60 protein-coding genes and 1 riboswitch (2 of these 61 only partly in view) are annotated in these 56,171 nt (G+C 72.2%); of the genes, 39 read left to right on the forward strand and 21 right to left on the reverse strand.

From position 1 onward, the window contains the following. Together BN6_RS06950 and BN6_RS06955 are read left to right on the forward strand one after the other, a co-directional pair. A protein-coding gene (locus tag BN6_RS06950) for a DoxX family protein (RefSeq protein WP_015098854.1) crosses the window boundary here: on the forward strand, positions 1–25 show its end. Its footprint begins 386 nt before the window's first position; only the last 25 of its 411 coding nucleotides appear in the window; its start codon lies off the left edge, out of view; it ends in the stop codon at positions 23–25. 32 nt (positions 26–57) lie between these two features. Next, the gene (locus tag BN6_RS06955; protein WP_015098855.1) at positions 58–2,022 is read left to right on the forward strand and encodes a TIGR03960 family B12-binding radical SAM protein; all 1,965 of its coding nucleotides are present in this window, start codon (positions 58–60) and stop codon (positions 2,020–2,022) included. 117 nt (positions 2,023–2,139) lie between these two features. Here BN6_RS06955 and BN6_RS06960 read toward each other — a convergent pair whose 3' ends face one another. Further along, positions 2,140–3,654, reverse strand: coding sequence for a S8 family peptidase (locus BN6_RS06960; RefSeq protein WP_408005331.1), 1,515 nt, complete (start codon positions 3,652–3,654; stop codon positions 2,140–2,142). A 228-nt stretch (positions 3,655–3,882) separates the two neighbouring features. On the opposite strand from BN6_RS06960, the gene BN6_RS06965 reads away from it, so the two are divergent. The 6 genes from BN6_RS06965 to proB all read left to right on the forward strand — a co-directional run bounded on the left by BN6_RS06965 (position 3,883) and on the right by proB (position 11,308). After that, positions 3,883–4,668 (forward strand): TIGR03936 family radical SAM-associated protein, encoded by a 786-nt coding sequence (locus BN6_RS06965; protein WP_015098857.1) that lies wholly within the window; start codon positions 3,883–3,885, stop codon positions 4,666–4,668. A 186-nt stretch (positions 4,669–4,854) separates the two neighbouring features. Next, positions 4,855–7,698 (forward strand): translation initiation factor IF-2 N-terminal domain-containing protein, encoded by a 2,844-nt coding sequence (locus tag BN6_RS06970; RefSeq protein ID WP_015098858.1) that lies wholly within the window; start codon positions 4,855–4,857, stop codon positions 7,696–7,698. A gap of 236 nt (positions 7,699–7,934) precedes the next feature. Then, positions 7,935–8,249: a 50S ribosomal protein L21 gene (rplU, locus tag BN6_RS06975; protein ID WP_015098859.1), complete on the forward strand. Its 315-nt coding sequence runs from the start codon at positions 7,935–7,937 to the stop codon at positions 8,247–8,249. 14 nt (positions 8,250–8,263) lie between these two features. Then, a complete protein-coding gene (gene rpmA / locus BN6_RS06980; RefSeq protein ID WP_015098860.1) occupies positions 8,264–8,527 on the forward strand; it encodes a 50S ribosomal protein L27 in 264 nt (87 codons plus the stop codon). Positions 8,528–8,630: 103 nt separating this feature from the next. Further along, positions 8,631–10,085: a GTPase ObgE gene (gene obgE, locus BN6_RS06985; protein WP_015098861.1), complete on the forward strand. Its 1,455-nt coding sequence runs from the start codon at positions 8,631–8,633 to the stop codon at positions 10,083–10,085. Positions 10,086–10,192: 107 nt separating this feature from the next. Continuing rightward, the gene (gene proB / locus BN6_RS06990) at positions 10,193–11,308 is read left to right on the forward strand and encodes a glutamate 5-kinase (protein ID WP_041316232.1); all 1,116 of its coding nucleotides are present in this window, start codon (positions 10,193–10,195) and stop codon (positions 11,306–11,308) included. A gap of 142 nt (positions 11,309–11,450) precedes the next feature. Here the strand turns inward: proB and BN6_RS06995 are convergent, their stop codons facing one another. The 4 genes from BN6_RS06995 to BN6_RS07010 form a co-directional block, all read right to left on the reverse strand. Beyond that, the gene (locus BN6_RS06995) at positions 11,451–11,867 is read right to left on the reverse strand and encodes a pyridoxamine 5'-phosphate oxidase family protein (protein ID WP_015098863.1); all 417 of its coding nucleotides are present in this window, start codon (positions 11,865–11,867) and stop codon (positions 11,451–11,453) included. Between the two features lie 141 nt (positions 11,868–12,008). Next, a complete protein-coding gene (locus BN6_RS07000; RefSeq protein ID WP_015098864.1) occupies positions 12,009–13,280 on the reverse strand; it encodes an MFS transporter in 1,272 nt (423 codons plus the stop codon). A 261-nt stretch (positions 13,281–13,541) separates the two neighbouring features. Next, a complete protein-coding gene (locus BN6_RS07005; protein WP_015098865.1) occupies positions 13,542–14,099 on the reverse strand; it encodes a GNAT family N-acetyltransferase in 558 nt (185 codons plus the stop codon). Further along, positions 14,096–16,177, reverse strand: coding sequence for a RecQ family ATP-dependent DNA helicase (locus BN6_RS07010; RefSeq protein WP_085983486.1), 2,082 nt, complete (start codon positions 16,175–16,177; stop codon positions 14,096–14,098). The genes BN6_RS07005 and BN6_RS07010 overlap by 4 nt, the downstream gene beginning before the upstream one ends. A 105-nt stretch (positions 16,178–16,282) precedes the next feature. On the opposite strand from BN6_RS07010, the gene BN6_RS44800 reads away from it, so the two are divergent. The 10 genes from BN6_RS44800 to BN6_RS07060 all read left to right on the forward strand — a co-directional run bounded on the left by BN6_RS44800 (position 16,283) and on the right by BN6_RS07060 (position 25,350). Further along, entirely contained in the window at positions 16,283–17,548 is a 1,266-nt protein-coding gene (locus BN6_RS44800) for a glutamate-5-semialdehyde dehydrogenase (protein ID WP_015098867.1), read from the forward strand. Between the two features lie 197 nt (positions 17,549–17,745). After that, complete coding sequence (locus tag BN6_RS07020; protein ID WP_015098868.1) at positions 17,746–17,967, forward strand: ferredoxin; 222 nt, start codon at positions 17,746–17,748, stop codon at positions 17,965–17,967. Between the two features lie 228 nt (positions 17,968–18,195). Continuing rightward, on the forward strand, positions 18,196–18,789 hold the full coding sequence (gene nadD, locus BN6_RS07025; protein WP_015098869.1) for a nicotinate-nucleotide adenylyltransferase: 594 nt from the start codon (positions 18,196–18,198) through the stop codon (positions 18,787–18,789). 69 nt (positions 18,790–18,858) lie between these two features. Continuing rightward, positions 18,859–19,245 carry a ribosome silencing factor gene (gene rsfS / locus BN6_RS07030; protein WP_015098870.1) on the forward strand — a complete coding sequence of 129 codons (387 nt, stop codon included), beginning with the start codon at positions 18,859–18,861 and terminating at the stop codon, positions 19,243–19,245. Then, the gene (locus tag BN6_RS07035) at positions 19,242–19,856 is read left to right on the forward strand and encodes a histidine phosphatase family protein (protein ID WP_015098871.1); all 615 of its coding nucleotides are present in this window, start codon (positions 19,242–19,244) and stop codon (positions 19,854–19,856) included. The genes rsfS and BN6_RS07035 overlap by 4 nt, the downstream gene beginning before the upstream one ends. After that, the gene (gene octT, locus BN6_RS07040) at positions 19,817–20,584 is read left to right on the forward strand and encodes a diglucosylglycerate octanoyltransferase (protein WP_015098872.1); all 768 of its coding nucleotides are present in this window, start codon (positions 19,817–19,819) and stop codon (positions 20,582–20,584) included. The genes BN6_RS07035 and octT overlap by 40 nt, the downstream gene beginning before the upstream one ends. Positions 20,585–20,595: 11 nt before the next feature. Then, positions 20,596–21,435, forward strand: coding sequence for a DegV family protein (locus BN6_RS07045; RefSeq protein ID WP_015098873.1), 840 nt, complete (start codon positions 20,596–20,598; stop codon positions 21,433–21,435). Positions 21,436–21,520: 85 nt separating this feature from the next. Beyond that, positions 21,521–22,234: a ComEA family DNA-binding protein gene (locus BN6_RS07050; protein WP_015098874.1), complete on the forward strand. Its 714-nt coding sequence runs from the start codon at positions 21,521–21,523 to the stop codon at positions 22,232–22,234. A 296-nt stretch (positions 22,235–22,530) separates the two neighbouring features. Continuing rightward, positions 22,531–24,828, forward strand: a complete 2,298-nt coding sequence (locus tag BN6_RS07055) for a DNA internalization-related competence protein ComEC/Rec2 (RefSeq protein WP_015098875.1) — start codon at positions 22,531–22,533, stop codon at positions 24,826–24,828. Positions 24,829–24,897: 69 nt separating this feature from the next. Further along, the gene (locus BN6_RS07060; protein ID WP_015098876.1) at positions 24,898–25,350 is read left to right on the forward strand and encodes a hypothetical protein; all 453 of its coding nucleotides are present in this window, start codon (positions 24,898–24,900) and stop codon (positions 25,348–25,350) included. A 78-nt stretch (positions 25,351–25,428) separates the two neighbouring features. On the opposite strand, the gene thrC is transcribed toward BN6_RS07060, so the two are convergent. After that, positions 25,429–26,691: a threonine synthase gene (thrC, locus tag BN6_RS07065; protein WP_015098877.1), complete on the reverse strand. Its 1,263-nt coding sequence runs from the start codon at positions 26,689–26,691 to the stop codon at positions 25,429–25,431. An 11-nt stretch (positions 26,692–26,702) separates the two neighbouring features. After that, positions 26,703–26,818, reverse strand: a riboswitch (SAM riboswitch). Positions 26,819–26,915: 97 nt separating this feature from the next. On the opposite strand from thrC, the gene holA reads away from it, so the two are divergent. Continuing rightward, complete coding sequence (holA, locus tag BN6_RS07070; protein ID WP_015098878.1) at positions 26,916–27,896, forward strand: DNA polymerase III subunit delta; 981 nt, start codon at positions 26,916–26,918, stop codon at positions 27,894–27,896. Between the two features lie 164 nt (positions 27,897–28,060). On the opposite strand, the gene rpsT is transcribed toward holA, so the two are convergent. Continuing rightward, positions 28,061–28,321 (reverse strand): 30S ribosomal protein S20, encoded by a 261-nt coding sequence (rpsT, locus tag BN6_RS07075; RefSeq protein ID WP_041312187.1) that lies wholly within the window; start codon positions 28,319–28,321, stop codon positions 28,061–28,063. 202 nt (positions 28,322–28,523) lie between these two features. Between rpsT and BN6_RS07080 the strand changes: the two genes are divergently transcribed. Further along, complete coding sequence (locus BN6_RS07080; RefSeq protein ID WP_015098880.1) at positions 28,524–29,324, forward strand: sulfite exporter TauE/SafE family protein; 801 nt, start codon at positions 28,524–28,526, stop codon at positions 29,322–29,324. On the opposite strand, the gene BN6_RS07085 is transcribed toward BN6_RS07080, so the two are convergent. The 3 genes from BN6_RS07085 to BN6_RS07095 all read right to left on the reverse strand — a co-directional run bounded on the left by BN6_RS07085 (position 29,293) and on the right by BN6_RS07095 (position 31,406). Further along, positions 29,293–30,072, reverse strand: coding sequence for a VOC family protein (locus tag BN6_RS07085; RefSeq protein ID WP_015098881.1), 780 nt, complete (start codon positions 30,070–30,072; stop codon positions 29,293–29,295). The genes BN6_RS07080 and BN6_RS07085 overlap by 32 nt on opposite strands. Positions 30,073–30,250: 178 nt before the next feature. Then, positions 30,251–30,481, reverse strand: coding sequence for a hypothetical protein (locus BN6_RS07090; protein ID WP_015098882.1), 231 nt, complete (start codon positions 30,479–30,481; stop codon positions 30,251–30,253). A 1-nt stretch (position 30,482) separates the two neighbouring features. Next, positions 30,483–31,406 (reverse strand): SPFH domain-containing protein, encoded by a 924-nt coding sequence (locus tag BN6_RS07095; RefSeq protein ID WP_015098883.1) that lies wholly within the window; start codon positions 31,404–31,406, stop codon positions 30,483–30,485. Positions 31,407–31,530: 124 nt separating this feature from the next. On the opposite strand from BN6_RS07095, the gene BN6_RS07100 reads away from it, so the two are divergent. The 6 genes from BN6_RS07100 (at position 31,531) to BN6_RS07125 (ending at position 35,513) form a co-directional block, all read left to right on the forward strand. Further along, positions 31,531–32,622, forward strand: coding sequence for a winged helix DNA-binding domain-containing protein (locus BN6_RS07100; protein ID WP_148302762.1), 1,092 nt, complete (start codon positions 31,531–31,533; stop codon positions 32,620–32,622). Between the two features lie 33 nt (positions 32,623–32,655). After that, positions 32,656–33,147 (forward strand): GNAT family N-acetyltransferase, encoded by a 492-nt coding sequence (locus tag BN6_RS07105; protein WP_015098885.1) that lies wholly within the window; start codon positions 32,656–32,658, stop codon positions 33,145–33,147. A gap of 155 nt (positions 33,148–33,302) precedes the next feature. Further along, positions 33,303–34,145: an EamA family transporter gene (locus tag BN6_RS07110; RefSeq protein ID WP_015098886.1), complete on the forward strand. Its 843-nt coding sequence runs from the start codon at positions 33,303–33,305 to the stop codon at positions 34,143–34,145. Positions 34,146–34,157: 12 nt separating this feature from the next. Beyond that, entirely contained in the window at positions 34,158–34,526 is a 369-nt protein-coding gene (locus tag BN6_RS07115) for a VOC family protein (RefSeq protein WP_015098887.1), read from the forward strand. Positions 34,527–34,934: 408 nt separating this feature from the next. Then, positions 34,935–35,177 (forward strand): hypothetical protein, encoded by a 243-nt coding sequence (locus tag BN6_RS47640; protein WP_041312190.1) that lies wholly within the window; start codon positions 34,935–34,937, stop codon positions 35,175–35,177. Between the two features lie 93 nt (positions 35,178–35,270). Further along, positions 35,271–35,513, forward strand: a complete 243-nt coding sequence (locus BN6_RS07125) for a hypothetical protein (protein WP_015098889.1) — start codon at positions 35,271–35,273, stop codon at positions 35,511–35,513. Here the strand turns inward: BN6_RS07125 and BN6_RS07130 are convergent. After that, complete coding sequence (locus BN6_RS07130; RefSeq protein ID WP_015098890.1) at positions 35,510–35,944, reverse strand: type II toxin-antitoxin system PemK/MazF family toxin; 435 nt, start codon at positions 35,942–35,944, stop codon at positions 35,510–35,512. The genes BN6_RS07125 and BN6_RS07130 overlap by 4 nt on opposite strands. A 106-nt stretch (positions 35,945–36,050) precedes the next feature. Between BN6_RS07130 and lepA the strand changes: the two genes are divergently transcribed. From lepA to BN6_RS07150, 4 genes are all read left to right on the forward strand, one after another. Further along, positions 36,051–37,892, forward strand: a complete 1,842-nt coding sequence (gene lepA, locus BN6_RS07135) for a translation elongation factor 4 (protein WP_015098891.1) — start codon at positions 36,051–36,053, stop codon at positions 37,890–37,892. 88 nt (positions 37,893–37,980) lie between these two features. Further along, complete coding sequence (locus tag BN6_RS46510; RefSeq protein ID WP_041312193.1) at positions 37,981–38,409, forward strand: hypothetical protein; 429 nt, start codon at positions 37,981–37,983, stop codon at positions 38,407–38,409. A 145-nt stretch (positions 38,410–38,554) separates the two neighbouring features. After that, complete coding sequence (locus tag BN6_RS07145) at positions 38,555–39,106, forward strand: Uma2 family endonuclease (protein ID WP_331712632.1); 552 nt, start codon at positions 38,555–38,557, stop codon at positions 39,104–39,106. Positions 39,107–39,113: 7 nt separating this feature from the next. After that, positions 39,114–39,560, forward strand: coding sequence for a Uma2 family endonuclease (locus BN6_RS07150; protein WP_015098894.1), 447 nt, complete (start codon positions 39,114–39,116; stop codon positions 39,558–39,560). Positions 39,561–39,606: 46 nt separating this feature from the next. Here BN6_RS07150 and BN6_RS07155 read toward each other — a convergent pair whose 3' ends face one another. Then, a complete protein-coding gene (locus BN6_RS07155; protein ID WP_015098895.1) occupies positions 39,607–39,819 on the reverse strand; it encodes a hypothetical protein in 213 nt (70 codons plus the stop codon). Between the two features lie 85 nt (positions 39,820–39,904). Then, positions 39,905–40,336: an HD domain-containing protein gene (locus BN6_RS07160; protein ID WP_041316241.1), complete on the reverse strand. Its 432-nt coding sequence runs from the start codon at positions 40,334–40,336 to the stop codon at positions 39,905–39,907. 86 nt (positions 40,337–40,422) lie between these two features. Here BN6_RS07160 and BN6_RS07165 point away from each other — a divergent pair, with 86 nt between their 5' ends. Then, positions 40,423–41,946, forward strand: a complete 1,524-nt coding sequence (locus tag BN6_RS07165) for a chitinase (protein ID WP_015098897.1) — start codon at positions 40,423–40,425, stop codon at positions 41,944–41,946. 58 nt (positions 41,947–42,004) lie between these two features. Here the strand turns inward: BN6_RS07165 and BN6_RS07170 are convergent, their stop codons facing one another. Continuing rightward, positions 42,005–43,435: an alkaline phosphatase D family protein gene (locus BN6_RS07170; RefSeq protein WP_231905109.1), complete on the reverse strand. Its 1,431-nt coding sequence runs from the start codon at positions 43,433–43,435 to the stop codon at positions 42,005–42,007. Positions 43,436–43,506: 71 nt separating this feature from the next. Here BN6_RS07170 and BN6_RS07175 point away from each other — a divergent pair, with 71 nt between their 5' ends. Both BN6_RS07175 and BN6_RS07180 read left to right on the forward strand, forming a co-directional pair. Next, positions 43,507–44,544 carry an NAD(P)H-dependent flavin oxidoreductase gene (locus BN6_RS07175; RefSeq protein ID WP_015098899.1) on the forward strand — a complete coding sequence of 346 codons (1,038 nt, stop codon included), beginning with the start codon at positions 43,507–43,509 and terminating at the stop codon, positions 44,542–44,544. Positions 44,545–44,572: 28 nt separating this feature from the next. Then, positions 44,573–46,198 (forward strand): DUF885 domain-containing protein, encoded by a 1,626-nt coding sequence (locus tag BN6_RS07180; protein WP_015098900.1) that lies wholly within the window; start codon positions 44,573–44,575, stop codon positions 46,196–46,198. A 36-nt stretch (positions 46,199–46,234) separates the two neighbouring features. Here the strand turns inward: BN6_RS07180 and BN6_RS07185 are convergent, their stop codons facing one another. Beyond that, positions 46,235–47,683 (reverse strand): amino acid permease, encoded by a 1,449-nt coding sequence (locus tag BN6_RS07185; protein ID WP_015098901.1) that lies wholly within the window; start codon positions 47,681–47,683, stop codon positions 46,235–46,237. 41 nt (positions 47,684–47,724) lie between these two features. Next, positions 47,725–48,660 (reverse strand): DMT family transporter, encoded by a 936-nt coding sequence (locus BN6_RS07190; RefSeq protein ID WP_231905111.1) that lies wholly within the window; start codon positions 48,658–48,660, stop codon positions 47,725–47,727. Between the two features lie 70 nt (positions 48,661–48,730). On the opposite strand from BN6_RS07190, the gene BN6_RS07195 reads away from it, so the two are divergent. After that, positions 48,731–49,585: a LysR family transcriptional regulator gene (locus tag BN6_RS07195; RefSeq protein ID WP_015098903.1), complete on the forward strand. Its 855-nt coding sequence runs from the start codon at positions 48,731–48,733 to the stop codon at positions 49,583–49,585. Here the strand turns inward: BN6_RS07195 and BN6_RS07200 are convergent. Next, positions 49,582–50,547, reverse strand: coding sequence for a zinc-binding dehydrogenase (locus BN6_RS07200; RefSeq protein WP_015098904.1), 966 nt, complete (start codon positions 50,545–50,547; stop codon positions 49,582–49,584). The two genes, BN6_RS07195 and BN6_RS07200, sit on opposite strands and share 4 nt — an antisense overlap. A 69-nt stretch (positions 50,548–50,616) precedes the next feature. On the opposite strand from BN6_RS07200, the gene BN6_RS07205 reads away from it, so the two are divergent. The 3 genes from BN6_RS07205 to BN6_RS07215 are packed head-to-tail and all read left to right on the forward strand — an operon-like array spanning position 50,617 to position 51,612. Beyond that, the gene (locus BN6_RS07205) at positions 50,617–50,844 is read left to right on the forward strand and encodes a hypothetical protein (protein WP_041312196.1); all 228 of its coding nucleotides are present in this window, start codon (positions 50,617–50,619) and stop codon (positions 50,842–50,844) included. A 10-nt stretch (positions 50,845–50,854) separates the two neighbouring features. Further along, positions 50,855–51,346, forward strand: coding sequence for a ribonuclease domain-containing protein (locus BN6_RS07210; RefSeq protein ID WP_015098906.1), 492 nt, complete (start codon positions 50,855–50,857; stop codon positions 51,344–51,346). Further along, positions 51,343–51,612: a barstar family protein gene (locus BN6_RS07215; RefSeq protein WP_015098907.1), complete on the forward strand. Its 270-nt coding sequence runs from the start codon at positions 51,343–51,345 to the stop codon at positions 51,610–51,612. The genes BN6_RS07210 and BN6_RS07215 overlap by 4 nt, the downstream gene beginning before the upstream one ends. 118 nt (positions 51,613–51,730) lie before the next feature. On the opposite strand, the gene BN6_RS07220 is transcribed toward BN6_RS07215, so the two are convergent. Next, positions 51,731–52,507: an enoyl-CoA hydratase-related protein gene (locus tag BN6_RS07220; RefSeq protein WP_015098908.1), complete on the reverse strand. Its 777-nt coding sequence runs from the start codon at positions 52,505–52,507 to the stop codon at positions 51,731–51,733. A gap of 61 nt (positions 52,508–52,568) precedes the next feature. On the opposite strand from BN6_RS07220, the gene BN6_RS07225 reads away from it, so the two are divergent. Next, positions 52,569–53,192 (forward strand): DJ-1/PfpI family protein, encoded by a 624-nt coding sequence (locus BN6_RS07225; RefSeq protein WP_015098909.1) that lies wholly within the window; start codon positions 52,569–52,571, stop codon positions 53,190–53,192. Next, positions 53,189–53,692, forward strand: a complete 504-nt coding sequence (locus tag BN6_RS07230) for a MarR family winged helix-turn-helix transcriptional regulator (protein WP_231905112.1) — start codon at positions 53,189–53,191, stop codon at positions 53,690–53,692. Before BN6_RS07225 ends, BN6_RS07230 begins: the two co-directional genes overlap by 4 nt. Before the next feature lie 54 nt (positions 53,693–53,746). Here BN6_RS07230 and BN6_RS07235 read toward each other — a convergent pair whose 3' ends face one another. The 3 genes from BN6_RS07235 to BN6_RS07245 form a co-directional block, all read right to left on the reverse strand. Further along, entirely contained in the window at positions 53,747–54,862 is a 1,116-nt protein-coding gene (locus tag BN6_RS07235; RefSeq protein ID WP_015098911.1) for a hypothetical protein, read from the reverse strand. Between the two features lie 123 nt (positions 54,863–54,985). Beyond that, the gene (locus BN6_RS07240) at positions 54,986–55,714 is read right to left on the reverse strand and encodes a sirohydrochlorin chelatase (RefSeq protein WP_015098912.1); all 729 of its coding nucleotides are present in this window, start codon (positions 55,712–55,714) and stop codon (positions 54,986–54,988) included. Next, positions 55,711–56,171, reverse strand: partial view of an ABC transporter permease gene (locus BN6_RS07245; protein WP_015098913.1) — the 3' portion only. 418 nt of this gene lie beyond the right edge of the window; 461 of the gene's 879 nt are visible here — the last part of the coding sequence; the start codon falls outside the window, past its right edge; it ends in the stop codon at positions 55,711–55,713. Before BN6_RS07245 ends, BN6_RS07240 begins: the two co-directional genes overlap by 4 nt.

Here is a 56,171-nt window from a genome sequence, read left to right on the forward strand (position 1 = left end):
CACCATCACCGGACCGCTGTTCTGACCGGTCCCGGCGATGCCGTTACCCTGGGCCGCGTGAGTGTCGAGTCGGTCTTCCCCGCGTTGGAACCGCTGCTGCCGCAGGTCTCGAAGCCGGTCCAGTACGTCGGCGGGGAGCTCAACGCGACGGTCAAGGACTGGGACGCCGCGACCGTGCGGTGGTCCTTGATGTACCCGGACGCCTACGAGGTCGGGCTGCCCAACCAGGGCGTCATGATCCTGTACGAGGTCCTCAACGAGCAGCCCGACGTGCTCGCCGAGCGGACCTACGCGGTCTGGCCCGACCTCGAACGGCTGATGCGCGAGCACGGCGTGCCCCAGTTCACCGTGGACGCCCACCGGCCGGTCAGGGCGTTCGACCTGCTCGGCGTCAGCTTCGCCACCGAACTCGGCTACACCAACCTGCTCACCGCGCTGGACCTGGCCGGCATCCCGCTGCACGCCGCCGACCGCACCGACGACGACCCGATCGTGGTCGCGGGCGGGCACGCGGCGTTCAACCCCGAGCCGATCTCCCGGTTCGTGGACGCGGCCGTGCTCGGCGACGGCGAGGAAGCCGTCCTGGAGATCACCGACCTGGTGCGGACCTGGAAGGCCGAGGGCCGACCGGGCGGGCGCGACGAGATCCTGACCCGCCTGGCCGAGACCGGCGGCATCTACGTGCCCCGGTTCTACGACGTCGAGTACCTGCCCGACGGCCGCATCCAGCGCGTGGTGCCCAACCGCGAGCGGGTGCCGTACCGGGTGTTCAAGCGGACCACGATGGACCTCGACGCGTGGCCGTACCCGAAGCAGCCGCTGGTCCCGCTGGCCGAGTCGGTGCACGAGCGGATGAGCGTCGAGATCTTCCGGGGCTGCACCCGCGGCTGCCGCTTCTGCCAGGCCGGGATGATCACCCGGCCGGTGCGCGAGCGGTCCATCGAGGGCATCGGGGCGATGGTCCAGCGCGGCCTGGCGGCAACCGGGTTCGAAGAGGTCGGCCTGCTCTCGCTGTCCAGCGCCGACCACTCGGAGATCGCCGAGGTCACCAAGGGCCTGGCCGACCGCTACGAGGGCACCAACACCAGCCTCTCGCTGCCCAGCACCCGGGTCGACGCGTTCAACATCGACCTGGCCAACGAGCTGTCCCGCAACGGCCGCCGCTCGGGCCTGACGTTCGCGCCCGAGGGCGGCAGCGAGCGGATCCGCCGCGTGATCAACAAGATGGTGTCCGAAGAGGACCTGATCCGCACGGTCAGCGCGGCCTTCGGCGCCGGGTGGCGGCAGGTGAAGCTGTACTTCATGTGCGGCCTGCCCACCGAGACCGACGACGACGTCCTCCAGATCGCCGAGATGGCCAAGAACGTCATCCGCGCGGGCCGGGAGGTCAGCGGCCGCAAGGACATCCGCTGCACCATCTCCATCGGCGGCTTCGTGCCCAAGCCGCACACCCCGTTCCAGTGGGCGGCGCAGTGCGACCCGGCCACCGTGGACGCGCGCCTGCGCAAGCTCCGCGAGGCCGTCAACTCCGACCGCAACCTCGGGCGCAACATCGGCATGCGCTACCACGACGGCCAGCCGTCGCTGATCGAAGGGCTGCTCTCCCGGGGCGACCGCCGGATCGGGCACGTCATCGAACGCGTGTGGCGCGAGGGCGGCCGGTTCGACGGCTGGTCCGAGCACTTCTCCTACGAGCGCTGGGTCGCCGCGGCCGCCGCGGAGCTGCCCTCGTTCGGCGTCGACCTGGCCTGGTTCACCACCCGCGAGCGCGAGGAGCTGGAGGTCCTGCCCTGGGACCACCTGGACTCGGGGCTGGACAAGGAGTGGCTGTGGGCGGACTGGCAGGACGCCCTGGACGAGCGCGAACAGGACGACTGCCGCTGGACCCCCTGCTTCGACTGCGGCGTGTGCCCCGCGATGGGCACCGACATCGAGGTGGGGCCCACCGGCCGCACCCTGCTCCCGATCGCCCCGGTGGGCAAGGGCAGCCCGGTCCGCAACCCCGCCCTGATCCAGCCCTGACCGCGGTGGGCTGAACCGGCCCGCTGACCGCGGTGGGCTGGACCGGCCCCGCCGCGCGCTCGTACGGCCCTGAGGCGTGTCCGGAGCGGATGTTGCCTGGTGGGCGTCGGCGGTGGCTTAGTTGCTGCCGCGCCCGCCGTCGTCGGTGCGCTGCCCCTGCACGGCGGCCAGCGCGTCCACCAGGCCGTGGCCGTAGAAGCCGTTGTACTCCGAGTAGCCGGTGCAGTACGCGTCCTGCGCGCCCGTGCCGTTCAGGTCGTAGTCGGCGGGACAGGGGAGCGTCTCCGCCTGCGTGTTCAACATCCGGCTCAACTCGGTGGGCGACGCGCTCGGGTGCGTCGACGCCAGCAGCGCCGCCACCCCGGTCACGTGCGGCGCGGCCATCGACGTGCCGCACGAGTAGTCGTAGCCCGCCGGCACGGTCGACAGCACGCACGCCTGGCCCGTCTCGGGCTGCTGCTTGCGGTCGCCGCCGGGTGCCGTCAGGTCCACCGCGCCCAGGCCGTAGGACGAGTACCCGGCCTTCAGCTTCGTCGCGCCCACGGACGACACGCCCACCACCTTGGGCAGCTGCACGGGCAGCACCAGGCACGTGTTGTCCACCGGACGCGGCGTCACGTCCTCCGGAGCCGCGTTGGTGGGGCTCTGCGCGTCCGTGCCCGGCTTGGTGAGGTCCGCGGCCGCGTTGCCGGTCGCCGCCACGTTCAGGACGCCACGCCCGGTCGCGTAGTCCACCGCGCGCCGCACAGCCTCGTACACGACCGACTGACCGGTCTTGTTCTGGCAGGTGAACACCCACGGGTCAATGAAGTAGCTGTTGTTGGTCACGGTCATGCCGTGCGTCGCTGCCCACATGAACCCGCACACGGCGTACTCCGGGTAGATGAACCCGGCGTCGTCCACCACCTTCACCGACGCGAGTCGCACGCCCGGCGCGACGCCCGTGGTGCCCGAACCGTCATCGGCGGCCGCGATGGTGCCCGCGACGTGCGTGCCGTGCGCGGAGGTCGTCGGGGCCCACGCGGCCTGCGCCGGGTCGGCCACGCCCGTCGTGCAGCCCGCCGACAGCGCCGGGTCCAGCGCGCCGACCAGGTCCGGGTGGGTCGGGTCGACGCCCGAGTCCAGCACGCCGACCACCACCTCCCGGCTGCCCTTGCTGATCGCGTGCGCCTCGGCGGCCCGGATCAGGTCCATGTCCCACTGCTCGGCGGTGCGGTCCGCCGGACCCGACGCCGACCGGCCGGCCAGGCCCTCGTCGTCGGACTTCGTGCGGGCCGGCGCGCCGGTCTTCTTCGACATGCCGTCCGCCTGGGCGCTGTACGCCCGGTCCACGCCGATCCGCCGGCCGAAACCGGGGTCCGCGGAGACCGCGACCGCCACGCCGATCTGCGGGTAGTAGCCGGTGGTCGTGCCGCACGCGCCGGCCACCAGGGCGTTCGCCAGCGGCTCGCTGGTGCCGGGGTCGAGCACGACCAGGTAGCGCAGGGTCGGTCCGGGCTGGATGCAGTCGACAGCGGCCGGCAGGGCGTCGGCGGGCACCGACGCCTGCGCGGAGGTGGACCCGGACGCCACGAGGAGACCGGTCGCGAACAGCGCTGCGCTGACCGCGACCGCTCGGACGCGGCGGAGCAGAGGCACGGGGGACCTCCAGTGCTGGGCTGCCGGGTGGACCTCTGCTGCCGGACGGTAGCCAGGCGGGCCCGACCAGACAAGCTCAACGGTGCGGAACGCCACCAAGGTACCGTCCCGCTGGAGTAGAAGCGTGGACCGTTGGGATGCTTACCCCCGTCGGAACCCCACCCGCACCCAAGGGGAGTAGCACTGAGCCGCCAGCAGCAGCCCAACCCGTCGGCCGCCCCCGTGCAGAAGCTCCGGCTGCGCTACGCCAAGCGCGGCCGGTTGCGGTTCACGTCGCACCGCGACATCGCCCGCACCTTCGAGCGCGCGCTGCGCCGGGCGGGCGTGCCCATGGCGTACTCCCAGGGCTTCAGCCCGCACCCGAAGGTCTCGTGGGTGGGTGCCGCGCCGACCGGCGTGGCCAGCGAGGCCGAGTACGTCGAGGTCCAGGTCGTGGAGCGGCTCGACCCGGACGCCCTGCGTACCGCGCTGGACGCGGTGCTGCCGCCCGGTCTGGACGTGTTGGAGGTCGTGCAGGCCGCCGGGGGCACGCTGCCCGAGCGGATCGAGGCCAGCTCCTGGCAGGTGGAGCTGCCCGGCGTATCACCCGATCGGCTTGCCGAAGCGGTGGCGGCGTTCCTCGCGGCCGACGTGGTGGAGGTCGAGCGGCTCACCAAGGACGGCAAGCGGGTGATCGACGTCCGCCCGGCCGTGGTCTCCGCCGCGGTGTTCGCCGGGGTGGTGTCCGCCACCCCGGGACGCGCCGAGTCGGTGCAGGTCCAGACGCATTCGAGCGACGCGGGACACGATGCACGGGATTTGTCACAACCATGTGGGATACTCGTGACGGTCGTACGGCAGACAACCCCTACCGTCCGACCCGACGACGTGCTGAGCGCGCTCCGAGTCGTCGCCGACCTGGTTCCGCCGGTCCCCGCGAAGGCGACCCGGATGGCGCAGGGGCGGCTCGACGACGAAGGTGGCCTGGTCGACCCGCTCGCCCTTGACCGGGCGGCGGAGGAGGTCTGACCGGACCACCGCCGAAGCGGCGCTGACGGCGTCGTCGAGGTAGCAAAGAGGACCTGCTGTGCCACCGCGCACAGCGCGCGAGGCGAAAACAAAGGATTCCCGCCGCCAGCCGCGGCGGTGAGTGGACAAGAGAGGCCCCTGCGCGGCCCGCGTCTCCCAAGACGCGCCCGGGGGCGGAGGAGCTGCATGTCGAACACGAACAAGCCCGCCGGTGCCGGCGGGGGTAACGCCACATCCGCGCACCCCGCGCTGGTGGACCTGCCGGAGAAGTTGCGGGTCCACGCGCTGGCGAAGCTGCTGGGCACCAGCAGCAAGGACGTCGTGGCCGCGCTGGCCGACCTGGGCGAGACCGTCAAGGGCGCCCAGTCCAGCGTGAGCCGCGACCTCGCGCTCAAGGTCGCCGAGAGTTTGCTGAACTGGGACGACATCGTCACCGGTGACGTGGACGAGGCCACCGAGGCGCCCGCGCTGCCCGCCCGGGAGGTGGCCGCGCTCACACCGCTGTTCGCGCCGCCGTCCGCGGTGTTCCTGCCGCCCGCCCCGGTCGCCGCTCCGCCGGCGGTCGTGGTGGTCGAGGAGGAGGACCACGACGACGACTCGGACGTCGACGCGTCCGCCGACGACGCCGGTGACGAGGGCGAAGGCCGTCGCCGCCGCCGTCGCGGCCGGCGTGGTCGCGGCCGCGGCAAGGGCGTGGGCGAGGACGGGCACGACGAGGACTCCGCCGAGGAGCCCGCCGCCGCCGAGGTCGAGGAGGCCGAGTCCGCCGAGACCCCGGCCGACGACGACTCCGAGGGCGGCTCCAGCCGCCGTCGCCGGCGTCGTCGCCGCCGCAAGGTCGGCGCGGACGACGAGGCCGCCCCGAACGAGGACGACCCGCCCAACACCGTCGTGCACGTCCGCGAGACGCGGGACGCGCGGGACGACAAGGCCGACTCCGAGGCCGCCCAGAACGAGGTGCGCAGCGTGCGCGGCTCGACCCGGCTGGAGGCCAAGCGCCAGCGCCGCCGGGACGGTCGGGAAGCCGGCCGCCGCCGCGCCCCGGTGCTGTCCGAGGCCGAGTTCCTGGCCCGCCGCGAAGCCGTCGAGCGCACCATGGTGGTGCGCGAGCGCGGCGACCGCACGCAGATCGGCGTGCTGGAGGACGGCGTGCTCGTGGAGCATTTCGTCACGTCGTCGGGCACCGGTTCGCTGGTCGGCAACGTCTACCTGGGCCGCGTGCAGAACGTGCTGCCGTCCATGGAAGCGGCCTTCATCGACATCGGCCGCGGCCGCAACGCGGTGCTCTACGCCGGCGAGGTCGACTGGGACGCCGCCGGCCTGGAGGGCAAGGCCCGCAAGATCGAGCAGGCCCTGTCCACCGGCGACAGCGTCCTGGTGCAGGTCACCAAGGACCCGGTCGGCCACAAGGGTGCCCGCCTGACCACCCAGATCAGCCTGCCCGGCCGGTTCCTGGTCTACGTGCCCGGCGGCGGCGCGACGGGCATCAGCCGCAAGCTGCCCGACAACGAGCGCAAGCGCCTCAAGGACATCCTGAAGAGGGTCGTCCCCGAGGACGCCGGCGTGATCATCCGCACCGCCTCCGAGGGCATCGCCGAGGACGAGCTGGGGCGCGACGTCACCCGTCTCCAGGCGACCTGGCAGGTCATCAAGGTCAAGGCCGACACGCCCCGCGCCCAGGCCCCGCAGCTGCTCTACGAAGAGCCCGACCTGCTGGTGAAGGTCGTGCGCGACCTGTTCACCGAGGACTTCTCGGCGCTGATCGTGCAGGGCTCGGACGCGTGGGAGACCATCGACGCCTACGTGCGGCACGTCGCGCCGGACCTCCAGGAGCGCCTGCGCCGCCACGTCGGCAACAGCGACGTCTTCGTGGAGCACCGCATCGACGAGCAGCTGCTCAAGGCGCTGGACCGCAAGGTGTGGCTGCCCTCTGGCGGCTACCTCGTGATCGACCGCACCGAGGCGATGACGGTCATCGACGTCAACACCGGCAAGTTCACCGGATCGGGTGGAAACCTGGAAGAGACGGTGACCCGGAACAACCTGGAGGCGGCGGAGGAGATCGTCCGCCAGCTCCGGTTGCGCGACATCGGCGGCATCATCGTCATCGACTTCATCGACATGGTGCTGGAGTCCAACCGCGACCTGGTGCTCCGCCGGCTGACCGAGTGCCTGGGTCGGGACCGGACGCGCCACCAGGTGGCCGAGGTGACGTCGCTGGGCCTGGTGCAGATGACCCGCAAGCGGGTCGGCACGGGCCTGCTGGAGGCGTTCTCGGCGACCTGCGAGCACTGCCGCGGTCGTGGCGTGGTCGTGACCACCGATTCGGCGCACAGCCACAGCCCGTCGAACGGCCAGAGCCAGGGCCAGCAGCAACAGCAGCAGCAGCAGCAGAGCCGCAAGTCGCGGCGCGGCAAGGGCGGGGAGACGCCGGAGCCGGTCGCCGAGGTGGTCCCGGAGCCCGTGCGGGAACCCGAGGTCGTCGCCGAGCCGTCCGCCCCGGACGAGCCCGCCGACGAGGCCGTGGAGCCCAAGCGGGAGCGCCGCCAGCGTCGTCGTGCCCGCCGCGAGGCCGGTGCGGCGAGCCGCCAGGCCGACGCCGAGCCCGGTGATGCCGGCCACACCGACGTGGCCGAGCCCGCTGTCGCCGAGCCTGTTGCCGCCGAGCCCGCCGCGGTCGAGCCTGCCGCAGTCGAGCCCGCTGCGGTGGAACCTGCCGTCGAGGCTGCCGCAGTCGAGTCCGCGTCCGAGCCGGTCGCTGACGAGCCGCTGGCCGCCGTGGTCGAGCCGACCGTGGTGGAACCGGTGGCCGCCGAGCCCGAGCCCGCGTCCGAGCCGGTCGTGGCCGAGCCCGCGGCGGACGAGCCGGTACACGTCCAGCCGCCGACCCAGGTCGGCACCGCCGAGGCGAACGCCGCCGACCAGTCGCTCAACGGCCACTCAGAGCCTGTGGTGGCCACCCGCCGCCGCACGCGCCGGGCCGCTTCCCGCCCGGCCGGCCCGCCCCTGGGCGCGGTCACCGAGGGCTGAGCGGCCTTCCACCGAGCACGGGTATGGCCTCGGGCGACCGAGGCCATACCGGCGGTGACCAGCGGGATCACGTCACACCGACCCCGGTTTGACCCTGCGGTCCACCGCCACGTAACCTGATGCACGGTCCGCCGTCCGGTGGGCCCAGTCGTGCGAAGCCCAAGCCACTCAAAGCTCTCCGTGGCACTGTGGCGCGCGTGGCCCTGTCCGTCGAGTAGCAGGAGACTTCCGTCCCGATGTACGCGATCGTCAAGACCGGCGGCAAGCAGTACAAGGTGGCTGTCGGCGACATCGTCGAGGTCGAGAAGCTCGAAGGCGAACCGGGCACCGAAATCAACTTCCCGGCGCCGCTTCTCGTCGTGGACGGCTCCGACGTCACCGCCGACGCCGACGCCTTGGGAAAGATCTCGGTGACCGGCAAGGTCGTCGAGCAGACCAAGGGTCCCAAGATCCGCATCCACAAGTTCAAGAACAAGACTGGTTACCACAAGCGCCAGGGTCACCGCCAGAAGCTGACCCGCGTCGAGGTCACCGGCATCACCGGTAAGTGAGGATCTGACTAGCCATGGCACACAAGAAGGGCGCATCCAGCTCCCGCAACGGCCGTGACTCGAACCCCCAGTACCTCGGGGTCAAGCGGTTCGGCGGTCAGGTCGTCAAGGCCGGCGAGATCCTGATCCGCCAGCGCGGCACCAAGTTCCACCCCGGCGTGAACGTGGGCCGGGGCAAGGACGACACGCTGTTCGCGCTCGCGCCCGGCGCGGTCGAGTTCGGCACCAAGCGCGGCCGCAAGACCGTGAACATCGTTCCGGTCGAGGTCGCTGCCTGAGCAAGCCCCTCTGAGCGCCGTGTGTCCGCGGGAATGCGCGGACCACGGCGCTCAGTTGTTTGTGTAGAGAACATCCGCGCCTAACGCTTGGAAGTGATTTCCCGTGTCCCGTTTTGTCGACCGGGTGGTGATCCACGTTGCCGCCGGTGACGGCGGCAACGGGGTCGCCTCCGTGCACCGCGAGAAGTTCAAGCCGCTGGGCGGTCCCGACGGCGGCAACGGCGGCAAGGGCGGCGACGTCGTCCTGGTCGTCGACTCCCAGGTCCACACCCTGCTGGACTTCCACTTCCGCCCGCACGCCGACGCCGGCAGCGGCAAGGGCGGCCAGGGCGGCAACCGGGACGGCGCGAACGGCGCGGACCTGGAACTGCGCGTCCCGGACGGCACGGTCGTGCTCACCCCCGAGGGCGAGGTGGTCGCGGACCTCACCGGCGAGGGCACCCGGCTCATCGCGGCCCAGGGCGGTCGCGGCGGTCTGGGCAACGCCTCGCTGGCGTCCAAGGCCCGCAAGGCACCCGGGTTCGCCCTGCTCGGCGAGCCGGGCGAGCAGCACGACCTGGTGCTGGAGCTCAAGTCCGTCGCCGACGTGGGCCTGCTCGGCTTCCCGTCGGCGGGCAAGTCGTCGCTGATCTCGGTGCTGTCCGCGGCCAAGCCGAAGATCGCCGACTACCCGTTCACCACGCTGGTGCCCAACCTCGGCGTGATCACCGGCGGCGAGACCGTCTTCACCATGGCCGACGTGCCCGGCCTGATCCCCGGCGCGTCCGAGGGCAAGGGCCTGGGCCTGGACTTCCTGCGGCACATCGAGCGCTGCGCGGTGCTCGTGCACGTGGTCGACTGCGCCACCTACGAGGCCGGCCGCGACCCGCTGTCGGACATCGACGCGCTGGAAGCCGAACTGTCCCGCTACACCCCGTCGCTGGCCGACGACCTGGCCGAGCGGCCGCGCGTCGTCGTGCTGAACAAGATCGACATCCCGGAGGCGCGGGACCTGGCCGAGATCGTCCGCCCGGACATCGAGGCCCGCGGCCTGCCGGTGTACGAGGTGTCCACGGCCAGCCGGGAAGGGCTGCGGGAGCTCACCTTCGCGCTGGCCCGCGTGGTCGAGGAGTACCGGGCGTCGCGCCCCAAGCAGGAGTCGACCCGGATCGTGCTGCGGCCGACCGCCGTGGACGACGCCGGCTTCACCGTCATCGACGACCCGCAGGTGCCCGGCGGTTTCATCGTGCGCGGCGAGCGGCCCGAGCGCTGGATCCGCCAGACCGACTTCAGCAACGACGAGGCCGTCGGCTACCTGGCCGACCGGCTGGCCCGGCTGGGCGTCGAGGACGTGCTGGTGAAGCGGGGCGCACAGCCCGGCTGCCAGGTCACCATCGGCGACCTGGTGTTCGACTGGGAGCCGACCACGCCCGCCGGCATCGCGATGACCATGACCGGCCGCGGCACCGACGCCCGGCTGGAGGCCAACAACCGCATCGGCGCGTCCGAGCGCCTCGCGGCCAAGAAGGCGCGGCGGCTGCCCGGCGTCTACGACGAGGACTTCGAAGAGGACGAGTGACCGGTTCGGAGCTGCCCCAGGCCACGCCGTCGTCCCCGGTCGCCCCGTTGACACCGGCTCCGCTGACACCGGCTCCACTGTCAACGGAGCCGCTGACACCGGCTTCGCTGTCGGCGGCCCGGCAGGCCGTCTCGGCGGCGGGCCGGATCGTGGTCAAGGTCGGGTCGTCGTCGCTGACCACGGCCGAAGGCGGCCTGGACCGCTCCCGGCTGGACGCCCTGGTGGACGCAGTCGCGGCGCGCTGCGCGGCCGGCAGCCAGGTGGTGCTGGTGTCCTCCGGCGCGATCGCGGCGGGCCTGGCCCCGCTCGGCGTGACCCGGCGGCCGCGTGACCTGGCCACCCAGCAGGCGGCGGCCAGCGTCGGGCAGCTCACCCTCGCCCACGCCTACGCGAACTCGTTCGGCCGGTACGCGCTGACCGTCGGCCAGGTGCTGCTGACCGCCGACGACGTGGTCCGCCGCGCGCACTACCGCAACGCCCAGCGCACCTTCTCCCGCCTGCTCGCCTTCGGCGCGGTCCCGGTCGTGAACGAGAACGACACGGTCGCCACAGAAGAGATCCGCTTCGGCGACAACGACCGCCTGGCCGCCCTGGTGGCCCACCTGGTCGGCGCGGACGCCCTGTTCCTGCTGTCCGACGTGGACGCCCTGTACGACGGCGACCCCCGTCAGCCCGGCGCTCAGCGCGTGACCGAGGTCGCCGGAGCGGCTGACGTCGACGGCGTGCGCGCTGGGACCGTCGGTGCGTCCGGTCTGGGGACCGGCGGGATGGCGTCCAAACTGGCCGCTGCGCGCCTCGCGGCGTCGGCGGGGATTCCGGTGCTGTTGGCGGGCGCGGCGGACGCCGTGCGGGCGCTGGGCCCGGCGGACGTCGGCACCGCGTTCGCGGTCACCGGCTCCCGCCTCACCGCCCGCCGCTTCTGGCTCGGCCACGCGGCCGACGCCACCGGCCGCCTCACCCTGGACGACGGTGCCGTCGCCGCGGTGGTCGGCCGCCGCCGCTCGCTGCTCGCCGCCGGCATCACGGCGGTGGACGGCAGTTTCGACGCCGGTGACGTGGTCGAACTGGTGGACCTGTCCGGCCACGTCGTGGCCCGCGGCGTCGTCGGCTTCGACGCCACCGAACTCCCGGCCCTCATCGGCCGCTCCAGCCACGACCTCCCCGCCGAACAACGCCGCGAGGTCGTCCACGCCGACGACCTGGTCCCCCTCCCAAGCCCCTGACCCGAGGCCCCGGCCACCGGACTGTCCCGGCCCGAGTCGACATCGCGGCGTAGATGCGCAAAGAAGCCGCCGACAAACCATGCGGTACGGGTGTGGGCCAGCAATGAGCGCCCGCCCTTCGCCCGACCACTCGGCGGCGCGGTCAGCTGTAGTCGGCGGAATACCACTTGTTCGGACGCATGTGCACGGTCGCGACCGTCGCGTTTTCGAGCTGCCGCAGGTAGTCGGCCGCCGTTTCGGCGTCGAAGTAGCGGTTGGCCATCGCCAGGAGATTGTCGTACGAGGTCTCCCGATCGACCGCCACCACCGGCCCGGACACGCTCACGTACCGGTAAGGCGGCGCCTCCACCTGCGCTGCCAGGCTGAACTCCCGCGCCTGCTCCAGCAACCGGAACTTCACCGAATCCAGCCCGGTCTGCACCTGCACGTCCCCGCCGGGTTCGTAGTGGTACCAGACCGGCACGGTCAGCGGCGGCCCAGCCGGACGCGCGATCCCGATCACTCCGACGTGGACCCCGGCCAGGAACTCCTCGCGCTGCGCCGCGCTCATCACCGACATGCCCCACCCCTTCCCCTGTCACAGCCGCACCGGACGACTGCCCCGACCCAGTCAACCGGCCGGCGCGGAGGCCGGCCATGCGTACGCGTCCGCGACGGATGCGCACGCGTCTGCGTACGCGTCTGCACGGGTGGCGAAGCCCTAGGTCAGCTCGACGCCCTTGGTCTCCGGCAACGTGAGGATGACCGCGAACGCCACCACCGCACCCACCGCCACGTACCAGAAGAACAACGTCCCCGGCAGCAGCCCGATGACCAGCGGAGCCGTGCCGCCGAACAGCGCGACGGTCAGGTTGTACCAAGCCCCGATCCCCAGTCCGCGCAACTCGGTCGGAAACAGCTCGCTCATCACCGCCGGCGCGATCGACGTCATCGCCGTGTACAGCGCCAACCCCACGCAGAACACCACGAGCAGCCCACCCAGGCCCGGCCCGATCAGCGCCGACAACGGCACCACCAGCACCGCCGTGGCCCCCGACCACACCAGCAGTTGCGGCCTGCGCCCGAACCGGTCCGACAGCGCGCCCATCGGGTACTGCAAGGCGATGAACAGCACGGTCGCCACCGACATCGCCAGGAACACGTCACCCGCGTCGGCCATCCGCGTCTTCACCGCGAACGGCGTCAGCGCGCTGAAGAACGTGTAGTAGCACAGCGTCGAGAGCATGCTGAAGCCCACGAGCCGCCCGACGGCCTTCGGGTGCTCCCGCACGGTGGTGAGCAACGGCCGCCGGAGCCGCGCCGCCTTGGCCCGGTTGTCGGCGAACTGCTCGGTCTCCTCCAGGCTCCGCCGCAGCCACAACCCGACGAGCCCCAGCACCCCGCCGACCAGGAACGGGATCCGCCAGCCGTACGAAGCCAGCGCCTGCTGGTCCAACGCCCGCGCCAACCCGAACCCGAGCAGCGACGCCACCAACAGCGCGCACCCGGTCGAGATGTAGAAGAACGCCGAGTACCGCCCTCGCCGATCCGCCGGAGCTATCTCGGCCAGGTACGCCGACGCGTTCGACACCTCGCCGCCCAGCGACAGCCCCTGGGCGATCCGCGCCACCACCAGCAGCACCGGTGCCAACCACCCCACCTGCGCATAGGTGGGCAGCACCGCGATCGCCACCGACCCGCCCGCCATCAGCACGATGGTGAGGATCATCGCCGGCCGCCGCCCGCGCAGGTCGGCGAACCGGCCCAGCAGGTAGCCGCCGAGCGGCCGGAAGAAGAACGCCAGCGCGTACGTCGCCAAGGTGTTGATCAGCGCCAGCTTCTCGTTCTCCGCCGGGAAGATCTGCGTCGCGAAGTAGATGCTGAACGTCGCGTAGACGCTCCAGTCGTACCACTCGATCGCGTTCCCGACGCTCGCCGCGACGAGCTTGCGGACGGGCAGCCGGTGCGGACGCCCCACCGTCGCCTCGGTCATCGCCCCACCCCACGACCCGCGGACACTGCCCGCCACGCGGCCCGGCCCGTGCGACGCCCCCGCATCCCGCCGATGCGGTATCCGGGCCGGTCACAGCGTTCCACGCCACCGCGCGCCCGCATTCTCTCACGTGGACGCACGAGCCCGATCGAGTTCGCGGCGCTTGCCACGCCGTGCGCGCGGAGCGGTAGGGGGTGCTCGACCTCTACGGCAGCCATGAGGTTGGACACAACCACAGTGCGCTCGTAGTCGATAGATCTCTCACCGATCCTGTCCGATGGGCCTCCATTCCCGGGCGAGCAGGCCGAACAGCAGGTCGTCGGTCCACTCGTCCTTGATCAAGGTGTGTTCGACCAGGCGTCCTTCAAGCCGGAAACCCAGTCGTGCCAACAGTTTTGCCGATGGTTCGTTGCGCGCGTCGCACTCGGCGGAGATCTTGTGCAACCCGCACTTCACGAACAGGTGCTCCACCACGCGGCCCACGGCTTCCGTCGCGTACCCGTTGCCCTGGTGGGCGGTCGCGATGGTGTAGCCAATGTCTGCCTGCCTCCTGTTGTCGTGCAGGTTCACGCCGACATCGCCGACCAGTTCCCCGCCCGCCTCGACCGCGTACTGGAACCAGCCCGGCTCGGCCGGATCCAGCAGTTCCATCTCCCGCACGAACTCCTCGGCCGCGGCCAAGGCGAACGGCGGCTCCCACGACTGGTACCTCGCCACCGCCGGATCCGACCGGTAGGCCGCGAACGCCGGCGCATCCTCCGGGCGGAAACCCCGCAGCACCAACCGCTTGGTACCCAACCGGACCTCGGCCGCCGTCACGCCGTGACCGCCAGTGCGAACGGCAGTACAGCAGGTGCCCCCGCCCGGCGCAGCAGCCGCGCCGCGACCGTCATCGTCCAGCCGGTGTCGATCCGGTCGTCCACCAACAACACCGGTCCATCCACAGTGGACAGGTCGGGCACGTCGGCGGACTGCACCAGGCCGGCCAGCCGCTGCGCGCTGTTCGCCCGCCGCACCGCCTCGCCCAACCAGACCTCGCCGAGCAGCGGCAGCCGCCCGACCGTGGACAGCTGGTGGCCGAAGCTGCCCACCAACCGCGGCCGGCTCCGCGACCCGACCGTCACGACGCCCACCGGGCGCTGGTCCCAGCCCCACGCCGCCAGCACCTTCACGCAGGCGGCGAAGACGTCCTCCGGCACCTCCTGGTCGTCGCCGGCGAACAGCGACCGCAACCGGTTGCCCCACCCGATGTCGGTCAACCGCCCCAACGCCCGCCCCGTCCCGGCCGCCTCGCCCGCCGGGATGCGCCCGGACAGGTCGACGCCGACCGCCGCCATCCCGGTCGGCCACTGCTTGCGCGGTTCGACCTCCACGCCGGGGCGCAGCAACCGCTCCCGCGCCGCCGACGCGGCATCCGGCGAGACCTCCGCCGACCACCCGCTCCCGGTGCAGTTGTCACACCGGCCGCACGGCGCGGCGTGCGGGTCGTCCAACTGGCGCAGCAGGAACTCCATCCGGCACCCCGTGGTGGCGAGGTAGTCGAGCACCGCCTGCTGCTCGACCTTCCGCGCCTCCGCGATCCGCCCGTACCGCTCCTCGTCGTAGGACCACGCCCGCCCGGTCGACTCCCAGCCCCCGCGCACCCGGCGCACAGCGCCGTCCACGTCGAGGACCTTCAACACCACTTCCAGCCGGGTGCGCGACAGCTCGACCATCGGCTCCAGCGCGGCGGTCGACAACGTCCGCCCCGCGTCGGCCAGCGCGTCGAGCACCTGCCGCACGACCTGCTCCGGGGGGAAGGCCAGCGAGGCGAAGTACGCCCAGATGTCCCGGTCCTCCGGACCCGGCAGCAGCAGCACCTCGGCCCGTTCCACGCCGCGGCCCGCACGCCCGATCTGCTGGTAGTAGGCGATGGGGGAGGGCGGTGCGCCCAGGTGCACCACGAACCCCAGGTCCGGCTTGTCGAACCCCATGCCCAGCGCCGATGTCGCAACCAGCGCTTTGACGCGGTTCGCCAGCAGGTCCTCTTCCGCCCGCTGCCGCTCCGCCGGGTCGGTGCGGCCCGAGTACGCCGCCACCGGGTACCCGCGCTCCCGGAGGAACGCGGCCACGTCGTCGGCGGACGCGACGGTCAGCGTGTAGATGATCCCCGAACCCGGCAGCCGGTCGAGCTGCTCGGCCAGCCACCCCAGCCGCGCCTCGGCGGTTGGCAGTCGCACCGCCGCCAGCCGCAGGCTCGCCCGGTCCAGCGGCCCGCGCAGCACCAGCGTGTCCGAACCGGCCCCCAACCCGAGCTGGTCGGCCACGTCCCGCACCACCCGGTCGTTGGCCGTCGCGGTCGTCGCCAGCACCGGCACCCCGGCCGGGAGTTCGGTGAGCAACGTCCGCAAGCGCCGGTAGTCGGGTCGGAAATCGTGACCCCAGTCCGAGATGCAATGCGCCTCGTCCACCACCAGCAGCCCTGCCGATGATGTCAGCGAAGGCAGCACCGAGTCACGGAAATCGGGATTGTTCAGCCTTTCCGGTGACACCAGAAGAACGTCGATTTCGCCGGACGTCACCCGGTCCTGGACGTCCTGCCACTGGTCGGTGTTGGCCGAATTGATGGTCGCCGCGTGCACACCCGCGCGCGCCGCCGCGTCGACCTGGTTGCGCATCAGCGCGAGCAGCGGCGACACGATCACCGTCGGCCCCTCGCCGAGCGACCTGAGCAACGCCGTCGCGATGAAGTAGACGGCGGACTTGCCCCACCCGGTCCGCTGCACCACCAGCGCCCGCCGCCGCTCGGAGACCAAAGCGCGGATTGCTGTCCACTGGTCCTCGCGCAGCGCCGCCTGAGGGCCGGCCAAAGCCCTCAGCCGTTCTTCGGCCTGTTCGCGCAATGCCATCTCGTCCACCGGACCACCATGGCAGAGGGGCACGACAACGCGGAATCGCCGCCGGCCTCCCGGGCACTGGGAACCTCGGCGACATCCACGACCGGGTGACCGTAGTCTGTTTTCGTGACTGACGACCTGCGCGAACAGGTGCACGCCGCCGCCCGGCGCGCCCGAGTCGCCGCCGACGAGCTCGTCCTGGCCACCCGCGAGCGCAAGGACGCCGCGCTGCACGAGATGGCCGCCGCGCTGCGCACGCGGGCCCAGGAGGTCCTGGAGGCGAACGCCAAGGACATCGAGGCCGGCCGCGCGGCGGGTCTGTCCGAGGGCCTGGTGGACCGGCTCGCGCTCACCGAGCAGCGGATCGACGGCGTGGCCAAGGGCCTGGAGACCGTGGCCGGCCTCACCGACCCGGTGGGCGAGGTGCTGCGCGGCTCGATCCTGCCGAACGGCCTGGAGCTGCGGCAGGTGCGCGTCCCGATGGGCGTGGTCGGCATGGTCTACGAGGCCCGCCCGAACGTCACCGTCGACGCCGCCGGCCTGGCGCTGAAGTCCGGCAACGCCGCCCTGCTGCGCGGCTCGTCCTCCGCCGAGCACTCGAACACCGCGCTGGTCGCGATCCTGCGCGACGCGCTGGAGACCGCGGGCCTGCCCGCCGACAGCGTGCAGCTGCTGCCGTGCCACGACCGCGCCTCGGTCACCCACCTGATCACCGCGCGCGGCCTGGTCGACCTGGTCATCCCGCGAGGGGGGTCCGGGCTGATCAACGCCGTGGTGCAGCAGGCCACCGTGCCGACCATCGAGACCGGCGTGGGCAACTGCCACGTGTACGTCGACGCCTCCGCCGACCTCGACATGGCCGAGCAGATCGTCCTCAACTCCAAGACGCGCCGCACGAGTGTGTGCAACGCGGCCGAGTCGCTGCTGGTGCACGCCGCTGTCGCGGACGAGTTCGTGCCCCGCATCACCGCCGCTCTTCAGGCGCAGCAGGTCACGGTGCACGGCGACGAGGCATTCGCGCGCCAGGCCGGCGTGCGGCAGGCCACCGACGAGGACTGGGACACCGAGTACCTCTCGCTGGACATCGCGGCCCGCGTGGTCGACTCGCTGGACGACGCGGTCCGGCACATCGCCGACCACGGCTCCGGGCACACCGAGGCCATCGTGACCAGCGACGTCGCCTCCGCCCGCCGGTTCACCGCCCGGGTCGACGCGGCGGCGGTCATGGTCAACGCCTCGACCGCGTTCACCGACGGTGGCGAGTTCGGCATGGGCGCGGAGATCGGCATCTCCACCCAGAAGCTGCACGCCCGGGGCCCGATGGGGCTCGCCGAACTGACCTCCTCGAAGTGGGTCGCGTGGGGCGAAGGGCACATCCGGCCGTCGTCCTGATCGACCCGTACGGCCGATCGGCGGCGTGCCGCAGCTACCGGGATGGGCAGACTGGGTGGTGAACCGCGCAGTCTGCTCTGAAGCTCCGGCCGTCGTCCTGGGCGACCCCCGTACTGCCGATCGACCGCACGCCGAGGTCATCGGGGTGGGCAGACTGTGGGGTGGACCGCGCAGTCTGCCGACGAGGTGGTGTCCGGATGGCCCGGTGGAGTCTGGAAGTCGACCGCGACACGTGCGTCGGCAGCGGGATGTGCGTGAGCATCGCGCCCGACCACTTCCGGCTCGACGCGGGCACGGCCGAGCCGGTCGACGGGTCGGTGGACCCGGACGACGCGGTGCTGGAGGCCGCCGAGTCGTGCCCGATGGAGGCCATCCTGGTCCGGGACGCGGCCGGTGAGCGGCTGGCACCCGAGCTCTGACGTGCGGTGATCGGCTTCACCCGAACCGGCTGGAAAATCTTCACCCCATCGCGTCATGGTCGGCTGCGAGCCGTGTCTCACTGTCGCGCGGCTCTGCTTCGGGGTGGGCCGCGCTCCCGCTGAGGCGGCCCCCTCCCCCTGGGCCGCGAACGGGGAGTCGAGACGCGCGGGCGGCTGTTCGGGGAGCGACCGGCCGCCCGCGCGCCGACCGAACTAGGCTCACCTCCCATGTCCAACCGCCGGATCGGCGTCATGGGTGGCACCTTCGACCCGGTGCACCACGGCCACCTCGTCGCGGCCAGCGAGGTCCAGGCCAGGTTCGAGCTCGACGAAGTGATCTTCGTGCCGACCGGCCAGCCCTGGCAGAAGATCGACCACGAGGTCAGCCCCGCCGAGGACCGCTACCTGATGACGGTCGTCGCCACCGCGTCCAACCCGAGGTTCTCGGTCAGCCGGGTCGACATCGACCGGGCCGGACCCACCTACACGTTCGACACGCTCAACGACCTCAAGGCGATGCACCCGGACGCCGACCTGTTCTTCATCACCGGCGCGGACGCGCTGGAGCAGATCCTGTCCTGGCGGCGCGCCGACGACGTGTTCAGGCTGGCCCACTTCATCGGCGTCACGCGGCCCGGCTACGAATTGGACGACACCCACCTCCCGCCGGGCGCGGTGTCCCTCGTGGAAGTGCCCGCGATGGCCATCTCGTCCACCGCCGTGCGCGCCCGCACCGCCTCCGGCCTGCCGGTCTGGTACCTCGTCCCGGACGGTGTCGTTCAGTACATATCGAAGCGCAGGCTTTACTCGGTGCCGGACTGACGCCGGACGCCGGTACCCTCATTGACTCGTGCGGGCGCATCAGCGCCGGCCGAGGTGATGAGGAGAAACGTGGCAGCCACCGACGAGGCACGACGGTCGGCGCTGGTCGCCGCGAGCGCGGCGGCCGACAAGAAGGCGCACGACGTGATCGTGCTCGACGTGTCGGACCAACTGGTGATCACGGACGTGTTCGTGATCGCGTCCGCTCCCAACGAGCGGCAGGTCGGCGCGATCGTGGACAACATCGAGGAGAAGTTGCGCGAAGCGGGCCGCAAGCCGGTCCGCCGCGAGGGCGCGCGCGAAGGTCGCTGGGTCCTGCTGGACTTCGTGGACCTCGTGGTGCACGTCCAGCACGTGGACGAACGCAGCTTCTACGGCCTTGAGCGGCTGTGGAAGGACTGCCCGCGGATCGAGTTCGACGCCGGCCCGGTAGCCGACGAGGTCGCCGAGGCATGACCCTGAACCGGCTCGTGCTGTGGCGGCACGGTGAGACCGACTACAACGCGACCGGACGGATGCAGGGTCATCTGGACGTCGGACTGACCGAGACCGGCTGGAACCAGGCGCGCTTCGCCGTGCCGGTGCTGGCCGGGTTCGCACCCGAGCTGGTGGTGGCCTCCGACCTGCGGCGGGCGCGCGACACGGCGACCGTGTTCACCACCGCCACCGGTATCGGGCTGCGGGTCGACGAGCGGCTCCGGGAGACCAACCTCGGCAAGTGGCAGGGCCTGACCTCGGACGAGATCGAGGTCGAGTGGCCGGGGATGCTCGACGAGTGGCGCTCGGACGCGACGCTCGCGCCGCCGGACGGCGAGAACCGGACCGAGGTCGCCGAGCGCGCGCTCGCCGTGGTCGAAGAGGTCGATCGGGAGTTCACCGACACCGTGCTGCTGTGCGCGCACGGCGGTCTGATCAGCGCGTTGACCGGGCGGCTGCTGGACCTGCCGGTGGACCGGTGGTCGCTGCTCGGCGGTATCGGCAACTGCCACTGGACGGTGTTCACCCGGCGGCCCCGGGGTGACGGCCGGTGGCGGCTGTCGTCGTACAACGCCGGCACCACCCGGTGAGACTGCTCGTCCTCGGTGATTCGCTGACGTTCCACGGTCCGCAGGGGCCGGTGCCCGCCGACAACCCACGGTTGTGGCCCAATGTGGCGGCGACCGCGCTGGGCGGCCACGCGGAGCTGGTGGCGGGGTTCGGGTGGACCGCCCGGGACGCCTGGTGGGCGTTGACGGGCGATCCGCGCGTCTGGTCGTTGTTGCCGCGCACGGACGTGCTCGTGCTCGCCGTGGGGCACATGGACACGTTGCCGTCGCCCTTGCCGACCTTCTTGCGGCAGGGCCTTCGCTACCTGCGCCCGGACGGGCTGCGCCGCCGGGCGCGGGACGCGTACCGGACGCTCCAACCTGGGCTTTCCCGGCTGTTCGGGGGTCGGCCGGTGGCGTTGCCGCCGCATCTGACGGTGCGGTACCTGGATTCGTGCGTTCGTTCCGTGCAGGCGTTCGAGCCGGACGTGCAAGCGGTCGGGATGACGCCGTCCGTGCACGTGTCCCCGGCGTACGCCAGCGTGCACACGGGACGTGCGGCGGCGGAGCGCGCTGTGCGGGCGTGGTCGTCGCGCACCGGCGTGCCGTTGTTGGACGTGCCTCCGATCGTCGGGGAACACGTGCGGTCACGGCGTGGCAACCCGGACGGTATGCACTGGGGCTGGGAGGGTCACGCGCTGGTCGGCGCGGCGATGGCCGATCTCATCAGGTCCGTGGCGGTCAGCCATTCGGAGCCGGCCGAGCCGTAGTCTCGGCACTCGTGTCCACCACGATCGTCACCGACTCCACGGCGTACCTGCCCGAGGGGTTCGCCGAGCGGCACGGCATCCGGGTCGTCCCGCTGCACGTCGCGGTGGACGGCCGGAGCAGGTTGGACGGGGTCGACTTCGGCCCGGCGGAACTCGCCGCGGCCCTCGGGGACCACCGCCGGGTCACCACGTCCCGGCCCACTCCGGGCGAGTTGGCCGAGGTGTACCGCTCGGTGCTGGCCGACGGCGCGGACGGGATCGTGTCGGTGCACCTGTCCCGTGAGCTGTCCGGGACGTGGGAGGCGGCGCGGCTGGCCGCCGAGGAGGTCGATCCCGACCGGATCCGGGTGGTCGACTCGCGGGCGACCGGGATGGGCCTGGGCTTCGCGGCGCTGGCCGCGTGCTCGCCCCCGGACGGCGTGCTCGCCGAGCGGGCCGCGGCGGACGCGGCCGCGCGGATCCGGATGTTCTTCTGCGTGGAGACCTTGGACCACCTGCGGCGCGGCGGTCGGATCGGTGCGGCGGCGGCTCTGGTGGGCACGGCGCTGGCGGTCAAACCCCTGCTGCACGTGGACGACGGCCGGATCGTGCCGTTGGAGAAGGTGCGCACCACGAGCCGGGCGATCGGCCGGCTGGTCGACCTCGCCGCGACCGCGGCCGGGTCCGGCCCGGTGGGTCTGGCGGTGCACCACCTGGCCGCCCCGGAGCGGGCGGCCGAGTTGGCGACCCGCCTGGACGAGCGGGTCCCGGGGTCGACCGGTTGCCTGATCTCCGAGGTAGGAGCGGTGATCGGGGCGCACACCGGGCCCGGCGTCATGGGGGTCGTGGTCCTGCCCGGCGGCTACGAATAGCCGGTTGTCCACAGCCCCGGAACTCCGTCCACAGATTTGAGATCGACGCTGGGCACACTGCTCCGACCGGCCTAATGTCGATCACATGTTCGACGAGAAACCGGATACCACGGCAACCCGCCTCGACGCGCTGATCGCCCGGAACCAGGGCCGGCATCGCGTCGACGAGCCCCCGCTGGTCGTCTTCGCCTCATCGTCCGGCGGGGCGGACCCGCCCGGCCGGTGGCGCGCGCTCCTGCGCCGGTGGCGGCCGGGTCCCGCGTTACCCCGCCGCCCGATCGTCTTCGGCGGCGTGCTGGCCGGCGTGGCGCTGGCGGTCGCGCTCAGCCTCTGGTGGCAACGGCCCGAACCCGAGTCGCCGCCCGCCCTGCCGCTCGCCGCGGAGGTGAGCAGGCTCCCGGAGCAGGTGGTCGTCAACGTCGTGGGCGAGGTGCCCAGACCCGGCCTGGTGACGGTCACCAGCGGTGCCCGCGTCGCCGAGGCCGTCCACGCGGCCGGCGGCCCCAACCCGGGTGCCGACCTCAGCGGGCTCAACCTGGCCCGTCGTGTCTCCGACGGCGAGCAGATCGCCGTCGGCATCCCGCCCCAGAACCCAGAGGACCACCGGCAACCGATCAACCTCAACACCGCGACGAAGGAACAACTGGACGGGCTTCCCGGCGTGGGACCCGTGACGGCACAACGGATCGTGGACCGCCGCCTGAAACGCGGCCCGTTCACCTCCATCGACCAGCTCGGCGAGATCGAAGGGATAGGTGAAGCCAAACTGGCCAAGCTCGGCGACCTGGTCCGCCTCTGACCGACACCGAACCCGTTCCGCCCCAACCATTCCGCCTCAATTATTCCGTTCCGACCGTCCGCTCCCATCCATGCGATTCGTTCCGTTCCGACTCCGGTCGATCCCAACCCGGTCGACCCCGTTTGCACCATCGCACCCCGGCCACAGCTCGACCCGTCCGATGAACCGATCTGTCCACAACGGACACCAAGCAGGAGGTACCCGATGACACGACAAGGGCCGCGATCCCGTGGCGTCCGCCGAACGCACCACCACTCCAGGGGCGCCGACCACAGCCCTGAACGGCGCACCGGGCCGTGAGTTCCCGTGCCTACCTGGTACCCGCGGCGCTGGCGGTCTGGTCGACCGCACTCGCCGGCTTGCTCTGGGTGTGGTGGGCGGGCGTGGTCGTCGGTCTCGCTCTGGCAGCGGTGGGCGGTGTCGCCCTCCGCCGGTGGCGGCCCGCCGCGGTCGCGATCGCGGTGGTCGGGCCGGTGGCGGCGTGCTGGATCGGCGCGCAGGTGCACGAGTCGGCGCACCACCCGCTTCGTTCGGCGGCCGGGCACGGCGGCCTGACGGCGTTGCGCCTGGAGCTGGACGACCGGCCGCGTGGTCTGCGGACCGCCGGGTTCGGGTCGCGCCCCGAGGGCGTCGACCTGGTCCTCGTCCGGGCGGTGGTGGTGGACGACGGCGGCCGGGTGGTGGTGCTCGCTCCGGCCTCGGCCTGGCGGGAACTGCTTCCCGGACAACAGGTCCTGGCTCGCGGCACGCTCGCACCGGCCAAATCCGGTGAGCTGACCGTCGCGATGCTCCGGGTGCGAGGTCCGCCGCGCGAGGTCACTCCGGCACCCGTGTGGCAGCGGGCGGCGGAGGCGTTGCGGGCGGGGCTGCGGGACGCGAGCGGCACGCTCGACCCGGAGCCGGCCGGGCTGCTGCCCGCGCTGGTCGTCGGCGACACGTCGGGTCTGACACCCAGGGTGGTGGACGAGTTCCGCACCTCGGGCCTGGCCCACGTGCTGGCGGTGAGCGGGGCGAACCTGGCGATCCTGTGCGGCGCGGTGCTGTTGTTGTTGCGGCTGCTGCGGTTCGGGCCGCGCGGGTGTGCCGTGGGCGGGATGGCGGCGCTGGTCGGGTTCGTGGTGCTGGCCGGTCCGGAGCCGAGCGTGCTGCGGGCGGCGGTGATGGGCGCGGTGGCACTGCTCGCGCTGGTGCTGGGGCGGGAGCGGTCGGCGTTGCCCGCGTTGGCCGCCGGGGTGGTCGTGCTGGTGCTGCACGATCCCCAGCTCGCGGTGGATCCGGGGTTCGGGCTGTCCGTCGTGGCCACGGCCGCGCTGGTGTTGCTCGCGCCGCGGTGGTCCGGCCTGCTGCGCGACCGGGGCGTGCCGGTCGGGGTGGCCGAGGCGTTGGCGGTGCCGGCGGCGGCGCACCTCGCCACGGCTCCGCTGGTCGCCGGGATCTCCGGCCAGGTGAGCCTGGTCGCGGTCGTGGCGAACCTGTTGGTGGCCCCGGTGGTGGCACCGGCGACGGTGCTCGGGGTGCTGGCGGCCGTGGTGGCGCAGGTCCACCTCGACACGGCGCGGTTCGTGGTCGAGGTGGCTGGGCCGGCCGCGTGGTGGCTGATCGCGGTCGGCCGGCGGGCGGCGGCGGTGCCCGGTGCGGCGGTGGCGTGGCCCGAGGGCTGGACGGGCGGGCTGCTGCTGGTCGGGGCGGTGCTGGTGGCGTACGGCGTGTTCCGGCTGCGGCGGCTGCGGGTGTTGCTCGTCGCGGTCGCCGCCGGAGCGGTCGTCGTGCTGGTGCCGGTCGGGGTCGTCGTGCCGCGCTGGCCGGTGCCTGGCTGGGCCGTGGTGGCGTGCGACGTCGGCCAGGGCGACGCGGTCGTCCTGGCCACGGCCGAACGCGACCGGGCGGTCCTGGTCGACACCGGGCCGGATCCGGCCCCGGTGTTGGCCTGCCTGAGCCGGCTGGGCGTGCGGCGGGTGCCGCTGGTGGTGCTGAGCCACCTGCACGCCGACCACATCGGCGGGCTGGCGGCGGTGTTGGCGGAACGGGGTGTCGGCGCGGTGGCCGTGGGGCCGTCGCGGCAGCCGGAGTGGGCGTGGAAGGAGGTCGTGGCGCTGGCGCGGGGTGCCGGGGTCGAGCTGGTCGAGCTGGCGGTCGGACAGCGGTTGAGCTGGCCGGGGCTGGAGCTGGACGTGCTGGGGCCGCGGGCGGTTCCGCGCGGGGACGAGAACACGGCGGTCAACGACGCGTCGGTGGTGGTGCGGGCGACCACGGTGGCCGGGCGGGTGCTGCTGACCGGCGACGTCGAGCTGGCCGGGCAGGCGGCGCTGCTCGGCGGGCACGTCGACCTGCGGGCGGACGTGCTCAAGGTGCCGCACCACGGGTCGCGGTACTCGTCGCCGGAGTTCCTCGCGGCGGTGCGGCCGCGGGTCGCGCTGGTCAGCGTCGGGGCGGGCAACCGCTACGGCCACCCCAGCGGGGTGCTGGTCGACGCCCTGGAACGGCACGGGGCGTGGCTGCTGCGCACCGATCGGGACGGCGACACCGCCGTCCTGCCGGGCCCGGACGGGCCACGGGTCGTCCGGCGCGGCGACCCGTTGGACGACGGCGGCTGAACACGGCCGCCGGGATGACGAACGAGCCGGCCCGGTCGCGCGACCGGGCCTACCGAGAGGAGCACGATCATGAGTGACACGAACATCTGGGTCCGGCTGCACACCGGCTGGTCGCCGCGCGAACTCGGGTGGGCGCTGTGGCAACCCGGCTATGCCGCCCACCCGTGGCCGGACGCGGAATTAAGGCCGTCGTTCGAGTTCTTCGTCTGCGAGGACCTGCCGATCGGCGGCCGGGGGATCGTGGCACGGGCGACCGTCACGAAAACCGTGGGCACCATGTCGGTCTCGTCGCCGCAGGAGGCGTACCAGGAGATCGCGGACGCGCTGTTCGACGACGTCCTGGCGATCGCGCCGGAGGACTGGCGGGCGAACCGGTACAACGGGCACAAGACGGCGTCGCCGTGGCCGCAGCAGCTCACCGCGTGGCGGGCCGAGACCGAGGAGATCGGGCCTTACCTGCTGCCCGAACTCTCGTCGTTCCCGCGCACCGGGTGGCTGCGGCTGCCGGACACCGCTTTGTGACCGGTGGTCCGGCGCGGCCGGCCCGCGTGCGACGTGCCTTCGACAGGCGGTCGTGGCGCGCGAGCCGGCCGGGCGCGGTCAGTCCTTCAGCGCGTTCAGCACGGCCTCGGCCGAGGGCGGGACGTTGGCGCGGGGACCGACGCGGTCGCCGAGGGCATCGAGGGTCTTCAGGCCGTCGCCGGTGATCAGCAGCACCGTCTCGGCGTCCGGGTCGAGCCGGCCGGTCTCGATGAGCTTCTTCGCCGTGGCGACGGTCACGCCGCCGGCGGTCTCGGCGAAGATGCCCTCGGTGCGCGCCAGCAGGCGGATGCCCTCGACCACTTCCTCGTCGGTGACGTCCTCGATCGCGCCGTTGGTGCGGCGGACCGCGTCCAGCACGTACGGGCCGTCGGCCGGGGCGCCGATCGCCAGCGAGCGGGCGATGGTGTCCGGGCGGACCGGGGTCACCACGTCCTGACCGGACTTGAACGCCGCCGACACCGGCGAGCAGCCGGTGGCCTGGGCGCCGAACACCTTGTACGGGGTGGCGTCGACCAGGCCGAGCTCGCCGAACTCGCGGAAGGCCTTGTCCACCTTGGTCAGCTGGGAGCCGGACGCGATGGGCACCACGATCTGGTCGGGCAGCCGCCAGCCCAGCTGCTCGGCCACCTCGTAGCCCAGGGTCTTGGAGCCCTCGGCGTAGTAGGGGCGGACGTTGACGTTGACGAACGCCCAGTCCTCGTGCTCGGCGGCCAGTTCCTGCGCGAGGCGGTTCACGTCGTCGTAGTTGCCGTCGACGGTGATCAGGTTGCCGCCGTAGACGGCGGTCATGAGGATCTTGGCCTGCTCCAGGGAGGAGGGCACCAGCACGACCGACTGCCAGCCGGCGCGGGCCGCGGCGGCGGCGACGGCGTTGGCCAGGTTGCCGGTGGAGGGGCAGGCCAGGACCTTGAAGCCCAGCTCGCGGGCGGCCGCGAGGGCGACGCCGACGACGCGGTCCTTGAACGAGTGGGTGGGGTTGCCGGTGTCGTCCTTCACCCAGACCTTGCGCACGCCCAAGGCCTTGGCGAGGCGGTCGGCCTCGACCAGGCGGGTGGCGCCGGGGTTGGTGTTGGGGTGCGACTCGACGTTCGAGGGCACCGGGAGCAGGCCGCGGTAGCGCCAGATCGACCGTGGGCCGGCCTCGATGTCCTCGCGGCGGACGCGGCCGAAGTCGTAGGCGACTTCCAGCGGCCCGAAACACTCGAGACAGGCGTATTCCGGGGCCAGCGGAGTCTGGTGACCGCATTCACGGCACGACAGGGCGCGAGCCGGACCGAGGTCGAAGGAGGTGGTGGCCGAAGGCACACTGACAGCAGTCATCGCGAGGTATCTCCTCATCTTTCCCGCGTCGCGGGTCGGAATTGGCACCGTGGTCGTCGCAGCGGACGCTGCGCGACGGGTTGCCGGGGCTTCTTCGGGCCGATCCCTCTGCCCCTCTGGATGAGCGGTATTCAGTTGTGGCGTCCAACTTACGGCACGATCCCGACCGGCAGCCAGATCCGTCCACCATCCGGACGCGATCCGGGGCGTGGGAGGATCGCTCCGTGAGCGCGTCCGCAGTCACTCCAGACCCCGTGCACCTGGTTCTCGGCGAGGAAGAGTTGCTGGTCGAGCGCGCGTTGCGCGGCGCGCTGGCGGTGGCTCGCAAGGTCGACCCGCAGGCCGACCTGACCAGGGTCAAGGTGACTGATCTCACCCCTCCTGAGCTGGCAGAACTGGTGAGTCCGTCGCTGTTCGCCGAGGGGCGGGTGATCGCCTTGGAATCCGCGCAGGAGGCCGGCAAGGAGATCGCCGAGGCGGTCATGGCCTACGCCAAGGCGCCGGCCGACGGGGTGACCCTGATCGTCGTGCACACCGGCGGCGGGCGCAGCAAGGTGGCCAAGGAACTGCCCGCCGCGCTGCGCAAGGCCGGGGCGGTGGTGACCGAGTGCCCGAAGATCACCAAGGCGGCGGACCGCGAGGCGTTCGTGCGCAACGAGATCCGTGCCGCGGGCGGCAAGGCCGACCCGGAGGCGGTCGGGGCGCTGATCGAGGCGATCGGGTCGGACCTGCGGGAGCTGGCGGCGGCGGCGTCGCAGCTGGTGTCCGACACCGGTGGCAAGGTCGACGCGGACGCGGTCCACCGCTACCACCGGGGGCGGGCCGAGGTGACCGGGTTCGCGGTGGCCGAGAAGGCCGTGATGGGCGACCGGGGCGGGGCGCTGGAGGCGTTGCGCTGGGCGACCCAGACCGGCGTGCCGCACGTGCTCGTTGCGGACGCGTTGGCGGACGCGGTGCGGACCATCGCGCGGGTGTCGGCCGTGGGGCGGGGCGACCCGTTCAAGCTGGCCGGCGAGCTGGGGATGCCGCCGTGGAAGGTGAAGAAGGCGCAGGGGCAGGCGCGGGGCTGGGACGGTGACGGGCTGGCCGCCGCCATGTCGGTGGTCGCGGGCCTCAACGCGGACGTGAAGGGCGTGGCCGCCGACTCTGGCTACGCCCTGGAGCGGGCCGTGCTGAAGATCGTCGCGGCGTACGGGCGGCGTTGAGGTCGTGGCGTTGAACCCGACCCAGTGAGGCCGACTGTTGAGGCGGGCGCTGCCGACGCGTGTGGTGTCTGCGGCGCGGGCGGTGCTTTGTGCGGGAAAGGCGAAGCGCCGCGCCCTCAGGGGAGGGGCGGCGCTTCGGGAAGGCCTGCGTCAGATCCGGGTGATCAGATCTGGTTGGCGCGCCGGGCCAGGGCCGACTTCTTGTTGGCGGCCTGGTTGGCGTGGATCACGCCCTTGGTGACGGCCTTGTCGAGCTTGCGGGAGGCCTCGCGGGCCAGGGCGACAGCCTTGTCCTTGTCGCCGGCCTCGGCGGCCTCGCGGAACTTGCGGATCGCGGTCTTCAGCGACGACTTGACGGCCTTGTTGCGCAGGCGCGCCTTCTCGTTCGTCTTGATCCGCTTGAGCTGGGACTTGATGTTCGCCACGCGAAAGCCACCGTTTCCTTGGTCTCTGGGTTCGCATCGCGCTGTGATCGGCCCCACGCGAGGTGGGCTTTCCTCCATTGCGGAATGCCGCGCGATACGGCTGTAGAGGCTATCAGGGCTGCTCGCGGGGGCGTTAACCGGTCCTCGCGGCGGTCCTCGCCAGAGAAAAACAGTACAGCTGTCCGGTTACCCTGTTCAGGTGATGACCGCTCTTGACTGGCCCGGGTTCGGCCAGGTGTCGCTCGCCGGTCTCCTCTTCCTCTGCGTGGCCGCCGCCCTCGCCGGCGCGGTGGACGCGGTGGTGGGCGGGGGAGGGCTGATCCAGCTACCCGCGTTGTTGCTGGTCGGGCCCGGTGGGCAGCCGCTCTACGCGTTGGCCACGAGCAAGGTCGCCGCTGTGGTCGGCACGGCCTCCGCGGTCGGTGCGTACGCGCGGCAGACGTCGATCGACTGGGCGTCGGCGATCCCGATGGCGGTGGCGGCGTTCGCCGGGGCCACGGGTGGCGCGGCGTTCGCGGGGGCGTTGGAGCCGGGGGTGCTCAACGGTGTGGTGTTGGTCGCGCTGGTGGGGGTCGGGCTCTACACGTGGCGCAAGCCGGAACTCGGCGTGGCCGAGACGCCGCGGTTCGGGCGGGCCGCCCAGATCGGCGTGATGGTCACCGGCGGCGCGGTGGTCGGGTTCTACGACGGGCTGGCCGGGCCGGGCACCGGGACTTTCCTGGTGTTCCTGCTGGTGGGGCTGGTCGGGTTCGCGTTCCTGCGGGCGTCGGCGACCGCCAAGATCATCAACGTCGCGACGAACCTGGGCGCGCTGCTCTACTTCATCCCCACCGGCAAGGTGCTGTGGGGGCTCGCGTTGGTGCTGGCGGTCTGCAACCTCGGCGGCGCGGTGTTCGGGGCGCGGCTGGCGGTGCGGCGGGGGTCCGCGTTCGTCCGCCGGGTGTTCTTGACCGTGGTCGTGGCACTGGTGGTCAGCCTGGGCTGTAAGGCGGCACTTGGATGACCTTGAACGTCGCACCCATCGGGTCGCCCAGGGTGGCGAACCTGCCGAACAGCGAATCGGCGACCGCGCCCACCGGGATGCCGCCCAGGTCGCGTGCCCTGGCCACGGTTTCGTCCACATCGGACACCTGGAAGTAGGCCATCCAGTGCGGCGGGATCTCCGCCGGGATGCCCTTGTCCATGCCGAACACGCCGCCCACGGTGTGGCCGTCGACCTGGAGTTGGGTGTACGGGAAGTCCGGTAGCGGCTCCAGCCCGAACCCGAACACCTGGCGGTAGAACTCGGTCGCGCCGTCCGGGTCGCGGGTGGCCAGTTCGTTCCACACCACCGCGCCCGGCTCGTTGACCACGTACGCGCCGATGTGCTCGCCCGCCTCCCACAGCCCGAACGCCGCGCCGGTCGGGTCGATCGTGATCGCGCCCCGGCCTGGTCCACCGGTGTCGAACTCGGGCACCAGGACCTTGCCGCCGGCCGCCGCGATCCGTTCCAGCGTCTCGTCCAGGTCGTCGGTGGCCAGATAGGTCGTCCACACGACCGGGAACATGACGTCGGGCGGCATCTCGCCGAAGCCCGCCACCGGCCGGCCGCGCACCAGGGCCAGCGTGTAGTAGCCGGTCTCCTGGTCGCCGATCTCGAAGTCCCAGCCGAACAGTGCTCCGTAGAAGTCCATGGTGGCCACGCGGTCGGTGGTCATCATGTCCACCCACGCGGGGGTGCCCGGTGCGTACGGGGCGTTCAGCTCGCTCATCCGGCCAACGGTCGCACCGGGGGCGGTGGGCCGCTAGTCGATCACTCCGCCTCGGGGACGGTCGGGGGAGCGGGTTGTTGGGGGACAACGGGCTTTCCGTCGAAGCGGTGTGTGGCGCGCGGACGCGCCCGCCCGGCCGTCTCCCCCTGGAAACGGCCGGGCGGGCGTGGTGCCGGAGTCAGTCGTCCGGCGGGTTCTCCGACTCCTCCGGTCGGGCGTCCTTGCGGGGTCTGCCGCGCCTGGGCTGGGCGGCCGCACCGGAGGGGAGTCGGCCGCTCTCGGCCAGCGCCCGCCGGAGCAGGAACTCGATCTGGGCGTTGGTGCTGCGCAGCTCGTCGTTCGCCCACCTGGTCAACGCGTCGTGCACGGCGGGGTCGAGGCGGAGCAGGACGCTCTTGCGCTCGCCCACGTCAGTGGTACAGCGATCCGGCGTTCACGACGGGTTGCGTCGACCGGTCACCGCACAGCACCACGAGCAGGTTCGACACCATGGCCGCCTTGCGCTCCTCGTCCAGTTCCACCACGTTGTTCTCGGCCAGCTTCTCCAGCGCCAGTTCCACCATGCCGACCGCGCCCTCCACGATCCGCTGCCGGGCCGCGACGACCGCGCCCGCCTGCTGCCGCTGGAGCATCGCGTGGGCGATCTCCGGGGCGTAGGCGAGGTGGGTCAGCCTCGATTCGATCACCTTGACGCCGGCCGCCTGCACCCGGGCCGCGATCTCCACCGACAGGGTCTCGGTGATCTCGTCCGCGTTCTCCCGCAGCGACAGCCCGCCCTCCACGTGGTTGTCGTACGGGTAGCTGGTGGCGATGTGCCGCACGGCCGTCTCGGTCTGGATGCCGACGAACCGCACGAAGTCGTCCACCTCGAACTTCGCCCGCGCGGTGTCGTCCACCTGCCACACCACGACCGCCGCGATCTCGATCGGGTTGCCGTCGGCGTCGTTGACCTTCAGCGCGGCCGTCTCGTGGTTGCGGATCCTGGTCGACACCTTCACCTTCGTGGTGAACGGGTTCGCCCAGCGCAGGCCGTCGGCGCGGACCGTGCCGGTGTAGCGGCCCAGGAACTGGAGCACCCGCGCCTCGCCGGGCGCGACGGTGAACAGCCCGACCCCGGTGACGAGGCCCGCGCCGATGATCAGCGCGCCGCCGACGATCTGCACCGCGCTCGGCTCGCCGGGCCCGAACGCGAACCCGAGCACGGTCAGCGCGGCCCCGCCCAGGACCAGTGCGGCGGAGATGCCCAGCGCGGCCCAGCCGGACACCTCCGACGCCCCGCGCTCACGTACGGCCGGTGCGGGCATCCGCACGATCACATCGGTCGTCGCGTTCATCGCTTCCACCCCTCGTTGGTCTATCTCGTGCTTAGCAAAGTGATATCACTTTTTTGGCGACGCGGGCAAGTCGCCCGGCCAACAGGGACCAAAGCTGTCCGCAATGACCTCTACCGTGGGCGGCATGACCGAGGTCCTGAGCCGCCGCGCCGTCGGCCGCGCCACGCTGGCCCGCCAGTTCCTGCTCGAACGCACCACGCGGCCGGTCGCCGACGTCGTCTCCCACCTGGTCGGGCTCCAGGCGCAGACCCCGCACACCTGGTACACCGGGCTGTGGACGCGGATCGCGGACTTCCGCCCCGCCGACGCCGCCGACCTGCTGCGCGACCGCGGCCTGGTCCGGACGGCGCTGATGCGCTCCACGATCCACCTGGTCACCCCCGCCGACGCGCTCGGGCTGCGCCCGCTCGTCCAGCCCGCGCTGGACCGGGACCTGTTCCACAACCACACCCACCGCAAGGACGTCGACGGGCTCGACGTCGACGCCGTGGTCGCCGCCGGGCGGGAGGTCCTGGCCGAGCGGCCGCGCACCAACAAGGAACTCGGCGCCCTGCTCCACGAGACGTGGCCCGACCGCGCGCCCGCCGCGCTCGCCTACGCCGTCCGCTGCCTGGTCCCGCTGGTCCAAGTCCCGCCGCGCGGACTGTGGGGCCGCAGCGGGCCGATCGCGCACACCAGCGTGGAGACGTGGCTGGGCTCCGGCGTCACCGACCGGCCGTCCGCGACCGACATGGTCCGCCGCTACCTCGCCGCGTTCGGCCCGGCCACCGTGAACGACGTGCAGACGTGGGCGCGCCTGACCAGGCTGCGCGAGGTGGTCGAGCAACTGCCGCTGGTCCGGTTCACCGACGAAGACGGCCAGGAGCTGTTCGACCTGCCCGACGCCCCGCGACCCGACGAGGACACCCCGGCCCCGGTGCGCTTCCTGTACGACTTCGACAACCTGCTGCTGTCGCACGCCGACCGCCGCCGCGTGGTGACCGCCGACGTGAAAGCGCGCCAGTACAACCCGCACGGCCCAGTGCCGCAGTTCTTCCTGGTCGACGGCGTGACCGCGGGCGACTGGCGGGTCGTGCGCACCAAGGAGTCGGCCACCCTGGAACTGCGGCCGTTCCACCGGCTGCCCGCTCCGGACGAGGTCGAGCGCGAGGGATCGGCGCTGCTGGCCTTCCTCGCTCCCGACGTGCCCGCGCACGACGTCCGGATCCTGCACTGACCAACCTCCGACAACCCGGTGCGTCCTGACTGCATGGGGACGATCACCATCCGCACGCCCGTCGAGGCCGATTCGCCGGCGATCGTCCAGCTGCACGTGAAGGCCCGTCGCAGCTACTACGAGGGCCACCTGCCCGAGACCGAACTGGCCGAGTGGGAGACGTCGGTCCGCGCGTCCGACTACCGCTTCACCGGCCCGGACCGCACGTGGCTGTGCGCTGAACTCGACGGCGTCGTGGTCGGGTTCGCGCTGGTCCGCGCCGACGAACTGCTCCAAGTCCAAGTCGATCCCGCGTACTGGGGAAGGAGCGTGGGGCGCGCGCTGCTCGACGCGTGTGCCGCGATCTGGCGGGACGCCGATGTCACCACGGCCCGGCTGGAGGTGTTCGAGCCCAACGCCCGCGCCCGCCGCCTCTACGCCGCCAACGGCTGGCACGAACAGGGCGTGAGCGAAGGCCCCAACCCCCACGTCCGGATGACCTTCGCCGTGTCACGGCCGGGTACGGTGGGCGGTGACAGTGCCTAGGGTTCCGCCACCGTCCGTCCGATGACCCACAACCAGGACGGTGGGACCGGTCCGAGCGGCACCGCCGGGACCTGCCACGGGCCCCGGTCATCTGACGGGACAAAAGCCTGGAGGAACCCGGCTGCCGCGTGCGCGGGAGTCAGAAGGGTCCTGGGATGTCCCCGGTCGCTGTCCTGCTCGTGCTCGCCGCCGCGTTCGCGCACGCCGGCTGGAACCTGGCCGCCAAGCGCGTCCCGGACGGCGGGGCTCTGTTCGTCTGGCTCAACGCCACCCTGTCGGCCGCGCTGATAGTCCCGATCGTCCTGATCACGGCGACCCCGTCGTGGGCCTGGGTGGTCCCGCTCGGCGGCAGCGGCCTGCTGCACCTGGCGTACTTCCTGCTGCTGCAACGGGGATACGCGACTGGCGACATGTCCGTGGTCTACCCGCTCGCCCGGGGGACCGGCCCGTTGCTCACGGTCGTGCTGGCGATCGTGGTGTTCCACGAAGAACCCCACGTGCTCGGACTGCTCGGTGCCGCCGCCGTGGTGCTCGGCGTGCTGGTGATCGGGTCCGGCGGCGGCACCGGTGGCAGCCGGAAAGCCGGGATCGTCTACGGCGTGACCACGGGCGTGGTGATCACCGGCTACACGCTGTGGGACGCGCACGCCGTCAACGCCGCCGCGATCGCGCCTGTCGTGCTCCTGGCCGGCTCCACTGTCACCGAGAGCGTCCTGCTCGCGCCTTACGCGCTGAGCCGTCGCGAACAAGCCGTGGCGTTGCTGCGCAAGCACTGGCGGGAGATCTGCGTGGTCGCCGTGCTCTCACCGGCCGCGTACGTGCTGGTGCTGTTCGCGATGACGCTCGCACCGGTCAGCCTCGTGGCACCCGCGCGTGAACTCAGCATCGTGGTCGGCAGCGTCCTGGCGTGGCTTGTCCTGGGCGAACCGAACCCGCTGCGCAGGCTCTCCGGCGCACTGATCGTGGTCGCCGGGGTGGCGGCGATCGCCCTGGCGTGATCCGCTCTGTTCATGGAGGTGCTGAGCAGTCGCGTGTTGTTGAGGTCGCGGGACCCGGAACGGGCCCGCGCGTTCTACCGGGACGTTCTGGGGCTCGCCGTGTACCGGGAGTTCCCCGGAGGCACGGTGTTCTTCCTCGGCAGCGGTTTCCTGGAGGTGTCCGGGCGGTCCGACGACCCGCCGACGGCCGCCGTGCAACTCTGGCTCCAGGTTCGCGACCTGCGCGCGACGGCCGCCGAACTGGCCGCCCACGTGGTGCGCGAGCCGCGCCGGGAGCCGTGGGGGCTGGATGAGGCGTGGATCGCCGACCCCGACGGGGTGCGGATAGCGCTGGTGGAGATCCCGCCGGAGCACCCGATACGGCGGGACGTCCGCGAGTAGCCCGACGGCGGCCGGCAGCATTCCGCCGTACTGCCGCAACGACGTGCGCACGTCATTGCGGCCGACCGCCGGGCCTGGCCACCCGCAACAGCTCGTGGAACGCGGCCGGCCGGTCGTCTTACAGCTGGAGGTTGCCCGCGGGCCTCGTCCACCTTGCCGCGCGAATGGCCGAACGCCACGTCGAACGCCTTCGTCTGTTTGGAGGGCGCCGCCATGGCCAAGCACAACACCGACCGAGCCCGTCCCGCCGGCACCAGCCCCTCCACCACCGAGCGCACGCTCTCCGGCGTCACGTTCGAAGGTGCGCCCGGCTACGCGCGACCTCAAGTCGGAGTTGTTCCTGCTGGCCTTCTACGAGACCGCCGACGGACGCGACAGCCGCTGGCATGGCTGCGCGACGGCGCGAACATGCGCACCGGGTCTGTCGTCGGCGCGGCGGAGTTCGTGCGCGCCCGCCTCGACGCGGCTCGCGACGGCCTGCCCGTGGACGACAGCGTGACCAGCCGGTCCGTGGTGGACAGCGTGCTCCAGCACGCCGACGAGCCCGGCGAGCTGCTGGCGTACTGGACCACGCGGTACGGCCGCGCGATCCCGAAGCCGGTCAAGCGCGGCGGGGCTCGCTGGTCCTCATCGACACCTCGGCGTCAATGACCCGGGCCAACATCTCGGCGCGGTCGATGGTCACGCCGGCCAAGGCGGCGGCGGTGTTCGGGGTGGCGCTCGCGGCCAAGGGAGGACGTCGACGTGCGCGGGTTCGCCAGTGGCGAGTTCCGGCACAAGCTCACCCGCGCCGGGTCGGTGATCCGTGAGGTGGCGCGGTTCCTCAAGCGGATCGGGGACGTTGAGCACGGGACGGACATCGTCGGCGTCGTGCGGCGCAGCTACGACGGGCACGACCGGGTCTTCATCATCCCGGACATGCAGACCATGTCCGGGCGCGGCAGGGCGTGCCGGACCCGGCGCCGGCACCCGGAGATCCCGGACTAGCGCCAGCCGAGCCCGCGCAGGGCGTCCACGACCAGCGAGAACCGCTCGGGCTCCAGCACCGAGCCCTCGCGGCGGATGTCGTCCTCGTCGAGTTCGAAGACCCGGTCCAGCCGCAGGTAGGACTCGCGGTTGTCGCGGTCCCAGCGGCCCGCGCCCAGCGGCAGGAACTCGTCCACCTCGTCCCGGTCGGGGGCCTTGCTGGTCAGCATCAGGGCCAGCAGGGCCCGCCGGCGCCGGCCGACGACCAGCAGCGGGCGGTCCTTGCCGCGGTCGGGGTCCTCCTCGTAGGGCACCCAGGCCCAGACGACCTCGCCCGGGTCGGCCAGGCCGTCCAGGTCGGGGGAGTACTCCAGGGACGCTGCGGCGGCGGCCGGGTGGATCTCGCGCACCGCACCCTTGGTCGGGCGCGGGTCCTCACCGTTCGTGTACACGGCGGGACAGCCTATGGCCTCGGTCACGCCGGGGTGGAACAGCAGGTCGGCGGGACGTGAGAGGATGAGTCGATACCCCTCTGTCCGTCCCGTGCGAGGAACCTGAGTGAGCACGTTCGCCGATCAGACGTTCACGCCTCCGGAGCTCATCCGGAACTTCTGCATCATCGCGCACATCGACCACGGCAAGTCGACCCTGGCCGACCGCATGTTGCAGCTCACCGGCGTGGTCGAGGAGCGGGCGATGCGCGCGCAGTACCTCGACCGCATGGACATCGAGCGGGAGCGCGGCATCACCATCAAGGCGCAGAACGTGCGCCTGCCGTGGCAGTTCGACGGCCAGGACATCGTCCTGCACATGATCGACACGCCCGGTCACGTCGACTTCACCTACGAGGTGTCGCGGGCGCTGGAGGCGTGCGAGGGCGCGGTGCTGCTGGTCGACGCGGCGCAGGGCATCGAGGCGCAGACGCTGGCCAACCTGTACCTGGCGATGGAGAACGACCTCACCATCATCCCGGTGCTGAACAAGATCGACCTGCCGGCCGCGGACCCGGACAAGTACGCCAAGGAGCTCGCGCACATCGTCGGCTGCGAGCCCGACGAGGTGCTGCGCGTCTCGGCGAAGACCGGGCTCGGCGTCGGCGAACTGCTGGACGAGGTCGTGCGCAAGGTGCCGGCGCCGGTCGGCGCGGCCGACGCGCCCGCCCGCGCGATGATCTTCGACTCGGTGTACGACACCTACCGGGGCGTGGTCACCTACATCCGGGTCGTGGACGGCCGCATCACCCCGCGTGAGCGGATCAGGATGATGTCCACCGGCGCGACCCACGAGCTGCTGGAAGTCGGCATCATCTCGCCCGAGCCCAAGCCCAGCCGGGGCCTGGGCGTCGGCGAGGTCGGCTACCTGATCACCGGTGTGAAGGACGTCCGCCAGTCCAAGGTCGGCGACACCGTGACCTGGGAGAAGAAGGGCGCGACCGAGCCGCTGGCCGGCTACCGCGAGCCCCGCCCGATGGTCTACTCCGGGCTGTACCCGGTGGACGGCTCGGACTACCCGGAGCTGCGCGAGGCGCTGGAGAAGCTCCAGCTCAACGACGCCGCGCTGACCTTCGAGCCGGAGACCTCCGCGGCCCTGGGCTTCGGCTTCCGCTGCGGCTTCCTCGGCCTGCTGCACCTGGAGATCACCCGCGACCGGCTGGAGCGCGAGTTCGGCCTGGACCTCATCTCCACCGCGCCCAACGTGGTCTACCGGGTGGTCATGGAGGACGGCACCGAGCACGTGGTGACCAACCCGTCGGACTGGCCCGACGGCAAGCGGGCCGAGGTGTACGAGCCGATCACCAAGTGCACGATCATCGCGCCCAGCGACTACATCGGCGCGATCATGGAGCTGTGCCAGTCCAAGCGCGGCCAGCTCGGCGGCATGGACTACCTGTCCGAGGACCGGGTCGAGCTGCGCTACACCATGCCGCTCGGTGAGATCATCTTCGACTTCTTCGACGCGCTGAAGTCCCGCACCCGCGGCTACGCCTCGCTGGACTACGAGGAGTCCGGCGAGCAGGACGCGGAGCTGGTCAAGGTCGACATCCTGCTGCAGGGCGAGCCGGTGGACGCGTTCAGCGCGATCGTCCACAAGGACTACGCCTACGCCTACGGCACCCGGATGGCGACGAAGCTGCGCGAGCTGATCCCGCGCCAGCAGTTCGAGGTGCCGATCCAGGCGGCCGTCGGGGCGCGGGTGATCGCCCGCGAGACGATCCGCGCGATCCGCAAGGACGTCCTCGCCAAGTGCTACGGCGGTGACATCACCCGGAAGCGGAAGCTGCTGGAGAAGCAGAAGGAAGGCAAGAAGCGGATGAAGATGGTCGGCCGCGTCGAGGTGCCGCAGGAGGCCTTCGTCGCCGCGCTGTCCACCGACGATTCGGGCAAGGACAAGAAGAAGTAACGCTTCCCCGAACTCTGACCCGACCGGCGGCGCGGGCCGGTCGGGGGCGCTCACCATGGTGGGCGGTACCCGGTCTCAGGGGGACGGTGTGGAGCACGCGTTGAAGGGCTACCTCGACGGGCGGCTGGCCCCCGCGCAGTTCGCGATCCGGTACGTGATCCAGGGGCCGTCCGGGACGACCGAGGCGCGCTTCGCGGGCACCGGCGAGTACCGGCTCAGCTCCACCGTGACGGCCGACCACCGGCCGCGCTCGTTCATCGGCCGGATGGGCCCGCACGACGTTCGGGAGCTCGCCCTGGTGGCGTTGCGGGCCGGTCTGTGGCGGGCCGCGCACGTGGGGTCGGTGGACGGCGGGGCCGAGACGCGGATCGACGTGACGGCCGGGGAGCAGACGTTCTCCGTGGTGCTGTGGACGTCGGAGACGGCCGAGGTCCGGTCGTTCGACCAGGTCCAGCAGCGCATCCTGCGGCTGGTGCACCGGCTCACCGGCGGGGCGGTCCAGGAAGTCGGCCGCTGACCGGCGATTCCACGAATTGATCGGCGCTTGCTGATCTGAATTCCGCCTGTCCCCTTTCGGGGGATGGTGTGAAATCAATGGTGGAATCACTTTTCCCCTCTGCCATGGTTGGCGAACCAAGCAGAAAGGGGGGACCATGACTGTCATGCGACAAGACATCGGCGAACGTCCCTACACGGTCGATGACCTGGAGGACATGCCCGATGACGGCCGGCGGTACGAGCTCATCGACGGGATGCTCCTCGTGAGCCCGGCACCGGCGCTGCGTCATCAGAAGATCGTGGCGAAGTTGATAGTGATGCTGGACGCCTTGTGCCCGGAAGGGATGCACGTGCTGCCCGCGCCGTTCGCCGTGCGGCACTCCCGGACGACCGAGGTGCAGCCGGACCTGCTGGTGGCCCGTGAAGAGGACTTCACCGACAAGCTGCTGCCGGTCGCGCCGCTGCTCGTCGTGGAGGTGTTGTCGCCGAGTTCGGTCATGACCGACACGAACCTCAAGAAGTCGCTGTACGAGCGGATGGGCGTGCCGAGCTACTGGGTGGTCGACCCCCGGCAGCCGATGCTCGACGTGTTCGAGCTGAATGCCGAAGGCCGCTACGAATTGGTGTCCGTGGTGAAGGGCGACCAGGCGTTCGAGGCCGTGCGGCCGTTTCCGGTCCGGGTTGTTCCGGTCGAGTTGTTGGGGACCTTGAAATGACCGGACGTTGACGGTCGGCTCGGGCCCGTCCGCTTGGCGGGCGGGCCTCCGGGTCGCTGCGGCGCTGGAGGCGGCGTGTCCGCCCGGCCTCGTGGTCGTGCCCGCGCCGTTCGCGGTGCGGGCGTCCCGGGCGGACGGGGTCTGGCCGGACGTCCTGGTGGTTCGGGACGAGAAGTCGACCGAGGTGCTGTCGCCGGTCGCGCCGCTGCTGGTCGTGGACGTCGTCCCGCCCGGCTGCGCGGTGGACGACGCGAACGCCAGGAAGTCGGCGTACGAGCGGATGGGCGTGGAGTGCTACTGGCGGGTCGACCCGGTCACGTCGCTGGTCACCGTCTGCGAGTTGGACGACGACGGCCGCTACGGGCCGGTGACCGAGGTGGCCGGGACCGAGGTGTTCGACGCCGTGCGGCCGTTCCCGGTGCGGATCGTGGCCGGGGGTTCGGCCCGGAGATGACGGAAGGGCCTTCAGGAAGAGTCCTGAAGGCCCTCGCAGTGCCGGCCTAGCGGCTGAAGCGGTAGGTCGTGTGGAGGCGGAGGATCGCTTCCACCTCCCGGGTCTCGGACTCCGGGTGGCGGGCGATCGTGGCTTCCAGGTCCAGCCGGTCGCTCGGGCTGTCGTAGGCGGCCAGTTCGCGGCTCAACTCCGCGGTGCGCCGGCGCAGGTCGCGGCGGGTGGTGAAGTAGGTGCGGACGTGGTCGAGCGTCTTCGTCATGGTGCCTTTCGGGACTTCTTTATCGGTTCACCTCCATTGTGTCGCACGTCAGGGGCTCGCGCCGCCGTCCGCGCGGTGACTTCCACTACGCGTGCTGGTCGAGCAGGTCCAGCGCGCGGGCGTACTTCGCCAGCAGGCGGTCCCGGGTGGGCTGGTCCAGCAGCGCCATCCGGGGCGGGGACGTGTTGTCGGCGATGTCGGCCCGCTTGACCACGAGCGCGACCGGATCGGCCGAGACCCGGCGCAGGTAGTCCTCCTGGGGCTCGCCCTCGCGGTGGCTCAGCGCGAGCACCGTCTCGACCACCTCCGGCGGGCAGCCCGCGGCCAGCAGGTCCTCGGCCGTGACGACGGTGTCCTCCACGACGTCGTGCAGCACGGCGGCCATCCGGGCGTGCTCGCCGGACACCCGGCCCATCACCCGCAGCGGGTGGCCGATGTACGGGTTGCCGGACTTGTCGACCTGTCCCTGGTGCGCCACGCGCGCGATTGCGACGGCGTCATCAACGGTGAACGTCATGCCGCTCATGTTCACACTCTTGACAAGCCCCAGTGGTCTAGTCCATTTTGCCAGTGGCCCACGTCACCGCTGGGCAAGGACGCCGAATGGACTTCGTGGAGGTGGACGTGGCTTCGAGGACTAGACGCGCTCTGGTCGCCGTGGTGGTGGGCTTGCTGGCCATGGCGGGCCTGACCTTGGTGGTGGCGGGCAGCGCGTCGGCCGCCAACCTGGTCGCCAACCCCGGTTTCGACGCCGGGAACACCAGCGGCTGGACGTGTTCCAACGCGACCGCTGTCAGCACGCCCAAGCGCAGCGGCTCGCACGCGCTGTCGGGCACCCCGGCGGGTTCGGACAACGCCCGCTGCTCCCAGACCATCGCCGTGCGGCCCAACACCGCGTACAAGCTCTCCGCGTGGGCGCAGGGCAGCTACGTCTACCTGGGCGTCACCGGCACCGGTAGCGGCGACAAGAGCACCTGGACGCCGGGCTCGGCCGCGTTCACGCAGCTCAACATCGACTTCACGACGGGCGCGTCCGCGTCCAGCGTCACGGTCTACGTGCACGGCTGGTACGGGCAGCCCGCGTACTTCGTGGACGACGTGAACCTGGACGGCCCCGGCACCCCACCGACCTCCACCACGACCACGACGCCCACCAGCACCAGCACCTCGACGTCCACCACGACGACGACCACCACCACGACCACCACGACGACGACCGGCAACCCCGACCCGACGCTGCCGAAGCACGTGCTGACCGGCTACTGGCACAACTTCGACAACGGCTCGCGCGTGCTCAAGCTCGCCGACGTGCCCACCACGTACGACATCGTGGCGGTCGCGTTCGCCGACGCGGTGCCCGCGACCCGCGGTGCGGTCGCGTTCAACCTGGACCCGGTGCTGTCGAGCAAGCTCGGCGGCTACACCGACGCCCAGTTCAAGGCCGACATCCGGACCCTCCAGTCCCGCGGCCAGAAGGTGATCATCTCGGTCGGTGGCGAGAAGGGCACCATCTGGGCCGGTGACACCGCCTCGGCGACCGCGTTCGCCAACAGCGTCAAGACGCTGATCGCGAACTACGGCTTCGACGGCGTCGACATCGACCTGGAGAACGGCGTCAGCTCCACCTACATGGCGCAGGCGCTGCGCAGCATCCACGCGGGCGGCGGCAAGATCATCACGATGGCCCCGCAGACCATCGACATGCAGTCGACCGGCCAGGAGTACTTCAAGCTGGCGCTGGCCGTGAAGGACATCCTCACGGTCGTCAACATGCAGTTCTACAACTCGGGCACGATGCTGGGCTGCGACCAGAAGGTCTACTCGCAGGGCACCGTGGACTTCCTGGTGGCGCTGGCCTGCATCCAGCTGCAGAACGGGCTGCGCCCGGACCAGGTGGGCCTGGGCCTGCCCGCGTCGCCCTCGGGCGCGGGTGGCGGCTACCAGTCCGCGGCCAACGTCAACAAGGCGCTCGACTGCCTCGCCAAGGGCACCAACTGCGGCTCGTTCAAGCCGTCGCAGACCTGGCCGGGCATCCGGGGCGCGATGACGTGGTCGATCAACTGGGACGCGTCCAGCGGCTGGGGGTTCTCGAACACGGTGGCGCCTCACCTCGACACGCTGCCGTGACCTGAGGGGACGCTCCCCGGCCCGCCTTGCGGCGGCGGGCCGGGGAGCGTTCCGCTGGTCAGGACAGCCGCTGCGACCCGGACCCGACGGTGACCGACTTGGCCAGGGTCGCGGGGGAGTCCCGGCGGGTCCGGTCGGCCAGGAAGTACCAGTCCAGCCGGATCCGGGCGGCGGTCACGTCGAGCACCGCGTAGCCGTGCGAGTCCAGTTCGACCCACTTCAGGTGGCGGTTGAGGCCCAGCAGCGCGGCCTCGATCGCCAGGGACGTGGTGCGCGGCGGCGAGCCGGTCAGCTCGTCGATGTTGTCCGACGTCACCGACGGCACGACCAGTTCGGTCGCCAGGGGCGGGCGCACCGGGTAGCCGTCGCCCGGCACCTCGAACGCCCACGAGCAGTGCACGTCACCGGTCAGGAAGACGGTGTCGGCGATGTTCCGCTCGGCCGGCCACGACAGCACCGCGTCGCGGTCGTGCCGGTAGCCGTCCCACTGGTCCGGGTTGGTCTGGACGCCACCGGTCATGGTGCGGTCGGGGGTGTCCTGCTGTCCCGGTTCGAGTTGCCGGCTGCGGTAGCCGCGCAGGTCCAGCATGGTGATCTCGGCGAGCGTGCCGTAGCGCAGCCGCCGGTAGACGTGCTCGCCGTCGAACCGGACGGGCATCCACTCGCGGTAGGCGCGCAGTGCCGCCGCCTTGCGGTCGGCCCACGTGCCTTCGTCGCCTTCGGTGTGGCTGGGGGAACCGCCGGCCCACGCGTTGTCGGCGAACTCGTGGTCGTCGACGGTGATGATCCACGGGTAGGCGGCGTGCAGCTGCTGGAGGTCCGGGTCGGTCTGGTACTGCGCGTGGCGCTGCCGGTAGTCGGCCAGGGTCACGGTCTCGTGGGGCGGTTCGGCGGGCCGCAGCGGCACGGTGGTGCCGTCGTGGCCCTCGTACAGGTAGTCGCCCAGGTGCAGCACGGCGTCCAGGTCGTCGCGTTCGGCGAGGTGCCGGTAGGCGGCGAAGTGTCCGACACCCCAGTTCGAGCACGACACGACGCCGAACCGCAGCGCCTCGACGTCGGCCCGGCGGGAGGGCGCGGTCCGCGTGCGGCCGACCGGGGATCGGGTGCCGTCGTACGTGAAGCGGTAGTAGTACCGGCGGTTCGGGCGCAGCCCCGCCACGTCGAGTTTGACGGTGTGGTCGCGGTGCGGGCCGGTGCGTGCGCAACCGCGTGCCACGACACGTCTGAACGCCGCGTCGTCGGCGATCTCGTAGTCGACGGTGACGTCCGGGCCGCGCCCGGAGCCGGGGGTGGCGTCGTCTGTCGGGGTGACGCGGGTCCACAGGACGACGCGGTCGGGTAAGGGGTCGCCGGACGCGACCCCGTGGCGGAAGGCGGGTGAGGAGGCCGCGGCGGGCACGGCGGGAGCGAGCGCCACGACTCCGGCGATCGCGCCGAGCCGCAGCGCGTCCCTTCTGGGGTGTGTTCGTCTGGTGCGTGTCCGGTCCACCACTCGATCCCAACGCGATCCGGGGCCGTCTTGCCGGGAGTTCCGCCAAATGGCGGGTTATCGTCGGTGCCATGCTGGATCGACTCGAAGTCCCGGTGATCGCCGCACCGATGGCGGGCGGCGCGTCCACGCCGGAACTGGTCGCCGAGGTGGGCCGGGCGGGCGGGCTCGGGTTCCTGGCGGCCGGCTACCTGACCGCGGCGGCGCTCGCCGACCAGGTCGCCGCCACCTCGGCGGCGGCCGGGGACCGGTTCGGGGTCAACCTGTTCGTGCCCGGCCCGAAGTCCACTGTGGACTTGCGGGCGTACCGGGAACGGGTGCGCGCGCAGTCGCCGGCCGAGCCGGGCGAACCGCGCTGGGACGACGACGACTACGCGGCGAAGCTGGAACTGGTGATGGCGCTGCGGGTGCCGGTGGTCTCGTTCACCTTCGGCCTGCCCGACGCGCACGACGTGGCGCGGCTGCACGCGGCCGGGACGACGGTCGTGGTCACCGTCACCACGCCCGCCGAAGCCCGCCAGGCCGCGCAGGTCGGGGCGGACGCGTTGTGCGTGCAGGGTTGTGACGCCGGCGGGCACCGCGGCACGTTCGCCGACGACGGGGTCTCGCCGGGCGGCGGCGAGCTGTTCGGCGTACTGGCCGCCCTCCGGCTGGTCCGCGCCCGGGTGGACCTGCCGCTGATCGCGACCGGCGGGCTGGTGCACGGCGCGGACGTGGCCGCGGTGCTGGCCGCGGGCGCGGTGGCGGCCCAGCTCGGCACCGCGTTCCTGGCCTGCCCGGAAGCCGGCACCAACCCGGTGCACCGCGCGGCGCTCGCCGACGGCACCCGGCGCACCGCGTTGACCAGGGCGTTCAGCGGGCGTCCGGCACGGGGGCTGGTGAACCGGTTCCTCACCGAGAACAGCCCGGCCGCACCGGCGGCCTACCCGCAGGTGCACCACCTGACCAAGCCGGTGCGCGCGACCGGCGACCCGGAGCTGATGTCGCTGTGGGCCGGGCAGACCTACGCGCTGGTCCGACCGGCCCCGGCGGCGGAGGTGGTGGCCCGGCTGCACACCGAGGCGCGCCAGGCGCTGGCCGCCGCGAGCCGGCGGATTCCGCCGCTGTAGCGACGCGCGCACGGGTGAGAATGTCCCGGTGACGACAGCGCGCGAGCTCGCCGACGACCTGCTGGAACTGACTTCGGACGCGGATCCGGTCACGGCGACCCTGATGGGCCTGCCCGGCCGGGACGACAAGTTGCCGGACCCGAGCGCGGCGGCGGACCGCGCGCTGCGCCTGCGGGCGGAGCGGATCGCGGCCCGCGCCCGCGCCGGGGACGACGACCCGGTGACCCGGGCGGTGGTGGCGCAGCAGGCGGACGCGCTGGCGCTCAAGCTGGGCTCGAACCTGGTCGAGCACACCCACGCCGAGGGCCTCAACGCGCCGATCGCCCTGCTGCTGGTGGCGTTACCGCTGACCAGACCCGCGGACGAGCGGGGCAGACGGGACTACCTGACCCGGTTGGCGGGCCTGCCGGACTACCTGGCGGCGTTGGCGGCCCGGCAGCGCGCCTCGCGGCGCCGGCCGATCGCGCACCTGGTGGCGGCGGCCGTCGCGCGGCTGGACCGGCACCTCGCCGAGGACGCCGACCCGCTGGCGATCCCGTTGCGGGACACCGATTCCGCCGCTGCCTGCGCGGACCTCCTGGCCGCTGCCGTGCGCCCGGCGTTCGCCCGCTACCGCGAGTTCCTGCGCGCCGAGATCGAGCCGCGCGGCCGTTCCAAGGACGAGCCGGGGCTGTGCGGGCTGCCCGGTGGCGGCGACCTGTACGCGGGGCTGGTGCGGCTCTACACCACCACCGACCACACCCCCGAGCAACTGCACCGCATCGGGCTGGACCTGATCGAGGCGCTCGACCGGGAGTACGAGGAGATCGGCGCGCGGGTGTTCGGCCCGATCTCGGCGGCCGAGGTGCGCCGCCGGCTGCTGGACGACCCGGCGCTGCGCTGGCGCACCGCCGAGGAGATGGTGGTGCTGGCGCGGGAGACCATCGCGCGGGCCGAACGCGTCGCGGGCGATTGGTTCGGCACGCTGCCGGCGGCCCGCTGCGCGGTGGACGTGGTGCCCGAGGCGGACGCCCCGAACGCGCCGCTGGCGTACTACATGGACCCGGCGCTGGACGGCACGCGGCCGGGCACGTACTTCGTCAACACCCACCAGGCCGAGTTGCGCGACCGGTTCAGCGCCGAGGCGACCGCGTTCCACGAGGGCGTGCCCGGCCACCACTTCCAGATCGCGCTGGCGCAGCAGCTCACCGAGCTGCCGCTGCTGCGCCGGCTCGCCTCGATCGAGGCCTACCTGGAGGGCTGGGCGCTCTACACCGAGCGGCTGGCCGACGAGATGGGGCTCTACAGCGACGACGTGGCCCGGCTGGGGATGCTGTCGGGCGACTCGCTGCGCGCCGCGCGGCTCGTGGTGGACACCGGGATCCACGCGCTGGGCTGGACCTGGCAGCAGGCGGTGGACTACCTGCGCGCCCACGCCGTGATGCCGGACGTGGACATCTGCTCCGAGGTGGACCGGTACTGCGAGAACCCCGCGCAGGCGCTGTCCTACATGGTGGGGCGACTGGAGATCCAGCGCCTGCGCGGCGAGGCGGAGCGCCGGCTGGGCGACCGCTTCGACATCCGGGCGTTCCACGACCTGGTGCTCGGCGGCGGTCCGCTGCCGATGGCCGTGCTCGCCGACGTGGTCGACAGGTGGTGCGACTCGGTCGTCTGACCCAGCCGTCCGAATCCAGCCGACTCGGCGGCCGGCTCAGCGGTCCGACGGGCCGGCCTTCTCCAGCACGGAGTTCCGCTTGCTGTAGGCGAAGTAGACCACCAGGCCGAGGGCGAACCAGATCCCGAACCGCAGCCACGTCTCGGGCGCGAGGAACGTGATCAGCCACAGCGAGAACACCACGCCGATGGCCGGCACGACGGGCATCCCCGGCGTCTTGAACGTGCGGAGGAGGTCGGGCTGCTTGTACCGCAGCACGATCACCGCGACGCACACCACCACGAACGCCAGCAGGATGCCGATGTTGGTCAGCTCGGCGGCCTCGCCGATCGGCAGGAAGCCCGCGATCAGCGCGGACGCCACGCCGAGCACCCACGTGGTGCGGGTGGGCACGTGCTTGACCGGGTGGGTCTTGGCGAACCAGCGGGGCAGCAGGCCGTCGCGGGACATCGAGTAGCCGACCCGGGCCGCGCCCATCAGGAACGTGAACAGCACGGTCGTGATGCCCAGCACCGCGCCCACGGAGATGACGATGCCCAGCGCGGGCAGGCCGATGTCGGCGAACGCGGTGGCGAACGCGCTCTCGGCGTCGACGTCCTTGTAGTTGACCATGCCGGTCAGCACCAGGCAGGCCAGCACGTAGAGCACCATGGAGATGGCCAGCGAGTAGATGATGGCCTTGGGCATGTGCCGCTGGGAGTCCTTGGACTCCTCGGCGGCCGTGCTCATCGCGTCGTAGCCGAACACGGCGAAGAACACCGTGGCGGCGCCGGTGAACGCGCCGGACAGGCCGAACGGGAAGAACGGGTTGTAGTTGGCGGTGTCGATGTGGAACACGCCGACCACGATCACCAGCAGCACGATCGCGACCTTCAGGTAGACCAGGACGGTCTCGAACCGGGCCGCGTTCTTCATCCCCAGGTTCAGCACGTACGCGATGAGCAGGCACAGCAGCACCGCGAACAGGTTGACCTGGTAGCTGCCGGCCGCGACCCCGCCGGTCTCGGTGCCGGGTGCGCCGAGCATCCACGCGGGCAGTTCGAGCCCCAGCAGGTTGAGCAGTTCGTTGAAGTACCCGGAGATGCCGATCGCGACCACGGCCACGATCGCGGTGTACTCCAGCAGCAGGTCCCAGCCGATGAACCAGCCGACGATCTCGCCCAGCACCGCGTAGCCGTAGGTGTAGGCGGAGCCCGCCTTCGGGATCATGCCCGCGAACTCGGCGTAGGAGAACGCCGCCGCCGCGCTGGCGATGCCCGCGATGAGGAACGAGATCAGCACGGCGGGGCCCGCGGTCTGGTTCGCCACGGCTCCGGCGAGCGAGAAGACGCCCGCGCCGATGATGCCGCCGATGCCGATCGCGGTCAGTTGCCACAGTCCCAGCGTCCGGGTGAGCCCGGTGCCCTTGTCCTCGGAGATCTGCTCGATGGGTTTGCGGCGGAACACGCCCGAACCCTGACCGAAGCCGCCCTGCACGGAGGTCATTGCCTGCTCCCTCGTGGTTGTGTGGGCGAACCGTACGCCCGTCAAGCAGGACCGGGTTTGTCCACTTGGACTACCGTACGGGTGCTTTTTTGTCCCATCGGATGGTTAGTCGGCTTGCGGGCCAGCAGGACGCCCGCCACCACGACCACGCCGCCCACGACGGTGTTCCACCCGGCGGGTTCGGACAGCAGTAGCACCCCCAGCGCCGTCGACCACAGCGGCGTCACGTAGGTGACCGTCGAGGCCACGGTCGGACCGGCCTCCCGGATCACGTCCAGGTTCAGCACGTACGCCAGCCCGGTACCCGCCGCGCCCAGCACCAGCAGCGCTGCCGCGGCCTGCCACCCCGGCCACGAGGGCAGCCCGCCGACCAGCGGCGCGGCCACCGCGAGCTGTGCCGTGCCGCAGGTGATCTGCACGGCCGACAGCGCGCTCGCCGACTGCGGGCCGCCCGAGAAGAACCGCCGGGTGTAGGCGAACCCCGCGCCGTAGCAGAACGTCGCGCCCAGGCACGCCAGGCTGCCCACCAGCACGTCGTCGCCCAGGCCCTCCCACGCCCGCAGCACCACCAGCACGCCCGCGAACCCCACCACGAGCCCGGTCAGCTTCGCCCCGCTGATCTTCTCCTGCGGCACGATCAGCAGCACGAACACCAGCGTCATCAGCGGCGTGGTCGCGTTGAAGACCCCGGCCAGCACCGAGCTGACCTTCGTCTCGCCGTACGCGAGCAGCGTGAACGGCACCGAGTTCAGCAGTGCGGCCACGACCAGCGCGTGCCCCCAGAGCCGGCGGTCGCGCGGCACGCCCTGCCGCTGCACCGCGCACACCGCCCACAGCGCGAGCGCGCCGAACAGGCACCGGAAGAACGCCACCCACACCGGCGGCACGCCCGCGTCCACCGCCACCTTGATCAGCGCGAAGCTGCTGCCCCAGATGGCCGACAGCAGCACGAACTTGCCCACCCACGGATTCCGCACTCGTGCAGAATCGCCCGACCAGGCAGGATGAGTCCAACAAATCGCCGCCGGACCGGTATGAGAGCAGCTCATGACGTTGAACTTCGCCCAGCTCCGCGCGTTCCTCGCGGTGGTCGACGAGGGCGGGTTCGGCACCGCCGCGGAGTCGCTCGGCCTCACCCAGTCCGCCGTGTCGCACGCCGTGGCGGCGCTGGAGCGCACCCTCGGCCAGCCGGTGCTGCACCGCCGCGGCGCGGTCCGGCCGACCGCGTTCGGGCACGACGTGCTGGCCCACGCCCGGACGGCCGTGGCCGCCTCGGTCGCCCTGACCGACCTGGCCGCGCGCCGCAACGGTCTCGCGCAGGGCACGGTGAAGCTGGCCGCGCCGCCCACGGTGTGCCAGGGGCTGCTGCCGGACCTGCTGGCCCGCTGGCGCGACGAGTTCCCGCACGTGCGGATCCGGGTGTTCGAGGGCGAGGACGACGAGGTCGCGGACTGGCTGGGCAACGGCACCGTCGAGATCGCGGTGGTGGTCGACCCGCCGCCCGGCGCGGGCGCGCTGGTCGGCGAGGACGCGTTCCACGTGCTGATGCGCGAGGACCACCCGCTGGCGGGGCAGGCCGCGGTGGACGTCGCCGACCTGGTGGACGACCCGTTCCTGCTGTCCTGCGGCGGCTGCGAGCGGCACGTCCGGGTGGTCTGCCAGGGTCTGCCGATCACGCCCGTGCACCGGGTGCGCGAGCTGGGCACGCTGCTGGCCATGGTGCGGGCCGGGATCGGCATCTCGCTGGTCCCGGGGCTGCTCGCGGCCATGCTGACGCCCGGCCTGGTGCTGGTGCCGCTGACCCGCCGGGTGACCCGGCGGCTGGTGGTCAGCGGTCCGCCGGACCGCGAGTGGCACCCCGCGGTGACCGCGCTGGTGGCGTCGGTCGACGCCGGGCGCTAGCGGGTGAAGACGATCTTGCCGGCGGTGTCGCCGTCGAGCATGGCCCGCAGGCCCTCCTCGGCCCGCTCCAGCGGCAGCTCCTGGCCGATCCTCGGGCGCAGCCCGTTGAGCGCGCAGAACGCCAGCAGGTCGCCCAGCTCCTCGCGGGTGCCCATGGTCGAGCCGACCACCCGCAGTTGCAGGAAGAACAGCCGCTGCAACTCGGCCGCGGTGGCATCGCCGCTGGTCGCGCCGGAGATGACCGCGATCCCGCCGGGCTTGAGCGCCTTCATCGAGTGCGACCAGGTCGCCTTGCCGACGGTCTCGAACACCGCGTCCACGCGCTCGGGCAGGCGCGCGCCGGACTCGAACGCGGCGTGCGCGCCCAGCTCCACCGCCAGGGCCCGCTTCTCCTCGGTGCGGCCGGTCACCCACACCCGGAAACCGGCCGCTCGGCCGAGCTGGACCAGCGCCGTGGCCACGCCGCCGGACGCGCCCTGCACCAGCATCGTCTGACCCGGCCGCAGCCCCGACTTCACGAACAGCATCCGGTACGCGGTCAGCCACGCCGTGCCCATGCACGCCGCCTCGGCGAACGACAGGTCGGCGGGCTTGGGCAGCGCGTTGCGGGCCGGCACCACCACGTGGTCGGCGAACGTGCCCTGGTGCTTCTCGGTCAGCAGCGTGCGGCCCGGGTCGAGGGTCTCGTCGCCGGTCCACGCCGGGTCGCCGATCACCGAGTGCAGCACCACCTCGGTGCCGTCGTCCAGGACGCCCGCGCCGTCGCAGCCCAGGATCATCGGGAACTTGTCGGCCTTGATGCCCACGCCCCGCAGCGTCCACAGGTCGTGCATGTTCAGGCTGGCGGCCCGCACGCCGACCCGGACCCAGCCGGTCGGCACCTCGGGCTCGGGGCGGTCCCCGACGCGCAGTGCGGCGATGGGGTCCTGCGGGCTCGGCTCGGCTGCGTAGACGGCGAACATGCCCCGGAACTTACCCAGTGGTAGGGATCGCGGTGCGGTGAACCACGTCACGGCAGTAGGCTCGACACCGTGGTGGACGCGATAGCGCAGTGGTGGGACGCGGTCGAGCTGTGGATGGCGCAGCTGCCGTTCCCGTTCCAGTTCGCGCTGCTCATGGCCGTGCTGCTGCCGTCGAGCCTGGGCGCCGCGCGGCTGATCGACCGGGTCGTGGACAACGCGTCCTCGCGGTTCAACCCGCCGACGCCCGTCGACGCGCCGGCCGAACCCGACAAGGTGGACGCGGGCTCGTCTTCGTAGGCTGGCGGCCGTGACTCCCGCCAGGCGGCTCACCGCCGCACTCCTGGGCCTGCTCGCGCTGGTCGTGATCGGCTACTTCGCCAAGGACCTCGGCGGCTCGTCCGATCCCGCGCCGACCACCTCGTCCACCTCCACCCGCACGGTCGCCACCGGCGGCTCGTCGGTCGCCGGGCAGACCGGGGGCCAGGCCGCGAAGGTGCCCGGCGCGGGCTCCGGGATGGCCGTGAAGGAGCTGTCCGGGCTGCCCGCCGAGGCGGTGTCGACCTGGCAGCTGATCGAGCGGGGCGGGCCGTTCCCGTACCCGCGCAACGACGGCGTGACGTTCCAGAACCGGGAGAAGCGGCTGCCCGCGAAGTCCGGCGACTACTACCGCGAGTACACCGTGCCCACGCCCGGCAGCCCGGACCGGGGCGCGCGTCGGATCGTCACCGGGTCCTCGTCCGAGGTGTACTACACCGGTGACCACTACTCGACGTTCGTCGTCGTGGACGTGAGCCGGTGAAGACGTTCCGGCACGTCGTGCGGCCCGGCGCGCGGTCCAAGTCGGCCGCCCTGGCCGCGATCGGGCAGGCGCTGGACTTCCCCGACTACTACGGGCAGAACCTCGACGCCCTCTACGACTGCCTCACCGACCTGTCGTGGCTGCCGGCGGGCGAGCACGTGCTGGTGTGGGAGGGCGGCGACGAGGACGTGGAGTCGGTGCTGGCCGACGCCGAGGCCGCGATGTCGGTCGGCGCGCGCCGGTTGACCGTCCGCACCCCGGACTGACCCGACCCCTCCCGGGGCCGAGCCGTCCTGTCGAGGGTGCAGCCCTGTCGAGGGTCCAGTCCTGTCTGGGGTCCAGTCCTGTCGAGGGTGCAGCCCTATCGGGGTTCGGCCGGTCCGTTCAGCCCTGCTCGGGCACCCAGGACGGCTTGCGCTTGGCGACGAACGCGGCGATGCCCTCCTGGCCCTCGGGGCCGCCGAAGTGCCGCGCGGACAGCTCCAGCATGTCGGCGAACACCTCGCCCAGCCCGGTCGGCCGGGGCTCCTGGAGCATCCGCTTGGTCGCGGCCAGCGCGTTGGGCGCGCCCAGGGCGAGCATGTCGGTGTAGCGGGACACCTCGGCGTCGAGCGCCTCGGCGGGCACCGCGACGTTGATCAGGCCGATCGCCTGCGCGCGGGTCGCGTCGAACGCCTCGCCGGTCAGGAAGAGCTCGTGCGCCGCGCGGGGCAGCAGGCGGGGCAGCACGGTCACCGAGATGACGGCCGGCACCACGCCGATGCGGACCTCGCTGAACGCGAACGTGGCGGTGTTCGCGGCGATCGCGATGTCGCACGCCGCGACCAGCCCGACGCCGCCCGCGCGGGCCGGGCCGCCCAGCCGGGCGACGACCGGCTTCGGGCTGGTCCAGAGCTGTTCCAGGATGGCCGGGAACTCGTTGACCCCCTGCTGGTCGGCGCTCGCGCCGCCGGCTTCCTTGAGGTCCATGCCCGAGCAGAACACCGGGCCGGTGTGGGTGAGCACGAGGACGCGCACGCCGTCGTCGGCGATCGCCGTCCTCAGGTGCCCGGTCAGCTCGGCGCGGAGCTGCGTCGACAGGGCGTTGCGGTTGTGGGGGGAGTCCAGCGTGATCGTCGCGATGCCACGCCGCACCTCGTAGTGGACCAGCTCGTCAGCCATGGGCCGCACTCTACGAGGCAGCCTCATTGACAGTGTGCTGTCAATATGACAGGATGCTGTCATGAACACGAAGACGGTCCACCTCGCCCTGTACGACACGCTCGCGGACTGGGAGTTCGGTTTCGCCACCGCGCGCATCAACAACCCGGCGTTCCAGAAGAACCCCGGCAGCCACGTGGTGCGGACCGTCGGCGCGACCCTCGACCCGATCACCACGATGGGCGGCCTGCGGGTCCTGCCGGACCTGGTGCTCGCGGACGTCGACCCGGCGGACAGCGCGATGCTGATCCTGCCCGGCGCGGACTCCTGGGAGGGCGACGCCAACGCCGGCTTCGCACGGGCGGCGCGGCGCTGGCTGGAGGCCGGCGTGCCGGTGGCGGCGATCTGCGGCGGCACCGTCGGCCTGGCGGCGGAAGGGCTGCTCAACGACCGCCCGCACGCCGGCAACGCCGTGGAGGAGCTCTCCGGCGTCGAGGGCTACACCGGCGCGGCGCACTTCCTCGCCGACCGCGCGGTGCGGTCGGGCGGCCTGATCACGGCGGGCGCGGCGAGCGCGCTGGAGTTCGCCCGCGAGGTGCTCGCCGAGCTGGACCTGTACGACCCGGCCGTGCTCGAAGCGTGGTACGGCCTGTTCCACACCGCCGACCCGGTGTGGTTCGGGAAGCTGATGGCGGCCGCCTCGTGACCACCACGCCGCGCGGCGGCGACCTGACTGCCAAGCCGCTGAGCGGTGAGGTGCCGGTCGAGCCGCGATCGGAGGCGGGCGATGCGTTGACCGACGTCGTGATGCGCACGTTCCGCCTCTACGGCGGCTTCCTGGAGGCCGCCGAGATCATGACCAAGCCGGTCGGGCTCACCGCGGCGTGGTGGCAGGTGATGGGCGTGGTGCTCAAGGGGCCGCTGCCGGTGTCCGGCATCGCCCGCGAGGTCGGGCTGGCCCGGCAGAGCGTGCAGCGGATCGCGGACCTCCTGGTGGACAAGGGGTTGGCCGAGTACCTGCCCAACCCCGCCCACCGCCGGGCCAAGCTGTTCCAGCCGACCGAGGCGGGGTTCCGGGCGATCGAGAGCCTGCGCGAGGCGCAGCACGCGTGGGCCAACCGCATCTCGGCCCAGGTCGACGCGGACGAGCTGCGCACCACGGCGGCCGTGATGGAACGCCTGATCGCCGCCCTCGACGCCGACTGAACCCCGACGCCGACTGAACCCCGACGCAGAACCGACTCGGACGACGGTTGACGTTCAGCGCGTGCCGAGGGCGGCCACGGCCAACACCCGCGAGGCCCGCAGGGCGGCGGTCGTCCCGGGTTCTTCCAGCCACTCCGGGTCGCAGTGCGCGTTCCAGCCGACGATCCCGGCCGCCAGGGCGAGCGCCCGCTCGGCGTCACCGGCCAGCAGCGCCCCGGCAAGCGCCAGGCACTCGCCCTCGGCGGTGCCGGCGCAGGACGCGGCCAGTTCTCCGACCCGGTCGGCGATCCGCCGGCCGGGCCCGGGGTGCAGCGCGGCGAGGCAGGCGAGCAGGAAGCGCCCGGCGGGCGGTTCGGCGTCCCACCGGTCCAGCAGCGCGAGCAGTTCCGCGTCGACCGGGAGGCGCTCGTCGTCCTCGGTCGGGTCGTCGGCGGTCGTGGCGGCGAAGAGGCTGTCGATCCACTGCCCGGACGCGTGGAGCAGGGTCAGCAGGAGCTGGTGCCGGCCGGGGAAGGGCAGCGTCCCGGACGCCGCGAGCCGGGCCAGGAAGCGCAGCGCGGGCAGGGTCGAGGAGTAGCAGGTGCCCTGGTGCAGGACGTCGTCGCCGATCAGTTCGTCGAGGGCGTCGTCCCAGTCCTCGTCGGGTTCGGCGAGCGCGCGCAGCAGGTCCGGTACGTCCTCGGCCGAGCCGTGGGCGTGCTCCAGCGACGCCCAGTCGACGTCGTCCAGCCCGGGGAAGTCGAACGTCCCCCAGGCTGCCTCGTCCACCTCGTCCGGCTCACTCGGTAGGTGCGCGCCGGGCGGCGGCCCGGTCATGACGACGTCCGGCACCGGAGGCCGGCGGCCGGGGTCGGCGATCACGAACAGCCCGCCGGCGCGCCGTGCCGCCACTCGCGACACGTCGAACCGCGCACCGCCCCGGGCCACCCCGCCCCACCGCCGCACGACGACGGCGGCCGCTCGCCCTACCGCGTCGATCTGCCGCTGCCCGACCACGTCGGTGGCGTACGGCCCTTCGTCGAGCGCGCTGACCACCCAACGCTCGTCCACCTTCCGCCCGGTCACGAACGGAAACCCGTACGCCGCAAGCGCTTGCGCGATCTCCCGCGCCGCATCCTCGTCGCCCGCGTCGAAGTCGTGCTCCCCGGCCATCGCCGTCCACCCGGCCATCCCAGACCCCTCCCGACCGCGCCTCGACCGCAATTTTGTCGGTGCTCGATGGGACAATGGAACCGGGGGCCGGAGGCCAAGCGACGCCGGCCAGGGCCGCGGGCCAAGCGACGCCGGCCGGGGTCAGGCGGAACGGGTGGCGCGCACGTCCGCCGCCGCGTCGAACCGGTGCAGCACGACCTCCGCCACCTCCGGGTCCGCGCCCAGCGGCGCGGCGGTGGCGGCGTCACCGGCCAGGTCGGCGACCCGGTCGGGCAGCAGGCCCGGCGCGAGGAACCAGGAGGCCACGGCGATCCGCCGCGCACCCCGGTCCCGCAGCCGCGCCACGGCGGTCGGCACGTCCGGCGACGCGGTCGACGCGAACGCCGCCTCCACGCCCGCCCAGCCCGAGTCGGCCGCCCACCGGCGGGCGATCGAGGCGACCGCGGCGTTGGCCGGCGCGTGCGAGGAGCCCGCGCCCGCCAGCACCACGCCCACCGACGGGTCCCCGGACGTCACGCCGGCCGCGGCGAGGCGGCGCAGTGCCGCCGACTCCAGCCGGGGATCGGGTCCGAGCACGTCCGCGATGGTCACGTCCAGCGACGGCAGCCGGGCTTCGGCCACCGCCCCCGGAACGTCGACCCGCGCGTGGAAGGCCTTGCCGAGCAACAGGGGCACGACCACCGCCGACCGGTGGCCCTCCCCGTGCATGGCCCGCAGCACGTCACCGAGCCGGGGCGCGGACAAGTCCAGGAAGGACGCCCGGACCTCCAGCGAGGGCCGCAGTCCGCGCACCACTTCGAGCAACGCGTGGACGGTGGCCGCCGAACGCGGGTCGCGACTGCCGTGCGCCACGGCGACCAGTGCCGTCACAGCGCACTCGTCAGACCGCGGGCGCGCAACACCGCCCGCTCCAGCGGCCGGAACACCAGCAGCTCGATCCCGACACCGACCAGCAGGATCAGGAAGATCGCCGCGATCACCATCGAGATGTCGTTGAGCGAGGACCCGTTGTGCAGGTACTGCCCGAGGCCCTCGCCCAGCTGCGGCGAGGTGGCGATGATCTCGGCCGCCATCAGCGAGCGCCACGAGAACGCCCAGCCCTGCTTGAGCCCGGCCAGGTACCCGGGCAGGGCGGCGGGCAGCAGGATGTGCCGGGCCGCGGCGAACCGGCCCGCGCCGAGCGCCTGCCCGACCCGGGGCAGCAGCGGCGGGATCTGGTCGACGCCGGCGACCAGGCCGTTGGCGATGGACGGCACCGAGCCCATCAGCACCACGAAGTAGATGGTCGACGGGGTCGCGCCGAACCACAGGATGCCCGCCGGCACCC

The organism is Saccharothrix espanaensis DSM 44229 (assembly GCF_000328705.1).
In the GTDB taxonomy this organism is placed as follows: Bacteria; Actinomycetota; Actinomycetes; order Mycobacteriales; family Pseudonocardiaceae; genus Actinosynnema; species Actinosynnema espanaense.

Bases quoted from the DNA above. Each gene is read 5' to 3' on its own strand.
- BN6_RS06970 (WP_015098858.1), top strand. From the start codon at position 4,855: ATGTCGAACACGAACAAGCCCGCCGGTGCCGGCGGGGGTAACGCCACA.
- rplU (WP_015098859.1), top strand. From the start codon at position 7,935: ATGTACGCGATCGTCAAGACCGGCGGCAAGCAGTACAAGGTGGCTGTC.
- rpmA (WP_015098860.1), top strand. From the start codon at position 8,264: ATGGCACACAAGAAGGGCGCATCCAGCTCCCGCAACGGCCGTGACTCG.
- BN6_RS06995 (WP_015098863.1), bottom strand. From the start codon at position 11,867: ATGTCGGTGATGAGCGCGGCGCAGCGCGAGGAGTTCCTGGCCGGGGTC.
- BN6_RS07000 (WP_015098864.1), bottom strand. From the start codon at position 13,280: ATGACCGAGGCGACGGTGGGGCGTCCGCACCGGCTGCCCGTCCGCAAG.
- BN6_RS07020 (WP_015098868.1), top strand. From the start codon at position 17,746: ATGGCCCGGTGGAGTCTGGAAGTCGACCGCGACACGTGCGTCGGCAGC.
- nadD (WP_015098869.1), top strand. From the start codon at position 18,196: ATGTCCAACCGCCGGATCGGCGTCATGGGTGGCACCTTCGACCCGGTG.
- BN6_RS07035 (WP_015098871.1), top strand. From the start codon at position 19,242: ATGACCCTGAACCGGCTCGTGCTGTGGCGGCACGGTGAGACCGACTAC.
- BN6_RS07050 (WP_015098874.1), top strand. From the start codon at position 21,521: ATGTTCGACGAGAAACCGGATACCACGGCAACCCGCCTCGACGCGCTG.
- BN6_RS07060 (WP_015098876.1), top strand. From the start codon at position 24,898: ATGAGTGACACGAACATCTGGGTCCGGCTGCACACCGGCTGGTCGCCG.
- thrC (WP_015098877.1), bottom strand. From the start codon at position 26,691: ATGACTGCTGTCAGTGTGCCTTCGGCCACCACCTCCTTCGACCTCGGT.
- BN6_RS07080 (WP_015098880.1), top strand. From the start codon at position 28,524: ATGACCGCTCTTGACTGGCCCGGGTTCGGCCAGGTGTCGCTCGCCGGT.
- BN6_RS07085 (WP_015098881.1), bottom strand. From the start codon at position 30,072: ATGAGCGAGCTGAACGCCCCGTACGCACCGGGCACCCCCGCGTGGGTG.
- BN6_RS07095 (WP_015098883.1), bottom strand. From the start codon at position 31,406: ATGAACGCGACGACCGATGTGATCGTGCGGATGCCCGCACCGGCCGTA.
- BN6_RS07100 (WP_148302762.1), top strand. From the start codon at position 31,531: ATGACCGAGGTCCTGAGCCGCCGCGCCGTCGGCCGCGCCACGCTGGCC.
- BN6_RS07105 (WP_015098885.1), top strand. From the start codon at position 32,656: ATGGGGACGATCACCATCCGCACGCCCGTCGAGGCCGATTCGCCGGCG.
- BN6_RS07110 (WP_015098886.1), top strand. From the start codon at position 33,303: ATGTCCCCGGTCGCTGTCCTGCTCGTGCTCGCCGCCGCGTTCGCGCAC.
- BN6_RS07115 (WP_015098887.1), top strand. From the start codon at position 34,158: ATGGAGGTGCTGAGCAGTCGCGTGTTGTTGAGGTCGCGGGACCCGGAA.
- BN6_RS47640 (WP_041312190.1), top strand. From the start codon at position 34,935: ATGCGCACCGGGTCTGTCGTCGGCGCGGCGGAGTTCGTGCGCGCCCGC.
- BN6_RS07145 (WP_331712632.1), top strand. From the start codon at position 38,555: ATGCGACAAGACATCGGCGAACGTCCCTACACGGTCGATGACCTGGAG.
- BN6_RS07155 (WP_015098895.1), bottom strand. From the start codon at position 39,819: ATGACGAAGACGCTCGACCACGTCCGCACCTACTTCACCACCCGCCGC.
- BN6_RS07160 (WP_041316241.1), bottom strand. From the start codon at position 40,336: ATGACGTTCACCGTTGATGACGCCGTCGCAATCGCGCGCGTGGCGCAC.
- BN6_RS07165 (WP_015098897.1), top strand. From the start codon at position 40,423: ATGGACTTCGTGGAGGTGGACGTGGCTTCGAGGACTAGACGCGCTCTG.
- BN6_RS07175 (WP_015098899.1), top strand. From the start codon at position 43,507: ATGCTGGATCGACTCGAAGTCCCGGTGATCGCCGCACCGATGGCGGGC.
- BN6_RS07185 (WP_015098901.1), bottom strand. From the start codon at position 47,683: ATGACCTCCGTGCAGGGCGGCTTCGGTCAGGGTTCGGGCGTGTTCCGC.
- BN6_RS07195 (WP_015098903.1), top strand. From the start codon at position 48,731: ATGACGTTGAACTTCGCCCAGCTCCGCGCGTTCCTCGCGGTGGTCGAC.
- BN6_RS07200 (WP_015098904.1), bottom strand. From the start codon at position 50,547: ATGTTCGCCGTCTACGCAGCCGAGCCGAGCCCGCAGGACCCCATCGCC.
- BN6_RS07220 (WP_015098908.1), bottom strand. From the start codon at position 52,507: ATGGCTGACGAGCTGGTCCACTACGAGGTGCGGCGTGGCATCGCGACG.
- BN6_RS07225 (WP_015098909.1), top strand. From the start codon at position 52,569: ATGAACACGAAGACGGTCCACCTCGCCCTGTACGACACGCTCGCGGAC.
- BN6_RS07235 (WP_015098911.1), bottom strand. From the start codon at position 54,862: ATGGCCGGGTGGACGGCGATGGCCGGGGAGCACGACTTCGACGCGGGC.